The organism is Peribacillus frigoritolerans, from assembly GCF_030676415.1.
GTDB classification, from domain to species: Bacteria; Bacillota; Bacilli; order Bacillales; family DSM-1321; genus Peribacillus; species Peribacillus frigoritolerans_A.
Window position 1 is genome coordinate 1 of record NZ_JAUUTW010000026.1, and the last position, 57,671, is coordinate 57,671.

Annotated in this window: 55 protein-coding genes, 1 pseudogene and 1 other annotated feature; of the genes and pseudogenes, 20 read left to right on the forward strand and 36 right to left on the reverse strand. The window is 36.3% G+C overall.

The annotated features are described in order from the left end of the window. Positions 1–218: 218 nt before the first annotated feature. The 8 genes from Q8G36_RS20765 to Q8G36_RS20800 all read right to left on the reverse strand — a co-directional run bounded on the left by Q8G36_RS20765 (position 219) and on the right by Q8G36_RS20800 (position 9,493). On the reverse strand, positions 219–401 hold the full coding sequence (locus Q8G36_RS20765; protein WP_252278723.1) for a hypothetical protein: 183 nt from the start codon (positions 399–401) through the stop codon (positions 219–221). A gap of 324 nt (positions 402–725) precedes the next feature. Then, positions 726–1,634 carry a PhzF family isomerase gene (locus Q8G36_RS20770; RefSeq protein ID WP_275729321.1) on the reverse strand — a complete coding sequence of 303 codons (909 nt, stop codon included), beginning with the start codon at positions 1,632–1,634 and terminating at the stop codon, positions 726–728. Between the two features lie 195 nt (positions 1,635–1,829). Next, the gene (locus Q8G36_RS20775) at positions 1,830–2,348 is read right to left on the reverse strand and encodes a general stress protein (RefSeq protein ID WP_305161492.1); all 519 of its coding nucleotides are present in this window, start codon (positions 2,346–2,348) and stop codon (positions 1,830–1,832) included. 138 nt (positions 2,349–2,486) lie between these two features. Then, positions 2,487–3,479 (reverse strand): S66 family peptidase, encoded by a 993-nt coding sequence (locus Q8G36_RS20780; RefSeq protein ID WP_305161493.1) that lies wholly within the window; start codon positions 3,477–3,479, stop codon positions 2,487–2,489. Between the two features lie 427 nt (positions 3,480–3,906). After that, positions 3,907–5,274 carry an MFS transporter gene (locus tag Q8G36_RS20785; protein ID WP_305161494.1) on the reverse strand — a complete coding sequence of 456 codons (1,368 nt, stop codon included), beginning with the start codon at positions 5,272–5,274 and terminating at the stop codon, positions 3,907–3,909. Positions 5,275–5,879: 605 nt separating this feature from the next. After that, positions 5,880–6,353 (reverse strand): signal peptidase II, encoded by a 474-nt coding sequence (gene lspA / locus Q8G36_RS20790; protein WP_305161495.1) that lies wholly within the window; start codon positions 6,351–6,353, stop codon positions 5,880–5,882. A gap of 303 nt (positions 6,354–6,656) precedes the next feature. Then, positions 6,657–8,354, reverse strand: coding sequence for a MutS-related protein (locus Q8G36_RS20795; protein WP_305161496.1), 1,698 nt, complete (start codon positions 8,352–8,354; stop codon positions 6,657–6,659). Positions 8,355–8,857: 503 nt separating this feature from the next. Continuing rightward, entirely contained in the window at positions 8,858–9,493 is a 636-nt protein-coding gene (locus tag Q8G36_RS20800) for a class I SAM-dependent methyltransferase (protein WP_264639589.1), read from the reverse strand. A gap of 108 nt (positions 9,494–9,601) precedes the next feature. Here Q8G36_RS20800 and yeiL point away from each other — a divergent pair, with 108 nt between their 5' ends. Continuing rightward, positions 9,602–10,264 (forward strand): transcriptional regulator YeiL, encoded by a 663-nt coding sequence (yeiL, locus tag Q8G36_RS20805; protein ID WP_305161497.1) that lies wholly within the window; start codon positions 9,602–9,604, stop codon positions 10,262–10,264. A gap of 139 nt (positions 10,265–10,403) precedes the next feature. Here the strand turns inward: yeiL and Q8G36_RS20810 are convergent, their stop codons facing one another. The 5 genes from Q8G36_RS20810 to lepB all read right to left on the reverse strand — a co-directional run bounded on the left by Q8G36_RS20810 (position 10,404) and on the right by lepB (position 14,067). Next, positions 10,404–10,751, reverse strand: a complete 348-nt coding sequence (locus Q8G36_RS20810) for a cupin domain-containing protein (RefSeq protein WP_063575032.1) — start codon at positions 10,749–10,751, stop codon at positions 10,404–10,406. A 276-nt stretch (positions 10,752–11,027) separates the two neighbouring features. Next, positions 11,028–11,369 carry a DUF4181 domain-containing protein gene (locus tag Q8G36_RS20815; protein WP_305161560.1) on the reverse strand — a complete coding sequence of 114 codons (342 nt, stop codon included), beginning with the start codon at positions 11,367–11,369 and terminating at the stop codon, positions 11,028–11,030. Positions 11,370–11,637: 268 nt separating this feature from the next. Continuing rightward, entirely contained in the window at positions 11,638–12,294 is a 657-nt protein-coding gene (locus tag Q8G36_RS20820) for a VanZ family protein (protein WP_305161561.1), read from the reverse strand. A gap of 265 nt (positions 12,295–12,559) precedes the next feature. Beyond that, positions 12,560–12,781, reverse strand: a complete 222-nt coding sequence (locus tag Q8G36_RS20825) for a hypothetical protein (protein ID WP_305161498.1) — start codon at positions 12,779–12,781, stop codon at positions 12,560–12,562. A 737-nt stretch (positions 12,782–13,518) separates the two neighbouring features. Beyond that, complete coding sequence (gene lepB, locus Q8G36_RS20830; protein ID WP_305161499.1) at positions 13,519–14,067, reverse strand: signal peptidase I; 549 nt, start codon at positions 14,065–14,067, stop codon at positions 13,519–13,521. A gap of 249 nt (positions 14,068–14,316) precedes the next feature. Here lepB and Q8G36_RS20835 point away from each other — a divergent pair, with 249 nt between their 5' ends. Further along, the gene (locus tag Q8G36_RS20835) at positions 14,317–14,553 is read left to right on the forward strand and encodes a hypothetical protein (protein ID WP_305161500.1); all 237 of its coding nucleotides are present in this window, start codon (positions 14,317–14,319) and stop codon (positions 14,551–14,553) included. Here the strand turns inward: Q8G36_RS20835 and Q8G36_RS20840 are convergent. Then, complete coding sequence (locus tag Q8G36_RS20840; protein ID WP_305161501.1) at positions 14,546–14,707, reverse strand: hypothetical protein; 162 nt, start codon at positions 14,705–14,707, stop codon at positions 14,546–14,548. The two genes, Q8G36_RS20835 and Q8G36_RS20840, sit on opposite strands and share 8 nt — an antisense overlap. Before the next feature lie 165 nt (positions 14,708–14,872). On the opposite strand from Q8G36_RS20840, the gene Q8G36_RS20845 reads away from it, so the two are divergent. Beyond that, a complete protein-coding gene (locus Q8G36_RS20845) occupies positions 14,873–14,989 on the forward strand; it encodes an IS110 family transposase (RefSeq protein ID WP_235568260.1) in 117 nt (38 codons plus the stop codon). A gap of 385 nt (positions 14,990–15,374) precedes the next feature. Here the strand turns inward: Q8G36_RS20845 and Q8G36_RS20850 are convergent, their stop codons facing one another. The 17 genes from Q8G36_RS20850 to Q8G36_RS20930 form a co-directional block, all read right to left on the reverse strand. Then, a complete protein-coding gene (locus tag Q8G36_RS20850; protein ID WP_370694091.1) occupies positions 15,375–16,622 on the reverse strand; it encodes an MFS transporter in 1,248 nt (415 codons plus the stop codon). 123 nt (positions 16,623–16,745) lie between these two features. After that, positions 16,746–16,991 (reverse strand) — a binding site (T-box leader). Positions 16,992–17,233: 242 nt separating this feature from the next. Beyond that, the gene (locus Q8G36_RS20855) at positions 17,234–17,716 is read right to left on the reverse strand and encodes a hypothetical protein (protein WP_305161503.1); all 483 of its coding nucleotides are present in this window, start codon (positions 17,714–17,716) and stop codon (positions 17,234–17,236) included. Between the two features lie 188 nt (positions 17,717–17,904). Then, positions 17,905–18,789: a GNAT family N-acetyltransferase gene (locus Q8G36_RS20860; protein WP_305161504.1), complete on the reverse strand. Its 885-nt coding sequence runs from the start codon at positions 18,787–18,789 to the stop codon at positions 17,905–17,907. Positions 18,790–19,269: 480 nt separating this feature from the next. Continuing rightward, positions 19,270–20,517, reverse strand: coding sequence for an MFS transporter (locus Q8G36_RS20865; protein WP_305161505.1), 1,248 nt, complete (start codon positions 20,515–20,517; stop codon positions 19,270–19,272). Between the two features lie 152 nt (positions 20,518–20,669). Beyond that, positions 20,670–21,107, reverse strand: coding sequence for a GNAT family N-acetyltransferase (locus Q8G36_RS20870; RefSeq protein ID WP_095392354.1), 438 nt, complete (start codon positions 21,105–21,107; stop codon positions 20,670–20,672). A 320-nt stretch (positions 21,108–21,427) separates the two neighbouring features. Further along, a complete protein-coding gene (locus Q8G36_RS20875) occupies positions 21,428–21,577 on the reverse strand; it encodes a hypothetical protein (protein WP_056529733.1) in 150 nt (49 codons plus the stop codon). Between the two features lie 622 nt (positions 21,578–22,199). Then, a complete protein-coding gene (locus tag Q8G36_RS20880) occupies positions 22,200–22,376 on the reverse strand; it encodes a DUF4083 domain-containing protein (RefSeq protein ID WP_084786005.1) in 177 nt (58 codons plus the stop codon). Positions 22,377–22,543: 167 nt separating this feature from the next. After that, complete coding sequence (locus Q8G36_RS20885; RefSeq protein ID WP_305161506.1) at positions 22,544–22,786, reverse strand: hypothetical protein; 243 nt, start codon at positions 22,784–22,786, stop codon at positions 22,544–22,546. Positions 22,787–23,027: 241 nt separating this feature from the next. Beyond that, entirely contained in the window at positions 23,028–23,432 is a 405-nt protein-coding gene (locus Q8G36_RS20890; RefSeq protein ID WP_305161507.1) for a hypothetical protein, read from the reverse strand. Between the two features lie 212 nt (positions 23,433–23,644). Next, positions 23,645–23,992, reverse strand: a complete 348-nt coding sequence (locus Q8G36_RS20895; protein ID WP_305161508.1) for a hypothetical protein — start codon at positions 23,990–23,992, stop codon at positions 23,645–23,647. A 161-nt stretch (positions 23,993–24,153) separates the two neighbouring features. After that, positions 24,154–24,819, reverse strand: coding sequence for an HAD family hydrolase (locus tag Q8G36_RS20900; RefSeq protein ID WP_305161509.1), 666 nt, complete (start codon positions 24,817–24,819; stop codon positions 24,154–24,156). A 278-nt stretch (positions 24,820–25,097) separates the two neighbouring features. Next, positions 25,098–25,571 (reverse strand): signal peptidase II, encoded by a 474-nt coding sequence (gene lspA / locus Q8G36_RS20905; RefSeq protein ID WP_305161510.1) that lies wholly within the window; start codon positions 25,569–25,571, stop codon positions 25,098–25,100. A 315-nt stretch (positions 25,572–25,886) separates the two neighbouring features. After that, positions 25,887–26,030, reverse strand: coding sequence for a hypothetical protein (locus tag Q8G36_RS20910; RefSeq protein WP_305161511.1), 144 nt, complete (start codon positions 26,028–26,030; stop codon positions 25,887–25,889). A 99-nt stretch (positions 26,031–26,129) separates the two neighbouring features. Beyond that, complete coding sequence (locus Q8G36_RS20915; protein WP_305161512.1) at positions 26,130–26,600, reverse strand: DinB family protein; 471 nt, start codon at positions 26,598–26,600, stop codon at positions 26,130–26,132. 149 nt (positions 26,601–26,749) lie between these two features. Next, positions 26,750–27,271: a GrpB family protein gene (locus Q8G36_RS20920; RefSeq protein WP_305161513.1), complete on the reverse strand. Its 522-nt coding sequence runs from the start codon at positions 27,269–27,271 to the stop codon at positions 26,750–26,752. A 179-nt stretch (positions 27,272–27,450) separates the two neighbouring features. Beyond that, positions 27,451–27,621 carry a hypothetical protein gene (locus Q8G36_RS20925; RefSeq protein ID WP_305161514.1) on the reverse strand — a complete coding sequence of 57 codons (171 nt, stop codon included), beginning with the start codon at positions 27,619–27,621 and terminating at the stop codon, positions 27,451–27,453. Positions 27,622–28,300: 679 nt separating this feature from the next. Beyond that, on the reverse strand, positions 28,301–29,266 hold the full coding sequence (locus Q8G36_RS20930; protein ID WP_305161515.1) for a hypothetical protein: 966 nt from the start codon (positions 29,264–29,266) through the stop codon (positions 28,301–28,303). A 581-nt stretch (positions 29,267–29,847) separates the two neighbouring features. On the opposite strand from Q8G36_RS20930, the gene Q8G36_RS20935 reads away from it, so the two are divergent. Then, positions 29,848–30,918 (forward strand): SDR family oxidoreductase, encoded by a 1,071-nt coding sequence (locus Q8G36_RS20935; protein WP_305161516.1) that lies wholly within the window; start codon positions 29,848–29,850, stop codon positions 30,916–30,918. A 39-nt stretch (positions 30,919–30,957) separates the two neighbouring features. Here the strand turns inward: Q8G36_RS20935 and Q8G36_RS20940 are convergent, their stop codons facing one another. Beyond that, positions 30,958–31,338 (reverse strand): winged helix-turn-helix transcriptional regulator, encoded by a 381-nt coding sequence (locus Q8G36_RS20940; RefSeq protein ID WP_053537382.1) that lies wholly within the window; start codon positions 31,336–31,338, stop codon positions 30,958–30,960. Positions 31,339–31,728: 390 nt separating this feature from the next. Between Q8G36_RS20940 and Q8G36_RS20945 the strand changes: the two genes are divergently transcribed. Continuing rightward, positions 31,729–32,982, forward strand: a complete 1,254-nt coding sequence (locus Q8G36_RS20945) for an IS110 family transposase (protein WP_305161517.1) — start codon at positions 31,729–31,731, stop codon at positions 32,980–32,982. A gap of 207 nt (positions 32,983–33,189) precedes the next feature. Here Q8G36_RS20945 and Q8G36_RS20950 read toward each other — a convergent pair whose 3' ends face one another. The 4 genes from Q8G36_RS20950 to Q8G36_RS20965 all read right to left on the reverse strand — a co-directional run bounded on the left by Q8G36_RS20950 (position 33,190) and on the right by Q8G36_RS20965 (position 38,723). After that, positions 33,190–33,873, reverse strand: a complete 684-nt coding sequence (locus Q8G36_RS20950) for a MerR family transcriptional regulator (protein ID WP_305161518.1) — start codon at positions 33,871–33,873, stop codon at positions 33,190–33,192. A 1,260-nt stretch (positions 33,874–35,133) separates the two neighbouring features. Further along, positions 35,134–35,553, reverse strand: coding sequence for a hypothetical protein (locus Q8G36_RS20955; RefSeq protein WP_305161519.1), 420 nt, complete (start codon positions 35,551–35,553; stop codon positions 35,134–35,136). Between the two features lie 9 nt (positions 35,554–35,562). Beyond that, the gene (locus tag Q8G36_RS20960) at positions 35,563–36,705 is read right to left on the reverse strand and encodes a ParM/StbA family protein (RefSeq protein WP_305161520.1); all 1,143 of its coding nucleotides are present in this window, start codon (positions 36,703–36,705) and stop codon (positions 35,563–35,565) included. 161 nt (positions 36,706–36,866) lie between these two features. Further along, positions 36,867–38,723, reverse strand: coding sequence for a helix-turn-helix domain-containing protein (locus tag Q8G36_RS20965; RefSeq protein WP_305161521.1), 1,857 nt, complete (start codon positions 38,721–38,723; stop codon positions 36,867–36,869). A 1,040-nt stretch (positions 38,724–39,763) separates the two neighbouring features. Between Q8G36_RS20965 and Q8G36_RS20970 the strand changes: the two genes are divergently transcribed. The 15 genes and pseudogenes from Q8G36_RS20970 (at position 39,764) to Q8G36_RS21040 (ending at position 56,987) form a co-directional block, all read left to right on the forward strand. Continuing rightward, complete coding sequence (locus Q8G36_RS20970) at positions 39,764–41,314, forward strand: primase C-terminal domain-containing protein (protein ID WP_305161522.1); 1,551 nt, start codon at positions 39,764–39,766, stop codon at positions 41,312–41,314. A 1,184-nt stretch (positions 41,315–42,498) separates the two neighbouring features. Then, entirely contained in the window at positions 42,499–43,293 is a 795-nt protein-coding gene (locus Q8G36_RS20975; RefSeq protein ID WP_305161523.1) for a hypothetical protein, read from the forward strand. Beyond that, positions 43,262–45,247, forward strand: coding sequence for a type IV secretion system DNA-binding domain-containing protein (locus tag Q8G36_RS20980; protein WP_305161562.1), 1,986 nt, complete (start codon positions 43,262–43,264; stop codon positions 45,245–45,247). The genes Q8G36_RS20975 and Q8G36_RS20980 overlap by 32 nt, the downstream gene beginning before the upstream one ends. Then, positions 45,234–46,313, forward strand: coding sequence for a conjugal transfer protein (locus tag Q8G36_RS20985; RefSeq protein WP_305161524.1), 1,080 nt, complete (start codon positions 45,234–45,236; stop codon positions 46,311–46,313). The genes Q8G36_RS20980 and Q8G36_RS20985 overlap by 14 nt, the downstream gene beginning before the upstream one ends. Before the next feature lie 5 nt (positions 46,314–46,318). Continuing rightward, positions 46,319–46,549 (forward strand): TcpD family membrane protein, encoded by a 231-nt coding sequence (locus Q8G36_RS20990; RefSeq protein ID WP_016236199.1) that lies wholly within the window; start codon positions 46,319–46,321, stop codon positions 46,547–46,549. Next, positions 46,546–46,935, forward strand: a complete 390-nt coding sequence (locus Q8G36_RS20995) for a TcpE family conjugal transfer membrane protein (RefSeq protein WP_305161525.1) — start codon at positions 46,546–46,548, stop codon at positions 46,933–46,935. The genes Q8G36_RS20990 and Q8G36_RS20995 overlap by 4 nt, the downstream gene beginning before the upstream one ends. 12 nt (positions 46,936–46,947) lie before the next feature. Next, a complete protein-coding gene (locus Q8G36_RS21000; RefSeq protein ID WP_305161526.1) occupies positions 46,948–49,398 on the forward strand; it encodes an ATP-binding protein in 2,451 nt (816 codons plus the stop codon). Then, positions 49,395–49,829 carry a hypothetical protein gene (locus tag Q8G36_RS21005; protein ID WP_305161527.1) on the forward strand — a complete coding sequence of 145 codons (435 nt, stop codon included), beginning with the start codon at positions 49,395–49,397 and terminating at the stop codon, positions 49,827–49,829. The genes Q8G36_RS21000 and Q8G36_RS21005 overlap by 4 nt, the downstream gene beginning before the upstream one ends. Before the next feature lie 11 nt (positions 49,830–49,840). Further along, positions 49,841–51,886, forward strand: coding sequence for a CD3337/EF1877 family mobilome membrane protein (locus Q8G36_RS21010; protein ID WP_305161528.1), 2,046 nt, complete (start codon positions 49,841–49,843; stop codon positions 51,884–51,886). A 101-nt stretch (positions 51,887–51,987) separates the two neighbouring features. After that, complete coding sequence (locus tag Q8G36_RS21015; RefSeq protein WP_305161529.1) at positions 51,988–53,022, forward strand: bifunctional lytic transglycosylase/C40 family peptidase; 1,035 nt, start codon at positions 51,988–51,990, stop codon at positions 53,020–53,022. Between the two features lie 18 nt (positions 53,023–53,040). Continuing rightward, on the forward strand, positions 53,041–53,571 hold the full coding sequence (locus Q8G36_RS21020; protein ID WP_305161530.1) for a hypothetical protein: 531 nt from the start codon (positions 53,041–53,043) through the stop codon (positions 53,569–53,571). 26 nt (positions 53,572–53,597) lie between these two features. Further along, positions 53,598–54,302 (forward strand): hypothetical protein, encoded by a 705-nt coding sequence (locus Q8G36_RS21025; RefSeq protein ID WP_305161531.1) that lies wholly within the window; start codon positions 53,598–53,600, stop codon positions 54,300–54,302. 146 nt (positions 54,303–54,448) lie between these two features. Next, positions 54,449–55,154 (forward strand): annotated as a pseudogene (locus Q8G36_RS21030) (IS6 family transposase). A 564-nt stretch (positions 55,155–55,718) separates the two neighbouring features. After that, complete coding sequence (locus tag Q8G36_RS21035; protein WP_305161532.1) at positions 55,719–55,952, forward strand: hemolysin XhlA family protein; 234 nt, start codon at positions 55,719–55,721, stop codon at positions 55,950–55,952. 399 nt (positions 55,953–56,351) lie between these two features. Further along, positions 56,352–56,987, forward strand: a complete 636-nt coding sequence (locus Q8G36_RS21040) for a hypothetical protein (RefSeq protein WP_305161533.1) — start codon at positions 56,352–56,354, stop codon at positions 56,985–56,987. Positions 56,988–57,671: the final 684 nt, after the last annotated feature.

Here is a 57,671-nt window from a genome sequence, read left to right on the forward strand (position 1 = left end):
TCGAATACCTAAAAAAGAAAGGCTATACAATCGCTCCATCTGAACAACAAACTGCATAACCAGTTAAATAACGACATAGTACATTTACCCCCATCAAAAAAATGAGAATATGGAGGGTTTATTTTAGTGTGGCTTTTTTACTGTTGTGTTTTCATACAAAAAAGCTGCCTAAAGCTCTGATCTTCAGCTAACGCACCTGTTAAGCTTAAAAATCCGTTTTATTTATCAATGTCTATGTCATCATCGAGAAAAGATTTTTTATCTTTAATTCCATACTTCTTTTCAAGTAATTCACCAATAATTGAGCTGTTAATACCTCTTCTGACTGCTGTTTCAATAACTATATAAAGAATAAATAACGAAATAATATAAAGAACAATAGATAAACCAATAGACTGCATTTAAAAAACCTCCCTAACTACCTGCCCCGTTCATAAAGAAAAGACTGCCTTAAAGACAGCTCTGATCTTCAGCTAACACACCTTTAGTTGAATAAAAATTATTTTGTTAAAAGCCAAATTACAAATAAAACAATAGTAATTATAGCCCAAAAAATAGCCTGTCTATTTTTCGAACCTCTTTTTTCTGTACTCAAATAATCATCTCCTTGATATATTTTACCATAAAAATCCAATGTCTTTATGCAACTATCCTGCCCCGTTAGTGCCATAAGAAAAAGGCTGCCTTGAGACAGCTTCGATCTTAAGCTAACGCACGTTGAATGGCTATTCAAGTAATAACTCGGACTTAAATACGATTACAGCATTTCCCGCAATCCTTACTTCCTCTGGTTCCTGATTACAAATTTTCACTTGGACATCAATGATACCCGACCGTTTTATAGCTTCGCCCTGCACTGCTTTAAAACTGAATAAAGAATTATCATGTTTGACAAGTCCATGGTGTATTAAGTATGCGCCTAAAGGACCGTTCGCATTACCCGTAACAGGGTCTTCGTTAATACCAATTGCAGGAGCAAACATTCTTCCATGAATTAAAATTTCCGAGTCGGGAGCATTCATCGTAAAAACATAGAAACCATTGCAATTAATTAATCCACTGACTTTTGTAAGTAGATCCATATCAGGGTTTAATTTGTGAAGAAGTTCCGAACTCTTAATTCCAATCATCACCTTGGAATGCCCGGTAGAAACGATTTGTACTGGACAATCTTCTAATAAATCTTTTTCACTAATATTGAGAGCCGTTAATATGTTTTCCAAAGCTACACCATCAATCACCGTTTCAAAACTAATACTACCCTGCGTCATTATAATTTTGTAATCATTATCTTCATTAATCACATCGACTGGTAAAATGCCGGCACCGGTTTTATGATAAACTTTAACTGTATTTAAACTATTTTCAACTGCACGAGCATAGTGGGCCGCAATCGTCGCATGTCCACAAATGGGAACCTCATGTGTAGGCGTAAAAAAACGAATATGTACATCAGATTCACTATTGGCTGATTTAAAGATAAATGCCGTTTCCGAATTGTTTAGCTCTCTTGCAATCCTCTGCATCTCACCCGAAGATAAACCATCTGCATTTGTAATTACACCAGCAGGATTACCCGATAATTTTTCTTTCGTAAATGAATCAATTTGATATAATCGGTACTTTCTTGGCATGTCATTTCCCACCCTTTAATATAGTGAATTTCCGGTCCTTTATACTTTCTATAATTCTTATTATATTAAATTACCCCATTAGCTCCACAAGAAAAAGAGTGATTGTCACAGCTCTTTAAAGAACTAACGCACCCGTTTGTTTAAGAACATCTTTTCACAAACTTATTCATTTTTAGTGACTAATATATTAATTTCTCAACGACAGTCGTTTAAGTCTTTACTTATACAGGCTTGCTTCAACCTTTTAGTTTTCAGCAAATATTTAATATCTGAGATATTATCATATGATAATTGAATGTGAAAATAATTAATATATTCTAAAACTGCAAAAATGCAAATAAATCCTGCAATTGACAATCCCAATACTGGTAAAGAAGGATACCATTTAGAGAAATCAATAGCGAAAGCTAAGAGTGAAATCGCAATCAAGATTATATTGATTTTTTTCAAACGTCGTAACTGTTTAACAGTTTGAATGGGAGTTATAGATGTATTTTCTTTTCTTAAACGATTCCATTTTTTATACCAATAAATGGTTCCTTGTAATAAAATAAATTCCAAAAGAAGAAATGATGTCCAAAAAGAAAACAATGAATATAATTGTATACTGGGAAATGCAAAGTTATAAAAATAACTTATAACAATAAAAACAATTATTGCGTTTCTTTCACCTTTATAAAGGTACGCAAGTCTTTTTTCTAATAATTTCTTCACAGAATCACCTTTATTTCTTTAGCTCTTTTAAACTCCAATATCCAGATTATATTCTACCTTATATTGGAATTTTATGGAACTATTCTGCCCCTTTAGTTCCATAAGCGAATTTTTAAATTTCGCCCCGATATTATAAATTTAAATCCATTTCTCTGTACAATACACTTTCTTCGCTGTGGCATCTAATTTTATTTTTTTTCCAATTGCTAATGGGTGCATTGGATGCGTATGACAACTATCAAATTCAGCTAAAATCGGAATATCTTTACCGTCAAGTTGCTCCAATAAAATATCAAGTGGTTTTCTTCCTGTGCCTAAATCATCAAATCGTTCATGTTTGCCTAAAATAATGCCTTCTACCTTGTCAAATACTCCATGTAGCTTTAACATCGCCAAATTTTTCTCAACAATTGACGCATTTTTTGTACAATCCTCAACCAGTAAAATATCTCCCTTTTTAATTTCAGGAAAATATTCTGTACCTATAAATCCGCACATCGCATTATTGTTCCCACCAATTAATCTACCTTCTGCAACACCTGATTGTCCTGTAACCCACTCATTTGAAAAAAGGGTTTTCTCTGTAGTTTTTTCAAGCCAGTTAACGGCTTCATCTGACCAAAATGCTGGTATCGGCACTTCATATGGCAGCGTTGATTCTTTTATATAATAATTTTCAAAATATGTATATGTATCGTTTACAAGAGGCTCAAATTCACCAAAAGACGGGATCAGAGCTGGTCCATAATAAGTTGAAATCCCTGTTTTTGCATATAAAGCTAAAAGAATAGCTGTTGCATCTGAATAACCGACAACTAGTTTTGGATTTTCCTTCAATGCTGCATAGTCAATATAAGGGAGCATACTATTGGAGTTTGCTCCACCAATCGTGGACATGACCATTTTAATTTCGGGATCACGCAATAATGCGTTTAATTCATCTGCACGTTCCTTCGGTGTACCTGAACGATATGTATCGGCCTTTCCTGTTAGTTTCCCTTCTACGATAATAAAACCTTTTGATTCTAAAAATTGTTTTGCCCGCACATAACGCTTCTGAGCCGTTACAGTTGCAGGAGATGAAGGCGAATAAATACCTATCTTATCGCCTTTTCTAAGATGTTGTATCATGTTATTGCTCCTCCTCCTCCTTATATTTTATTTATCTATTAACTTAACTGTCCAAAATATTAAATATTCGAAACTCGTAACATATATCATAATATGAAAATTCTTACTTTTATTGTACTTTTAATCTCAACATAAAAACAGCTTGTGATTTTCCCAACCATCAAGCTGTTTTTATCTAACTTTATATAAATTATTAATCTTTTTTATAAACGTTACGATATTAGGGATCGCCATATCAAAAAAGAAAATGGTACGTTTACCAACATTTTAGATACAAACTAACCTGTTTCTTGTATGTTAAGGAGCCGGTTAGTTTGTGTCGTTTTCTAGGGTATATAAATAGGAATTTAAAAGTTCTAGTGAAAGCTTTCTTGGGCATTTTATAAGTAACATCAAAACGTTTATATTTTTAAAACAACTTAGATGCTTAACTAACTTTTTGGGGTAATTTAAAAGCTGCCATTAAACTAAATAAGATTAATATTAGTTGAAGTCCAATGGATGTAGTTATACCTATATAGGATTCCCATCCAACAGCTTTACTTATAGCAATAAGTGCTCCACCTATACCAATCCCCACGGCCGGAGTAAAAGTATCAGCAATCTGTAAATCTGCCGATACTTTTCCTTCAGCACCACTACTTGCAAATTCAAAAGCTATTGCACTACTAGTAGGGTTAGCTAAACCGATACCAAACCCCAATACGATTTGGCTTGTAACAGCAATAATAATACTAGTAGTTGTACTAGATATCCATACTATAGGAATTACGGCACTAATGCCTAATACCATTAATCCAACACCAACTATTACACGTATTCTTCGCCCTTGACCGTGGTCTTTTTTATCAAATTTGGCTTGAAGCCATGCAGCAAGTGACCAACTAACTGAAGCAGATGCTACCACAAGTCCGGCTATGTCAACTGCAAATCCTTTTACGGATGTAAGCATTAGAACTATATATGTTTGTGTTCCCCAGTAGCAAGCCATAAATAAACCACGAGATGCAATGATTGCAGGTAAACCAGATCTTGATTTAAAAGTACCGGGGGGTAAAAGTGAACGTAATGGGAAAAATAATATAACAGACCCTATAATTGAAAGGGTAACTCCATTCATTTGGGGTAACCATCCTAGTCCTGTAATTAACATGCCTGTGCTTATAGTCAATACAATTGGTGATAAAAATTGACTTTTACGCTCAGTATTTCTTTTGGTGATAACTTTTTTAAACGTAGGTATTGTCAAAATAGCAGAGACTAGTAAGATGGGTATAATGCCGCCAAACACAAATCTCCATGAAAGATGCTCCGCAATGACTCCAGCGATATAAGGACCGATAAGTGCAGGTAAAACATATGCACTTGAAAAGGCAGCTAAAATTTGTGTACGGAGTGAATCTGGATAACGAATTGTAATACTTGTATAAATACAGTTAATAAGTGCACCTGCTCCCAAGCCTTGCAATGCTCGAGCACCTATCATGATAAACATATTAGATGCAACCACTGCCCCAAAAAGGCCTAAACCAAATAATAGTAATGCGATAATAAACGGGAGGGTAGGACCATGTTGATCAACGTATTGTCCAGCTAAAATAGTTCCAATCAGTTGTGCTAGTAAATATGCGCTGAACACCCATCCATATAATTCCATTCCGCCTAATTCACTTGCTAAAAGTGGTGCAACAGTGGTAACAGCTAATCCCTCAAAAGCAACAGCTGTAATAGTAAGAATAATTCCTATAGTTAGAGTGAAATACTGAGGACTAAATATTCCCTTTCTGTGATTCATGCTAGAATAACCTCCTAAAATAGTACTCAAAAGTTGTTTTATATGTAATTGTCTAAACAACTTTATGAGAAAGAAATAATGCAAGAAAAATAACATGCACTATGAGCATTTACGTTTAAAGGAATACTACATCCCAGTCAAACGGTGTTACATCTAATAAATTTATTGTTTCAACGGTCCAATTGATAACACTTCTTCTTTTAATAACTCTTCGTTAACATCCCATAAATCCTTCTTTAATAGATTTATAAAGATAGCTATACATATTATACCGAAAGCAATAATCCCTACTTTCTTTTTAGATTTTATACCTATACTCCACCTTAAACAGCAACCTTCCTAACGAAATTATTCATTTTATTATAACAATGATTTCCAAAATAAGTCTGAATTCTTATAGAACTAACCTGCCCCTTTAGTTTAAGTACATTTCTTCACAATCTCACAATACACATTAGCATAATATATATCCAGTTTTGTTTAGAAGTCTTATTCAATTAAATGGCCCTATTCGATAAGAAAGAGCGCAATTCTTATTCCAGAAATGCGCCCTTTTGCTTAATAACAAAACTTATATGTTCTCAGCTTTTGATTTTGTCTTTAATTTAAATTTGTTCATTCACGTTCTTCTTTTGTTTGTCTTCAAAAAGTATATGAATAAATAATAGAGAAACTCCAACACAAAGAGAGGAATCTGCTACGTTAAATATAGGAAATGGGTATGACCCAATGTAAGTTTGTATGAAGTCCACAACTTCTTTATGGAAAATACGATCTACGAAATTCCCTATAGCCCCACCTAACATTAGTCCAAGAGCAATTCCTATTAAACGCTGATTTCTTGCATACTTTTGGATATAAATCACAAGTCCGATTACTACGATAACGGTGATAACATAAAAGAACCACATCTGATTTTGAAGAATTCCCCAAGCAGCACCTTGATTACGAGATGAAGTAATATACAAAACGTTTTCGATAACCGGAATACTTTCTCCAATCTCCAATTCTTTAACAATAAGCCATTTTGTAAACTGATCAAGTGTAATGATAATAAGGGCGATAATATAGTAAAGCACAAGCTTCCCCCAACTTTCCTAGAATATAACTTTGAACTATTACCTTACTGCTATTACTTTACCATAAAAAACCAAATTATATTTTATTAAACTAATCTGCCCTGATAGTCACATAAAAAGAAAAATCTGCCTTAAAGACAGCTTTGATCTTCAGCTAACGCACCACGTTAGACATAATGAACGAAAACGGCTCCCATCGCTTAACGTAGATTGCACTTGGTCATAATGTTACTACCAAAAATAAAAAGTCACAAAATTAACAACTAACGCAAAAACAACATTTTCATTAAAAATCTATTAAAATTAAGATTTGTTTCTGTCTTTTTTGGTATTATTACTATCCCCAAAAACATCCCACTTTCGTCTCTCGGTAAAGTGGTGTGCCAAACTATTCGCATTATTTGTGATGCTTTGTGGATACCCAGTTATTTCAAGTAGTTTGATGGCGTTCCTCGATTTTGAAGGACCAGAATGAACTTTATAATCAAATTGAATTTCTCCATTTACGATTGATTCCCTAAAATGATAATTCGTGTACATATTTACAGCTATTTCTGTTAGCTCAATATCATGTGTTGCTAGTACATTCATTCCTTTATTTAATGAAAGCCATTCCATCATGGCTGCGGATGCTGCAATTCGTTCGATTGTATTTGTACCCTTTAATATTTCATCAATAAAGGAGAGACATGGTTTTCCTTCCTTAATAAGGTCAATAATACGTTTAAGGGATTTTATCTCGGCAATAAAATAACTATCACCATTTAACACGTTGTCTTGAATAGCCATTGATGTAACGATGTAACTCGGCCTCATAGTCCAATTTTCCGCAATGGCAGTATTAATTGTCTGGGCTAAAATTGCATTAATGGCGACCGCTTTAATGTATGTTGATTTCCCTGATGCATTAGAGCCTGTTACGAGCGTACACTTTTCGAGATTAGATGTGTTTGTAACCGCCTTTTCTATAAGTGGATGGGCCATATTCTCGAAAGACAGCTCTTCCTTATCAATGAAAGTAGGTGTGCAATATGTCCCCAGTGAATTGCGATAAAATGCTACCGCTATCGCTGCATCTAATTTCCCTATAAGCTTCCAGACTTCCCGATATTCTTTTTGATGTGTGGAAATTGTTTTAATGATATTATTATATGAAATAAAATCCAATAAAAAGAGGATACGTAAGTATTCAAATAAAACTTCGAAATCCCCACCACTTCCACTACCAAACGAGGCTATCTTGTTAAAAGTTATGACTTTCTTGATAGGTTGAACAAATTCTTTAAGGCCGTTTGTATGTGTTAGTAATTTTGGATGCTTAAGAGAGGAAACACGCTTCCCTGCATTAATAATTGCTGCTACATATCTAACAGAAAAAAGATCATTTTCTAACCTCATTTTATTTCGATAATAAATGATTGCATTTAAGAAAAGTGACCCCAAAAGACTTACAATTCCAAATTTAAGACTGAAAAACAACAAAAGAATTGAGGCAACTGGCAATAAAGAGAAAATAACATATAAATATGCATTTTTTATTTTATTATCCTTAAGATCAAAGAAAAATGAAGAAGAATTTGTATAATTTTGTTTACCAAGGTTTGAAAGGATTAGAAGGACTTCTTCTCTTAATTCCTGATCCGCAGCAAATAATCTATAAAGTCCCTCATCATTTTGTTCTTCTGATGGATTAATATCCCTAAGCTGATTGAATAAGTATTCTGATCCAACAGTAGATTGTGTGTAATTGAGCTTTTTGAAAACATCATCCATCGCCAAATCGTCCCAAGTTAGCTGATCTACACCGTCATAGTTCTTTGAGTTTTTTTTTCTATTTGACCAGTAAGATGAAATCGAATTAAAATCTATGCTTAGTGAGATAAACTCAGCCGTATCCCATTCTTTTTGGATCTTTTTAATTATCTTTCTATTTTTCGTTAACAAATGATAAACAATAACAGAAACTACAACAATTAACACAATTACAATTGGATTTGACAATAGAAACACTCCCGATATTCTACGAACCAGCAAATAGAATTAATAAAAACTAAAGCTATAAAAGTGATTATCAATACAAATGAAATCAAGCCCAATTATCTTTCATCAGATCAACATCTCTTTAATTTAAACTTGCTCTTTAATTTAATACGATTGGAGCATATAGAAGTTTCAATTTTAATAAAATTTACCAATTAAAATTAGTTAATAATTATTCCTGCCTATTGCAGATAAAAAGCAGACGTTTTTTGAAGATTACTTATGAACATCATACCTTCTTATTGTACTAACCTGCCCCGATAGTTCTATAAGGAAAAAAAACCAAGGATTGATTTAGGTTTATTATTTTTATATACGATTAAACTTTATTTAAAATGGAACATCCTTTTTTTATAAACGGTACGACTTTATTTTAAAACTATAACCAAGTACGTTAACACGTTTTCATTAATAAAAACTCCATCTCTTGAGATAAAAGAGATGGAGTTTTATCCATACTGAATTTATTTTACTTTTCCTATATATACTAAACCATTCGAACGATTACCATTCATCGTGGTATATACTACTTCCCTGTATTCTAATTCTTCAAATTGATTTGTCCACTCTTTTACACGCTCTTCACTATGGTGGCGTAAAATGGCTCCATCAGGTAATTCAAACACCCCATAGGTATGATACTTAGCTATGCCTTCTTCGTAACGTACTTTGTTTCTTTCATCATTATTAAGTAAAAAATCATTAATATAAATAATCCCTTCTGGTTTTAGTACTCGTTTAATCTCATTTAGAATAGCATTCTGCTCCTCGTTTTTATAAACACACGTTAAAACCGCAAAAAGTAAAACAGCATCCAAAGAATGATTAGGAAAAGGAAGCTTCCCACTTTGAATAGCTTGAAAATCAATTTCTGAATCATTAGACTTAGCTCTTTTAATCATCTCTTCTGAAAAATCTACACCATGTAAATTCTTATAATCATAACCTCTCAGTTCAATTAAGGTTCTCCCGTACCCACAACCGTAATCCAATATGGCAGCATCACGATTGACATGGGGGTGAAATAATTCTGGTTGAAAAGGTGTAGTAAATTCTTTTTTATTAGCTACCTCGTTCCAATAATCATTTTGTTTAATCATATATATGAGACAACTCCTTCTTGATCTATTAACTTATATTGCATCATAGCATGTAAAAACATAAAATAATGTGAGATATCCCATATTTTGATAATAGTAGGAGAAACAATGAAATTTATAACCGAGCCTATGCACAGTTACTACATCGGAAAATACTCAATTCAATCACTTTTTTCCTTTCCAATTACTCCGTTTATCCAGGTCTGCCAATTTGAACGTGGTGAATTTATTTACAAGGAAGGTTCTTATCCCCAATATATTTACTATCTTGTTGAGGGGAAAGCAAAACTATATGTTACCCACGAAAATGGGAAAGTTTCCTTAATTAATTTTTTACAACCTCTAACCTTTATGGGCGAAGTTGAACTATTAAATTCAGAACGATATTCTAAAGCTATACAAACTGTCACCCAAACCATTTGTTTGGCTATTCCAATCAGTACTTGTAAAGATAAGATCTTAACAGATGTTACGTTTCTAAGGTATTTATGTAGCTTTTTAAGTGAAAAAGCAACTCAGATTTCAGCTAAGTATACACAAAATCAAGCCTATCCACTTGAAAACCGTCTAGCTGCCTTTATACTTTTATCGGCTGATGGTGACTTTTACAACGAGAAACATACTGAAGTATGTGAGTACTTAGGTGTATCATACCGTCATCTACTCCATGTACTAGCACAACTATGTAAAACAAAAATTATCGAAAAGCAATCAAGAGGCTACGTTATTCGAGATAAAGAATGTCTTGAAAAACTAACTAAATCAAATTAAAGATCATAAGAAAATAATTATATGTATACCATAAACAACCTTAGTTAATATAATGTTGTTTATCGGAATATAAATGTGAAAGCCATTTAAGATAAGTCTTAAATGGCTTTCACATTATTTATGTTATTTTTTCTTTTATTTACTCATCAATGATGATAGTATTAGCGTCTTTATCCTCGAAACAAAGGTTTACTGTTCTTTGTTTAGCTCTGGTTCTATGTACAGTTCCAGCTGGAATAAGTAATGTATCATTCGGTTTTAAAACAGCTGTATCCTTGTCTTTAAAGTCAATTAACAATTCCCCTTCTAAAACCATAAATAGCTCATCTGAATTAGAATGGTAGTGCCATTTGTATTCACCTGAAAATACAGCGATACGAAGGCAGTGGTTATTAATATTTGATACAGCAAAATTTACATGTTGATCTTTAATATCTTTTGTAATTTCCTGTAGATTAATCTTTTCTAACTCTAATTTCTCTACCATTATGATTCCCCTTTTGTACGTATTAATTTTCATTTTTCATTCTACTAGATGTCCTATTAACAAAAATAATATTATCTGTAAATACAAAAAGCTGTAGACTTCAAATCTTTTTATTTAATATCTTCTAAATAGATTGAATTACTCCTACTTCCAAGTAATTATCGTTTATGCTGTGGCTTTGGAACAAAGTTTAATCATTTTTGTGTTCCTTAAAGAACTAACGCACCCGTTAGTTTAAGTACAATATTTCACAATATCTTATTTTTTCTGATTTGTTCAGAAACCTAACTCCAGCAAATACTCAATATTATAAAAAATTATTATGCCTAACATTAGAAAAATAAGTGTAGTAACATATTGTTTTGAGTTCTTAAGGTACTTCCACTCCAGAATAGATTGAAATCCTAATATTAGAACAATATAGAGTATCCAATACCACTTTATAACATTGGTATCCTTTGTAATAACAAACGGTATAGTACATAAAAAGATAACTAAGATAATGCCTCTTCCCCATCGGTCAACATTCTTGCCAGAAGTTTCCGAAATCTTTTTCTTTTCAACACCAATTAATTTATTTATTATTTTTTCTAAGAAGAGTATTAAAATTATAAGCATAATAAACAACAAAAATCCCACAACAAATCCCTCGTTTTTATCTTTATTATACTATTAAATTTCCATTTACTGTTGAAGTAACCTGCCCCTTTAGTTGTATAAAGTAAGAGCTGCCTTATAGACAGCTCTGATCTTCAGCTATAGCACCCGTTAGTTTAAGTACAAACCTTCACAATCTTGCTATCCTGGCCCGTTTGCGCCATAAGAAAAAGCTGCCTTAAAGACAACTCTGATCGTCAGCTAAAGCACCTGTTTTTTTAAATAAAATTTATATTTTAGTTCCTTTATCGTTATCAAACAAACTTGAATTCCCAGAGTTTAAATTTTGTAATATTTCGATCTGAAATTTATCGGCTATTTTAAACGTAAATTTATAAATGAAGTATCCAAGAATAACACCTAATACATTACAAATTACGTCATCAATATCAACTGTTCTTCCCCGACCACCTGCGATTAGTTCAATAAATTGTATAGATTCTATACTAATTGATATAACAAATCCGAATAGTACAATATTTTTAAAACCCTTAAATTTATTCCATATTAACGGTGATAATACACCCAAAGGCATCAATAATAATATATTTCCACCCACATTTCTAATAATTAGACTAATCATAAACACGGTATCACCGTCATATGCAATACCTATTTGTTTAATATCGTTTATAATTCCAACAAACGGAATGAGGTTTAAGCCAAACTTAATATTTTGCATATTAAAATCAATCCATAAAGCTAATGGAAACAGTGTAACGGAAACAACCATAAGTATGTATAAAACAAAAAGAAAATTAATAACTTCCCTTAACCAATATACTTGTTTTTGTTTTTTAAATTTAAACCCTATTAAAATACCTCTTCCAGCCAAATAACATATAACTCCAAATCCAATAAGTAAACTACCATTAATTAAATACACTCCATCAACCCTTCCTTCCAGCTCAAACAAACCCTTATTTTACCATAAAATATACCTTTGTTGGAATTTAATTCTGCTCGTTCATTATCAGCAATAAAAGCAAGATTTTATTGCGTTTCTTAATGAACTATCCTGCCCCTTTAGTTGTATAAAGAAAAAGCTGCCTTAAAGACAGCTCCGATCTTCAGCTAAAGCACCCTTTTGTTTTAGTACATTTCTTCACAAAAATGAACTACTTCCCTCTAAAAAAATTGCCAAAAACTCACTACATACTAACAGAAAACCACCACACAATAACAATGATACTCACTGTCCCCCAAACTGTGGTTCCCACTATCCACCAAACTATGGGTTTAGTTGAAATTTCCTTACTTTCCATATTTCCTTTTATAAAAGCGAGCTTACTTTCCATATTTTTTTTCGTAAAAGCAATAACAACAAATCCAATTATGATGAAACCAACAGTTAACCAAAGTAATAGGTCCACTTTTTATCCCCCCTTTTTTTGAATTACCTTACTAACCTGCCCTGTGAGTGCCATAAGAAAAAGGCTGTCTCAGCAACCTTCCTTATTGAAATGAATCACCCGTTTGTTCTATTAAATTTTAATGTTGATTTTTTATAAAAATAAGGGAAACCGACTACAACGGTTTCCTAATCATTATAAGTTATCCCTTACGACTTCCCTTCGCTCGATATTCTATACCATAATAGGACACGCCAATGAGAAACAAAATATTCGATAGCATTAAAACAAATCCATTCCATTCTCCATCAAAAAGTGTCACGTTAATTAGATTAATAGTATGCATTAAAACTATGACAACAAATAAAATAGTGTGCGTTTTCAAATAAGATACATCTCCTGTTAATATTATAATGAAAATTCTTATGCAACTAACCTGCGCCGATAGTTGCAGAACAAAAAGGTTGCTTCAGCAACCTCCCTTATTGAAGTAAAGCACCTTTAGAAAAAGATTACCTTGGCAAGCCTCCCTAATTGAAGAAAGCTGTAGCTTTGGAATAAAGTTTGATCAAAAATAACTCGCAAAACCAAATTTAACGATAAATAAAACGAATCCATTTTGAAAAAAAAGATTGATCAAAATGGATTCATTACTTACAAATTGCTATAGCGATTAAAAAAGTTTGGTGGTTTTGATGATGCTTTTTGTGCTAAAGCACCACTTTAATGGGGAATTATCATTTCTTCTACTTGTACTATTATTTAGGTATGCCGATTTCTTGTAATGGATAAATTCGAAATTTCACTTCTCCAATAATCGAATCGTAGGAAATAAATCCGAAAATCCTGCTATCCTCACTATTTAAACGATTATCCCCCATCACAAATAACATGTTTTTAGGCACTTTTGATTCTCCAGTTTTTTCTTGCAATGAAAAGTCCTCTGTCAGTTTATTAAATGGATTATCTTCTTTATTTGCAATTAAATACGGTTCTTCTACGGCTTTCCCATTAATATAGAGCACATCATCTTTCATATCAATACGATCTCCAGGAAGCCCTATTACCCTCTTAATATAGTCTTTACCATCAATATCTGGTGCATCGAATACAATCACATCAGATCGTTGAATTTCAGTCGTTTTACTTACTACTACCCTATCTTTGTCTTGAAAGGTAGGCGACATTGATGCTCCCAATACAGTTGTAGGTGTAAAAAGAAATTGTCTACAAATAATAGTGATGATGAAAGCAAAGGCAATTGATTTTACCCAAGAATAAATTTCTTTTTTTGTACTTTCTTTCATGGTTTCCCTCCTAATATAATCTTGTTTTAATATATTAATTCTATCCTATATCAAGGAATATTAACAAAATTTGGTTCATCGCTCTTATACAACTATCTTGCCCCGATAGTTGATAAAGAAAAAGGCTGCCGCAGCAACACCTGTTATTGAAGTAAAGCAAGTTTTATAAGATCGAGTTAATGTTTAGCTTTTCAATTTGATAATTGTTTGTACTCTAATACAACGCAGCAGCAATCAGAAACCTATGCTTTGCAACAGCAAACGGCACTGGAACAGATAAGCGCAATTATGCAAATTATCGCTGACCAAAAAGAAGAGATTACGGAATTGCGGAAACTTGTTGTGGAGCTAGAAAAAAAGCAGGAAGAACAAGAAGAATACATCAAAGCTCAACTTACAGCAACTCAACAAAAAAGTGGTGGCAATTTTGGAAATAAGAAAAAGAGTAGCTCTTATGCTACTCCTAAATCCCATTTATTCATTTAGTAAATATCCACCATAATATAAGAATTATACACATTATCCCCCAAACTGAAGATTGAACTTTGGTACTTTTTTTACTTTCCATATTTCTTGTTATATAAGCCAGAACAAATCCAATTAAAATATTTGCAATAGTTATCCCAAATAATAATTCCACTTTTCAACCTCCTACTATACGCTGATAATATAACCACTATATAGAGATATTTACGCAAAATTTCATTTATTCTCCCCTTTTTAAAAACTCCAATTGATATCTATACATAAACCTAGATCAATAAATCTGGCAGCTGCTACTTTTATTGCGGAGATGGGTGTAGATATGTCCGTATTTAAGTCAGCTAAACATCTTGCCTCTTGGGCTGGTGTGAGTCCTGGAAATTACGAAAGTGCTGGTAAAAAAAAACGAGTAAAACCACACAAGGAAATAAAGCTTTAAAAACGATACAATCGCTCCATCTGAACAACAAACTGCATAACCAGTTAAATAACGACATAGTACATTTACCCCCATCAAAAAAAATGAAAATATGGAGGGTTTATTTTAGTGTGGCTTTTTTACTGTTGTGTTTCATACGATCTAACCTAGTTTAAAAGTATAACTAAATAGCACAAAACTTTCCAAATACGGTTCATTGGAAGGTTATTTGGCATGCACAAATTTAGTATAGCATGAAATATTTTAAGTTTTCATTGAAAAATGTTGACTAACTATTAGCTGGTTTAGTTGCATAAAGAAGGAACTGCCTTAAAGAAGCTCTGATCTTCAGCTAACGCACCTGTTAGTTCACTAAGGTTGGGATGTTTTCTTCTAATAATTCTGTTTAGAAACCCTTAGTTCTAACAGATTCAGGTTGGTATAATTGTTTTTTTGAGGGTAACAAGCTAAATACACACAACGTTAAGGAGAGTATCATCATAACTAAAACACCTGAAATCACAACAGTTTGAATTGAAGTAACCAGAGCCGCAGCTCCCATAATACTTGTTACCGTGATTACTAAAATCGCTTGAAATAAGCTATAAACACTCCCCACTCGCCCCATCACATCAACTGGTATATTGTTCTGATAAAATGTTAGAAAGCCCGTATTAGCATAAGCTATAAAAAAAGCTAGGATAAAGAAACCTACTGCTGCAATGATAAACGTACTTGAAATAGAATAAATAATATACCCAGTTGAGACTAGTACAGACCCCACACCAATTAATAGTGAGGTTTTTATCTTATTAACTATTAATGAGTTAGTTATTGATCCAACTACAATACCTACCCCAGCAATAGTGACCAAAAAACCATATTCACTGTCTGACAAAAATAGTACCTCTTTGGCAAATGCTGCTTCAAGAGAATCTACTGCATTCGCCATAATAATCATCACACAGCTAAACAAAAAGTAAATCATCATTATGTATCTATATTGACGACTAAAATCAACTACCACATACCAATCCTTTTTTATTATTTCTATTGATAGTTTATTATTCGTTGAGGAAACAACGGTTTGTTTTTCTAAATCAGGCATTAATAACGTAATCATACCTGATAAAAATAATGCTATTGCATTTGTATAGATTGCAAATATTGGAGTACCAATTAAAAACAATAATCCTGCAACAGATGGACCTATTAAAAATGCTCCTGATGTAACTAAACTATGAAGGGAATTAAATCGTTTTCTTTGTTCTTGCGGAATTAATTTTGTAATGTAAGTCATTGATGTCGGACCAAACATAGAACTCGCCATATTTATGATAAATACTACTAAATAAATGAGGGAAATGGATGACATAAAAGGTAATAAAGCTATAAATATAGCTCGGAATATATCAAAAAAAACCATTAGTTTTCGTTTGTTTAATCGGTCAATAATACTTCCAGCCCAAAAATTCGTACATAAAGTAGCCAAGGGTTTGATGATGTATAGAACAGATACTGCAAGAGGAGAGCCAGTCATATCCAAAACAATTAAATTAAGAGATATGAAATAAATCCATTCACCCACATTTGAGACTCCAATTCCTAGTAACAATATTGATGGGAATTTCCAAGACGTAAATTTTTTCTTCAAAACCATCTTATCTCCCTCTATTCTTATTAAAATATAGAACCTTTCTGCTAGAGATCTAACCTATACTTTTGATTTAAATAGTTTAGATACAAAATAAAAAAATCCCACCCCCAAGACCTAAGTCTTGGGGACGAGATTTAAAAATCGTGGTACCACCCCAGTTTATTAATATGTCACCATATTAAACTTATCAGGTACAGAAATCCTATACCCTAGCTCAATAACGGGAGCTCCCGTCACACCATCCCCAAAAAGGTTCCAATATGATACTCAGAGGCTTGGTTCAATAAATCATCCTTACTCCTTTCCACCAAACGGAGCTCTCTAGAAAGAATTGATTTTATTTACTTTTCTCTTCATCGCATTTGTTATTAAATTCATATTATCTTGTTTACCTTTTTATGTAAAATGTAAATTCTGCATTTATGGCTTATACAACTATCCTGCCCCGTTAGTGCCATAAGAAAAAGGCTGCCGCAGCAACCCCTGTTAATGAACTAAAGCACCCGTTAGTTCATTAAGGAAAGCGATTATTATTAAAGAATTGCACCCTTTTACTTCGATCGCACCCTTAGTTGAACTTGAAATGAATTTCAAGCAAGTTAATGTGTTTAATCTTGTACAAGATTATTCAAAATCTCTAATTTATTTAAGTCTTTATTATTATTTTTTGTTCTTCTATACCCATCTTGTAACGACTTATTATAGACTTTAAGGTAATCCGAAATAGTAAGTAAATGGTATTTTGCCCCGTTATCTTGGAATACATTTAAATTTTTATAGTCTACATCTGCAAATTCCAATAAATCCTCCGTGAAAGCAAACCCAATTTTAATATCATTTTTTATAAATTCGTGTTCATTTAAATCAACCATTGTATAGTCTGACTGCTCCATAGTATGTTTGAATATTTTCCATTTCTCTTCTAAGAAAGTTAAGGGAACAAGAATATCAATATCTTGGGGAGAAAAGTCCACTTTTGTTACTTTTCCAAGTCCCAATGAACCATATAGGACAGGTACAATGTCTAACTGTTGATTTAAAATTCTAGAAACGCTTATAAATTCCTTATATAAATAAAGTTCTCTAGTCATAATTTCGCCTTCTCTCAATCAGATATAACCGAGTTTAAAGTCCATACACTGACCTATTTCCTTCTTCAACATTACTGCCATTTTATTTTAACAACAAGATGATTTATATCTTTTTATAAACATCTGCATAAGGGAATTTCAACTGTTACCATAATTCTTTTCTTTTTTGTATTCTTTAAGAACTTAGACTATACATAAGGAATTACAACTGCATTACATGCTTTTTCATAAAATTCTATCGGCCCTGCTCCTCCGATAATTGCATACTCATAACCAACATCACTCATATCCTTTAAACAATAATGGAGAAGCGAATAGCCAATCCCACTAACTCTATTAGATACAGATACGCCCATAGGACCAAAATAACATTTCTTATTCTTATATATATCAAAACCTGCAAAACCGACTATTTCCCCTTTATTATCTAAAGCTATATATATCGGAGGTTCACTTAATAAAAATGCTTCTCGAATAGTTTGTGACCATTCTGTTGAAAAATTTTTTTCAACAAAAGGAATAAGGTTGGTTGCATCGTTATTATTTACTTTACGAATTTTGTACGAATTTATTTTTGGGAATATGTAATTGCCAAGATGAGTAATCATATCTCGCGAAGTAGTACCGAGGGTTAAAATTATTTTCCTGTCTTCATCTGATAAGAAACTGTCAATAACATTAGTTGTTATTAAAGCTTTAAGCAAATGACCTTCGTTTATATAGGTTTGGTTATATTTTTTCATATAACTAATTGCAACTTCGAAAACCTTTATTACATCTTCCGTTACGCCAACGTTGAAAAAAACACTGTTTGTTGTATTTTGAGTTGAAGGATTATCTATATTCTTATTCCAAGCTCTCAGAGAAGTTCTATCTATGGTACATTTTAAAGATATTTCTCCAAGTACTCCTGTTTTTTCATTTAAACAAGCTATAAGTAAGTGCACGGGCTGTAACACTTTAAGATTAGAAAATATAGCAGCTTCGTTTTCTGCACTCCTTATTATTCTTAACATTCTACCAGTGAAATTTATATTGGAATTATTCAGTTTTAACTCCTCCTTTCCAGCCATTCTACCATATTAAACCATATATAAAGAGTTTCTTATGCAACTAACCTGCCCCTTTAGTTCCATAAGAAAAAGCCGCCTTAAAGACAGCTCTGATCATCAGCTTACGCACCCGTTACTTGAATTAGAAATTTAATTAGCTTTTCTTGGTCCTCTTAAAAAATAAATAACTTATAACACCTAAAATTAATGCTATACCTCCGAAAACAATAACTTGAAATATAATATCCCCTATAAACATAACCTGTTCCTCCTATTCTAAAAAACATCTTCCTAAATCTGTATACGAGATTTTTCCTAAAAAGGTTTCAACTGATAGTTTGATTCTATAAGTCTTATTAAACTAAACTGCGCCGTCAGTGCCATAAGAAAAGGACCTATTAATGCAAAAACACATTGTGTTAATCTTGAATTATTCCTTTGGACATTTCTATAGTTCCATTGGCATTTTGCACCCGTTAGTTGAAGATGATCTTCATTTTATTATGATTTAAAATCAACAGTAGAAAATTTCTTTTTGTTTGCCTTAACTAAAGTAAAAGATAATATAGCAGAAATAAAGATTAGGATTGAACCGAATATATATACAGCTCGTACTCCAACAAAGTCAGCAATGAAACCCATTAGAAAAATGGATAAACCTGTAACAGTTGATAATAGGATACCTTGGGATGCATACACTTTGGGTAAATGTTCGGTTTGAATATTTATTTGAAATGCAGTTTGTTGAGCTACATCTCTTATTTGGTAGGCTGGACCCATTGCAACACAAAGCAGAAGAGCCAGTATAGGAATACTCGTCAGCCCATAAATTAACGTGAAAATACTAAATAATAACGAACCAATCGCCATACTAAATATCAAGTGCTTCTGAATTGTTTTAGCTATGAACAAGGTGATTATACCCCCAAAAATAGCACCAATATAATAACTTGCATTAATAAAACCCCACCATTGCTCTCCTTGGTTTAAGGCTTCTTTTACATACACCAATGTTATTGCTCCAATCCAAATGGAACCTGCCATTCCCTCAATAACATCCATTAAAGTAACCATTCTAAGAGTTTGATTACGCCATAAAATACCCCATCCTTCATTCATTAGTACCCACTTAGATTTATTTTCCACCTGAACTTCATTATTAATGAAATATTTTGATGTAATATATAAAGCCAATACAGAAACCCAAAGCAATACTACATTAAAAGCCAAAGTTGAATTATGTCCCCAATTTATTACAGCAAAACCTGTAAAGCTATACCCAGCTATTTGAACAGATTGAGTTGTGATGGATAGAGAACTGTTAGCTTTCACAAGATTTTCTTTCGGTACAATTTTAGGTGTAACAGAGTTAAGTAATGGGTTTCCCCATCCTTCCATAAAAGATATAACTAAAATAAATAATGACAGAACATAAACATGATTAGTTACAGGCAAGAAACCCAGAAGTAAGAAAGTAAGTATTAAAGCCTTCAAACCTTGAAGACTCACAAGTAATTTAGAGAAAGTGAACTTTTTATAAAGTAATGGTGATGTTAGACCAGCAATTAAATTAGCCAAGGCTTTGAATAATGGAAATAATGAAGCCATTAATGCAGAATCAGTTTTTTGATATATAAATGTGGTAATGACCATAATGTAAATGACATCAGCTAGGGCTATGCTTGTCTTTGCAAACCAGAAACTATAAAACGGTATTCTTTTCATAATATCTCCTATTGATAAATCCACCCATCTAAAACACTCCTATTTTTTTATGATTATATTATTAAATACGTGTTTTCTTCTTGAGCTAACCTGCCCCGTTAGTTCCATTAGAAAAAGGCTGCCGCAGCAACCCCTGTTATTAAAGTAAAGCACCGTTAGTGAAAGAAGCCAGTTGCTTATAATGGCAAACTCATAGTAACTGTTCTTATGTTAAATCCCATTTTTTCGTACAGTTTAATAGCTTGATTCTCTGCAAATGCACTGAGACGGACTTCAGAGTATCCATCTTGTCTTAAATGGTCAATGGCAGTTCTCATTAACCGTTTAGAAATTCCATTCCCTCTAAATTCTTCTATAACAAATAATTCATAAATAAATCCACTCATCTTATCAGTAAATTGGTCTTTACTTGACCCTATAAGAATCCATCCCATTAATTTATCGATCTCTGTTGCTATTAAATAATAGCTTCCCTTTTCCAGTAGAGGTTCAACAAGATGTTTGATTTTTTCATTTGTAGGTTTTACTTCACCCAATGTGCCATCAAATACAGCTTGTGGAGAAAGTAACATAACCTTTTTAAGTTCCGAATCGTTAGGTTTTCTAATATCCATTAATAATGTCGAGTCCTTTCAATATCCTTTTATAAAGTTTAGCATAATATCCCAATATTCTTCTTCCAAAGTCTATAATTACTTTGATTTCTTGTTCAACTAAACTGCCCCTTTAGTTCATTAAGGAAAACCAAAATCAAGTATTGATTTTGGAAATCAAAACAATGGACGATAAATGAATTAGAGGATTATTATTCCAATGATGAATTTATGAAAGGGAAAGACGTTGTGAAAAGTGAATTTAAATAATAAAAAAGCCTACGATCCCTGTTGTTCAAGGATCGTAGGCTTTTTTTTCTTCAATAGCTAACTATTTAATATTATTTATCTGTTTGTTTTTGCTTCTTTTTCAAATACTCCGCACGTATTTTTTCAAGTTGCTGCTTTTTATCAAATTTGGCAGGCGTCTGTTTTTCATGAAACTTTGTTACAGCTACCTGACCTTTGTAATCCAATTGATATTTTCCCACTTTGTTCACCTACATTTCTTGTCTTTAAAGAGAATCTATTCAACAAATATAATATACCTTATTTTACTGAAGTAAACCTTATTACTTTATTAGTGTAAGACTTATTGTAGAGTTGACACAATCTGTGCAGCACAACAACCCGAATCCAAGAAGGAATTCGGGCAGAATCTTCAAATGCAATATTTGAAAATTTTAGGTATTAGGCTAATGCCTTCTATAGTTGCCATGTTGATAAGCCTTTCAACTCAACTTTCCACGCCATCTAGTTATCAGTAGTTGACAATGACGGTTCCAGAGGGTTAATTCGATTAAGTTCACTCACTCTATGATAACTAAACAACACTCAAGTTTGTTCCATTATCCGAATTAACGACAAAACTATAGGACTTGTATTAACCATTGTGGACACATTTTGAAATATTTAAACATTGTTTTGGTTTAATTTGTTGCACAGTCCGACTACACTAAGGGCTTGTTCAACTAACCTGCCCCGTTAGTGCCATAAGAAAAGCTGTCTTAAAGACAGCTCCGATCTTCAGCTAACGCACCCGTAGTTCATTAAGACTTATTGTAGAGTTGAAATAAATAGTGCAGTAAGGATTAATGCCAAAAGAGAAAAAGATTAATTTTTCTTATCCTTTTCAAGTAAATCAATAATTCTATCAAGCTTTTGTTCGATATTTTCTGACTTGCTTGGTTGTTTAGTAACGAGAGAACGAACAAGAAAAAACACACCAGAAAAAATTCCAAATATAAAAATAAGGAAAACTAGTTGATATAACATATCGCCAATATTCATATTAATTCCTACCTTTACAATTACTGGTGTTAGTGTACCATATTTTTTACTACACAGTTCTTTAACACTTCGCTTATGGAACTAAACTGCCCCTTTAGTGCCATAAGAAAAGGAGCTGCTGATCAGCTCCTGGTCAATGAAGTAAAGCACCCTTTAATTAGTCTCTATCACTTCATATATTTGTAATAAAGATTTACTAAGGAAAAGTAAACTAACGCAGAACCAAAAATAAAAAATAAGAACTCCTTTACCTTTTTCGCTTCCATCTTTAAATCTTCATTGTAAAAAAGTTGCATGTTTTCGTTTATAGAAATAGGAGTCGTAAAAATTGATAATATCAATGCAAGAACAGTGAAAACCCCATATATATTTAGTACTGTTCTTAAAGTAATTCCCTTTTTTGAAATCAAACTCCTCCCCCCCCATTTTTCATAATGATTAAATAATAATACGAATAGACACATGAGAAAGTTTCTTATCAACTGGAAGTTAATGAACTAAACTGCCACGTTAGTGCCATAAGAAAAAGCTGCCTTAAAGACAGCTCCGATCTTCAGCTAAGGCACCCGTTAGTTGAACAAGAACCTTGTTATCCATTATTCAAGAGCTTAAGTTCATACAAACCATCTTTAAATGCAAATAATCAAAGGGTTACTCCTTATTATTTAACGAAAAGTTTTCAACCTCTCCATTCCACTTCACTTCTATATCGATAACATCAGTTTTTGACGTAGAAAATTCACCCGTTTCATTTTTATGTGTTTTGTATACACCAGTACTATTCAATTCAATAAGGCTCATACCCCAAGCATAATTAGGAGCATTAATCTTAAATTCAAGGTTTTCAACAGATTTATAATCTTTTCCTTTGAACTGTAATTCAAACTTTTTAGTTTCTTTATCGTTATCAGTTTTTACTACATTAAGTTTTGCTGACCAATTTTCACTATCACCCTTAAAATTCAAATTTTCTGATGATTGTTGGCAAGCCACTAATAATAGCAATAATATTAAATTAAGGGCATAAAGGCTTTTCTTTTTAATAGTAATCCCCACTTTTACTTTTTTCTTTATTGTACCAAAAATGGAACATTTAACATCTTAAATTGACTACTCAAATCTTATACTACAATCCTGCTCCTTTAGCACCATAAGAAAGAGCTGATCGTCACAGCTCTTTAAAGAACTAACGCACCCGTTAGTTTAAGTAGATTTCTTCACAAATTCATTAAATCGTTTTTTATCGGCCAGTTTTCAACAAATTTTATTTACTTATTTTTTATATTTACTGCTAAACCTTCTATACCATTTTTAGTAAGAGTTTCATTCACTATTTTTTCCAGATTTTGTTTTGTACTATCGAAATCTTCTTTTGAAGTTCTAATCCCCAAATTAACTGAGTTGGTTTCTGTGGATATTCCATAAGCTACAACAACGTCAACCTTCTGCTTGTCTAGTTCCTTAAAAATCAATGATTCAATTTCCTTATCTTTCTTATTTGTTGAAAATATTTCTGGATCTTTAGGAGTATTAGAACAAGCAGTTAAAAACATAAATACTAGACTTACCAAAATTAATTTCTTATTAATGATTTTTCCTCCTCTTTTATTTGGCATATTAACCCTTGAATTTAACATTACCGTAATTATTTTCTTTGCTCAATGGACAAATGGAACTTTTTGGGTTAGCACTAACCTGCCCCGAGAGTTGCATAAAGAAAGAGCTGCCTTAAAGACAGCTCTGATCTTCAGCTAACACACTCTTTAGTTCAAGATCTTTAATTAACTTGACTACCCATCAAAATATCCTTTAACTGGCTTACACTTTTGACAATATGAGTAGGGTTAGAATGACTTAGTTCTTCAAATGAACCATATCCATAAGTTACTCCAATAGAGTTAATTCCAGTGTTATTTGCACCAATAATATCGTGCTTCCTGTCGCCAATCATAATAAAGTCACTAAGCGTATGTTTCTTGTACTTATCTAGTATGTATTGAATTATTTCAGTTTTTGACGCTCTTGTTCCATCAAGGTTACTTCCGACAATAAGTTCAAAATATTGATCAATATTAAAGTACTTTAGTATTTGTTCAGCAAATACAGTAGGCTTTGAAGTTGCTACAACTAAAGTAAATTGTTGTTCTTTTAACGATTTTAATAGTGATGCAATATTTGAATATAACTCATTCTCAAACATTCCCTTTTCCTTAAACCTCTCCCTATATAATTCAATTGCTTTTTGTGTGTTTTTCTCGCCAAAATCGTAATATTCAGCAAATGAAACTTGTAGTGGTGGACCAATAAAACATTCAAGTTTATCAATGTCAGGCTCAACAATGTTCATTTTTTGTAATGCATATTGAACCGATTTAGTTATTCCTACCTTGGGGTCTGAAAGTGTTCCGTCTAAATCAAATAAAATTACTTTGTAATTATTCATATTAAACTCCCTTATTATATCTAATAGTCACCCTAATTTTACCATAGTAATTAGAAATAAGTTCCAACTCTTGTTGAACTATCCTGCCCCTTTAGTTTAAGTACATTTCTTCACAATCTCACAAACACATTAGCATAATATATCCAGTTTTGCTTGGAAGTCTTATTTAATTAAATAGCTCTATTCATTAAAAAAGAGCGCAATTCTTATACCAGAAATGCGCCCTTTTGCTTAATAACAAAACTAATATGTTCTCAGCTTTTGATTTTGTCTTTAATTTAAATTTGTTGATTCACGTTCTTCTTTTGTTTGTCTTCAAAAAACATATGAATAAATAATAGAGAAACTCCAATACAAAGAGAGGAATCTGCTACGTTAAATATAGGAAATGGGTATGATCCAATGTAAGTTTGTATGAAGTCCACAACTTCTTTATGGAAAATACGGTCTACGAAATTCCCTATAGCCCCACCTAACATAAGTCCAAGTGCAATTCCTATTAAACGCTGATTTCTTACATACTTTTGGATATAAATCACAAGTCCGATTACTACGATAACGGTGATAACATAAAAGAACCACATCTGATTTTGAAGAATTCCCCAAGCAGCACCTTGATTACGAGATGACGTAATATACAAAACGTTTTCGATAACCGGAATACTTTCTCCGATCTCCAATTCTTTAACAATAAGCCATTTTGTAAACTGATCAAGTGTAATGATAATAAGGGCGATAATATAGTAAAGCACAAGCTTTCCCCAACTTTCCTAGAATATAACTTTGAACTATTACCTTACTGCTATTACTTTACCATAAAAAACCAAATTTTATATCTTAAACTAATCTGCCCCGGTAGTCACATAAAAAGAAAAATCTTCCTTAAAGACAGCTCTGATCTTCAGCTAAAGCACCCGTTAGTTTAAGTACATTTATTCACAATCACAAAGTCTAAATAAGTGTTTATAATTTTAGAAACCTCATTGATTTGCAGGTAGGACATTGGGCTGTTGAAATATCGGTTTCATAATTCACCCAATCATAATTACAATTAGAACAGTGTAGAACTATATGCTTTTTTTGTATTCTTTTGATTCTTTTATATATAACTCATAATCTTGAGGGAACATATCTGCTAATGTACGAAATACAAAATTACTATCGCACTTACGTCCGTTCCAATATTCTTTACCACCTTTATATTCAATCATATTTTACACTTCCTCCTACTATTAGTTCCATAAAGAAAAGGCTGCCATAAAGACAGGTCCGATCTTAAGCTAACGCACCTGATTGTTGAATAGTAAGATCTATTCAAATAATGGAACTTTTGGGTCTATCCCATAACAATGAACAAGCATAGAGTGTAATTGCCCTCTGTGATGATAAACGTGAGCTACAATCTCTAACAACCATTCATAACGTGAGTATGTAACACCCCAATAAGAAGTAATTTCCTCTTGAAGTTCGACTTCTGTAAAATTCATAAATTTATCTTCTAAAAATTGATGATTTTTTATCAATGCTTCTTTCATCTCATATAGGCTTTTATATGAAATACTTGAATAAAACTTATTCATCTTGTCTTGGGATTCCCCGTCCGATATAAGCGAATCAGCTTCACAAATTATAGCAATGTGTTCTAATAGCTCTCCTATTGAATGCTTATTGGGTGTAGGTCTTTTTTGTAAGTCATTTTCTTCTAACTTTTCTATCATCTCAGCAATTGTCGTTATAGCCACTTTAATTTGATTTAATGCACTCTTACAATACGTATTCATCTCATCCTCCTTTACTTCAAATAAATAATAATATAGGTTCGCATTTAATTTTAGCTTTATCCTCTATTCAACTAACCTGCCCCGTTAGTGCCATAAGGGTTGCCTCTGCAACCTCCCTTATTGAAAAGCACTTGTTAATGACAGAAGTTTTATTTATTTTTTTGTTCTTCTTTTGCTTTTTCAAGGACATTTTGTATAAACGGTTCTTTTGCTTGAGTATATCTGGTTCTGTCTAAGTAGTGCTCTAAAGCCAAATCCTTTTTTAATTGATGGTATTGTTTAAGTACATCAGAATGAGTTCTTAAATAATTTCTAAACAAAATATTATTATTCCAATGTCTACTTTCAAACTTGTAAATATGTAAATGGTGTGTACCTGCTCTCCATTGTCCTTTTCTAAAAAAACGCCTTTCTGGAAATTCCTTATGAGCTACAAATTCATACCCTATTTGTTTTAAGGGTTCAATAAATTTGTCCACTTCGTCTAAATTAGTAACGCCAACCATTATATCCAAAATGGGTTTTGCTCCTAATCCAATAACCGATGTACTCCCAATATGCTCAATGCATATATTGTTCTCTTTTAAGACCCCCATTATCTTCTTTTTTTCCTGCTCGTATTCCTTCGACCAATTTGGATTATAATTTTCGATTACAACTGGTTTTTCCATATTTCCCACCCATATCATTTAATAGAAATTATTATATCTTGTTTTTCCACTATCCTGCCCCGTTAGTGCCATAAGAAAAAGGCTGCCGCAGCAACCTTCCTTATTGAAGTAAAGCACCCGTTTGTTGAACAAAGAACTTTTATTTTTTCTGTTAATTGACTTGAAAAAATAACCAATTTTTATTCATTACAAGCATTGGTTGTTTCGTCACCAAATACTTTGGCAATTGTGTTCGAAATTCCCTGTGCCCCTAAACACATTTTATATTCTGATTCATCTGATATTCCAAAATTAAGGACTATACTTACTATAATTACGAATGATGCTACTGCAAATAATATATTCTTCACATTGATATCTCCTTTAGACAAGAAATTATTTCCATCAAAAGCGTATCAAAGATTTACTAAGCCGTAAATACAGTTATAGACTTATAAAATATAAGACTTTAGTCGTAACTCCCATGCTATTATTAGATATGTTCCATCTTCTAACTTCCACACTATACTACAGTTATCCTTTTTTTTAGTAACCTGCTCCGGTGTTATTCAACAATATGGCCCTTTTCTGGAATATCATTATGTTATTTTTACCATAAAAGTCCTTTAGACAAATTACTGTGTAATGACAATAAAGTTGTTTAATTTTTGGTGCAATTGCTGAATAACACCTCATAGATGTAACAATAAAGTCGTTTAAATTGATGGGTTGTTCCACAATCGGGCTTTAATGGAATAATGGTCACAAAAATAATCAAACTTTTTTATAAAAGAATGCTTCAATTGAATATATTAAAAGCGTATTTTGATCAATCTTTTTTCAAAACACGCTCTTTCTTTTAATCATTTATTAAGGTTATTAGCATCAATTTGATCGAACATTATTCTAAAGCAACATCAAAGTCAAATTGGACTCTTTTATCCATAATTATCTCTCCTTTAAAACCATTCTTAAAGCCTTTGCATTATTGTAATCATGGTCTAACTATTTTTATGGGTAATTCATCTCCGTGGTTCTGTGTAATCAACTTCAGTTGGACTCATCTCGAAGGGCTCGACGGCGTTCGTGCAGCACCAGCAGGATAATCATCCCCATTATTACACCTAAGACGATGCCGGCCTGTGTGGTCAACAACCATGCCAATGGGTACTCTGGGGAGGGTGGCGCATCGAGTCGAACTGAAGATAAGGCGGAATAGAGGTTGTTGGAGAACAACGCTCCCGATGAAATCCATGCCGCTGCCATAGGGGGTAGAAACCACCTCGACCCACGGCGGGATGCTACCACCAGTATGCCCCACGCACCTGCAAAGGACCACACGCCTATACTCAATGACAGCAGGTGCCACCACACATCGCGTTCACCCATGGTTGCCGGGTCGATGCCGAAAGAGCCACCAACCGCCCAAAACACCTTGATGACACCGAGCAGAATGCAGCCGGCAGCGACGATCCTAGCCAAGATGATCTGCAGTTGTCGAGTATTGCCCGGCAACTCCTTGTAGTCGGTTGTGCCACTCAGCGCCTCTGGCCAACGTGCCTTTGCATACCCCGCCAATGCAATCGGCAGGAAGATGCCGATCCCGAAAAGTGAGATCATGACGAAGATCTGCTCGTATACCCAGAAGTCGGCGGCACCTGCCTCTTGATCCCGGATCATAGCTGCAGGGCCCAGAACCGGTGCAATCAACAGCATGGGAACGAGCAAACCGGTACCAACCCAAATGGGTAGAGCAACCAACCACGCAGGTAGCCGCTCCCCCCACGGCCTGCAGAACGCCATTGCAAGAAGGATACCAATCGCAGCGAGAACGGCGGTTACTGCGTTTATAATGCGCCAGCTGGCGTCACCCATTTGCTCGGTTGGAAGGAAGAGACCGAAAGTCCATACGATTTTGATCAGCAGGTAAGGTGTTACTGCTATTGCGGCACCATAACCGCAGATTCTACGCAACCTCATCAATCTTGAGGCCTGCCTCTCTGCACTAATAGTCACCTTCTCATCTCCTCTACAAGTTCTAACTCACTTTGTTTCATAATTATTTATTCACTCCTATCCTAATGCCTTTAACGCTTTTAAACCTTTCTTGTACAACTTTCAAGTACTTATATTTCCAAGACTCATATTAGTGCCTTCCTTACATAACATAGTTACTCTAGATTATCGAATAAAATATCATAACTCTAAATTAACTTCGATTTCCCTTTGAGTAATCCCTTCCTTAATTCCATTAAATGGCCCAATTGTTGAACAACTCCATATGCACTCTTGAACTATCCTGCCCCGTTAGTTCCATAAGAAAAAGCTGCCTAAAAACAGACCCGCTCTTCAGCTAACGTACCCGTTAGCACAAGAACGAATAAGAGAAGTAATAGGATTATATAACAATTTAGTAAACTAGCATTATTTTAAAATGATGGCTTTTTTGATGTTATTAATACAAAATATTTGTCTTAAGAGCACTGCTGGATTACAAAAAAGTGCTTATGGTACTCCAAAGTGCGTACTTCTCAAGTGTGGTTTCTTGATGCAAAATAACAGTGAACAAAGCACATTACAGAAGGAGCTGAAACACTATGAATAATGAATCTCAAACAACACGCAAAGTCGCCTTGGTTGTAGGCGCAAATGGTGTTATCGGACGCAACCTTATTGATCACCTCATTACTCTCCCTGACTGGGACGTGATCGGCGTATCGCGTCGAGGCGGAGAGTCTGTCGGCCGTGTCCGGTATGTGGCTGCAGATCTACTCAATATAGACGACACCCGCGAGAAGCTAAACAGTTTAACTGAGGTAACACACATCTTCTATGCCGCCTATCAGGACCGTCCAACTTGGGCCGAACTTGTTCCGCCCAACCTCGCCATGCTAGTGAATACCGTAGAGGCGATAGAACCAATCGCGTCGGGTTTAAAACATGTCAGTTTGATGCAGGGATACAAGGTATACGGCGCACATCTCGGCCCGTTCAAGACCCCTGCTCGTGAGACAGACGCTAACCATATGCCACCCGAGTTCAATATTGATCAGCAAGATTTCTTAGAACAAAGGCAAAAAGGAAAGGCTTGGACTTGGTCGGCGCTCCGTCCTTCTGTAGTCTGCGGTTTCTCGCTTGGAAATCCGATGAACCTCGCCATGGTTATTGCGATCTACGCCTCAATTTCGAAGGAGCTTGGACTTCCGCTACGGTTTCCGGGCAAACCGGGTGCTTATGACAGCCTCTTGGAGATGACAGATGCGGGGCTTCTCGCGAAGGCAACAGTATGGGCGGCGACAGAAGAGCGTTGTGCTAATCAGGCATTCAACATCACGAACGGCGATCTGTTCCGTTGGAATGAATTATGGCCGAAGATCGCTCACTACTTCGGCTTGGAGACGGCGCCTCCGCTGCAGATGTCACTGGACGTTGTCATGGCGGACAAGGAGCAACTTTGGAACAAAATGGTCAATAAGCATGGGCTTGCTCAGCATTCCTATAAAGACGTATCCTCCTGGCGATTCGGTGATTTCGTGTTCTCTTGGGATTACGATTTCTTCGCCGACGGAACTAAGGCCCGTCGCTTAGGTTTTCACGAATTCGTCGATACCGAAGCGATGTTTATGAACATCTTCGACGACTTCCGTAAACGTAAAGTTATCCCATAAACGAAAAGCCGGCCTTGTATATTATATTAGGTCGGCTTCTTATATGTTATGTACGTCTTCAAGCTGTGGATTGGCTAGAACGGTAGCCCTTCCCCCGTACTTTCTCTCTATATGCGAATCCCCCCACCTACACATCAGATGCAGGATCTCCTTTAGACTCCAGCCGTAGTCGGTTAACTCATATTCGACTTTTGGTGGAACCTGATTGTAAGAAATGCGCAAGATGACGCCTTCCTCTTCAAGCTCCCGAAGTTGCTGTGTTAACATTTTTTGAGTAATTGCGGGTATCAAGCTTTTCAATTCATTGTTACGTTTCTTTCCAAATGTTAGATGAAAGAGAATTACGGGTTTCCACTTTCCTCCAATCACCTCCAAAGTTGCCTCTACCGCAGTGTTGTAAATCTTATTAGGATCCTTCATTACACACCTTACCTCCCTTTTAGAATATTTCGACTCAGGTCACTGGTAAACATCATATGAATTGGAGCCATTAAATATCCGTTTTTGTACATTATAACTGCAAGCAAAATATTGCGCTATCCTGCCCCGTTAGCCATCCATGAAGCGCAAAAATCAGCGCTTCACCACAGAGAATGAAAATGGTTCAGAACCGTCAATACTGATTCTACGGCTGGGAGAGGAAGGTCGATGAACTATGGTGCGTTAGAGCCCATCCGTTAGTCTGACTCCAACGACCAAGGTGCACCACTGACTGTCGCTCCCTTTCGGGAAGCACACATGGTAGATTAATCCTATTCTGGTTTTTGCACCAGCTCCAATTATATTGAGAGCCGTAGAAGGATGTTTTCAATGGAAGTAGTCATTGAAAGAGCGTGTGGTATGGATGTCCATAAGGACAATATTACTGCATGTATTATGACACCAGAAGGAAAGGAGATTCAAACGTTTTCAACAAAAACTGTTTTTTTAATACAGTTAGTGGATTGGATTAAACAGAATAACTGTACTCATGTTGCCATGGAGAGTACCAGTGTATATTGGAAACCTATTGTTAATTTATTAGAAGCTGAAGAGATTGAGTTTTTAGTTGTGAATGCTCAACATATGAAAGTAGTGCCGGGGCGTAAAACAGATGTTAAAGATGCAGAATGGATAGCCAAACTTCTTCGTCATGGACTCCTAAAAGCTAGTTACATTCCAGATCGAAATCAACGGGAACTACGTGAACTAGTTTGGTACCGTAGAAGTATCATTGAAGAACGTGCTAGACAACATAATCGCATCCAAAAAGTGTTAGAGGGCGCAAATATTAAGCTAGGTTCTGTCGTTTCAGACATAATGGGTGTTTCGGCTCGAGACATGCTTAACGCAATTGCCGAAGGTGAAGAAGATCCTGAAAAACTAGCAAACTTTGCTCGACGCACAATGAAAAAGAAGAAAGATGAACTAGAACTCGCCCTTAAAGGTTATATCAATTCGCATCAACGCCTCATGTTAAAAACCATTTTAAAGCATATTGATTTCTTAACAGAGCAAATCGAGATGCTCGACCAAGAGGTCGAGGAAAGAGTAAGCTCCTATCAAGAAGATGTGGAACGATTAGACTCTATTCCTGGTATAGCTACCAGAATGGCTGAGCAAATTTTATCTGAAATTGGGTCTGATATTAATAAACAGTTTCTAAGTGCAGCTCATATGTGTTCTTGGGCAGGACTAGTTCCTGGGCATAACGAAAGTGCGGGAAAAAGAAAATCGGCTAAAACAAAAAAAGGAAACAAGTATTTAAGATCAGCATTAACAGAAGCAGCTCATTCCGTAAGAGGATCTAAAAACTATCTCGGAGCACTGTATAGGCGTACAGCATCACGAAAAGGTAAGAAACGAGCAGGAATAGTAGTCGCTCATGCCATGTTACGTATCTCCTATTATCTCTTAACTCGAAAAGAAATGTATGTAGACTTAGGCGAAGACTACTTTGATAAGCAGAGACAACAATCAATTTTTCGGCATTCACTAAGAAGACTTGAAAGTTTAGGATCACAGTTACATTACAAGAACCTGAAGCATCTTAATCCAGTCCACTTACCTACAATAAATCAGTAAATTAGGCGCTCTCCCCTTTTTTAAAAAACAATGAGCTGCGTCTTCTTAAGTATTGCCTTTTCCCCTAAATTCCAGAAGTCTATTTTCATGGTAGTTGAACAAGAAAAGCGTCACTTCCTTCTAGAAGTAACGCCACCCTTTAGTTTTTAGAAATTATAAATTTTTTATAATACCCCCATATTAATTAGGGTCTAGACTTTTCATTTTCTACTTTTCCAGTTCCATTTCTTTTTTCAAGCGATCCACAAAACGCTCATTGATATAAGTACGGACAAACTGATCCTTTTTCTCCAAATCGATGTCTTTTCTAAAAAAACCCACTCTCTTAAGGCGTTGATCCTCAGGCAAGTTGGACCATGCCTGGTTCGCCTCCTCTTCCAGAGAACTTTCAATCTTTCTCTGGATCACCATCGCTTGAAAGCTTTGGTTCTTTCTTTCTTCTATAGATGGTGGTTTGGGCAAGCCGTTTAGTAACTGTTCATATTGGCTTTTCAACTCTTCGACCTTTGCGGTAGCCATTTCTTCAAAAGTTTTCTTTACTTCATCTGTTATCTGTTTTTTCAAAGTCTCCATATTGTCTACATATGGAGCGGGTTTCTCTTTTTTTACAGGGAATGGTCTTAACTCAAAAAAGTTTGAGAGATCATTTGAAATCGCTGATAAAGCCCACTTCTCTTCCCTTCTCTTCTTTATAAACATTGCAATTTTTAAATCTAATTCATCGTACACCTTTTCATTGGTTTCTAGAGTACGATTTATATAATGGAGGCGTTCTTTCTCTAACCGTTTAAACCAACCGTCCACTGTATTAATATGTATATTTTGATTGTTCAGATGAGTTTTTAACGTTTCTACAAAATCGCTAATTTTCCAAAAGGTTTCTTCTGACATTTTTGAACCTCCTAAATTTATTTTTTTGTCTTATTTATTAAAAGTCTCTAAATAATGAACTATATGTAGAACACAAAGCACAATTGGTCTACATATATAACGGTTTTACTGGTAGTAAAAGAAAGAATAATAAGATGCTCTTTTTATGTAGACTATTTATGGATTATAGAGTATATATCCTTTTTCTAATTAAGTAAGAAAATGACCGTTGATCGTAGACTCGAAAAATCTTGCCTAGAAATTGGAATTTAGTATTGAAATGTAGCCTCTGGATTATAGTCTATATGTAGTATACAAAACACAAATGGTCTACATCAGTAACTGTTACAATTTAAGTAGCAGTTAAATAATAGAATGGAAAAGGGTAATATAATTATCTAGCTGTAGTTCCAGATTCATGTAGGCTATATATGGTAATGCTTTATAGACCATTTATGGATTATAGAGTTTATGTGCCCTCTAAGTTTCTTTTCTTAAGTTAGCAACAAGGAATATATGGTGTAGATGTTACCTCTATATTATGGTCTATATGTTGAATACAAAGCATAAATGGCCTACATCAGTAATTGTTATATTTGCAGTAACAGTTAAATGGTAAAAAGAATATGATTAAAAAAACAGTCTAGTTATGGATCTGGGTTTATGTAGGCTATATATAGTAATAGTTTATAGACCATTTATAGATTATAGAGTATATGTGCTCTATAATTTTCTTTTCTTAAGTAAGATAAGATGCATTGTTTTAAAACTTGAAAACTACCTATCTAGATTTAGTAAATATATGGAGTAGATGTAGCCTCTAAATTATAGCCTATATGTAGAATATAAAACACAAATGGTCCACATGATTAATAATATTATACAAGACTAGTAACGAATAACAAAATAAAAAAGAATTATAAGATGGCCAACTTTGATTTATTATTTTTTATTTGAACTTATTTAAGGAGAAAGTTATAGCCAGTTATGGAGCAGGGGTAGATTGTTCCTTTAAATCACCATCTGTAGCTTAAATCTTTTAAAATTTATAGACTATATATAGCTTACAGAACACAAATGGTCTATATAAAGAGATTCGTTTGGTACAATTTGGGGGGAGGGGTAACATTCTAACCATTTGAGTAACAAATAAATGTAGAATACAAGTTGTTTGTGCTCTATATAGCTTTCTATATGTATTTGACTTTCAATAAGCAATGTCCTTTCTCTTATTTTGACTGATTTTGTCTATAACAGGAAAAACCCCACCAAAGGATGGGGTTAGTCGTCGTCGTCAAAATCTAAGAATGTTTTTTGTGCAAATTTTTGAATGGCTGCATTTGCTTTAAATGCGGTTTTTTCTTCTTGCTTAATTTCAAGAGTCTGATTAAATTCAAAGGCTTTAGTAGGCTTGGTCACTACCTGATAAAGAAGTTGACCAATCAATGCCCTTGTATTAGGGTGGTTCATCCATTCCTTTTGTTCAGCTGTCAAACCTTCGGGCAGACTAATGGTGATTTGATCACTATCTGTATTTCCCAAGGCTTTTTGCGAAACCGCCTTAACAAAGATCGGAGCTATTTCACTACTGAATTTCCTGCCTAATTCCTTTTTCCTGCTTATTAAATACTCACTGACATGTAAAGGGGTGTCAGAGGGTAAGCGAAAAGAGATGGTTTTTCCAGGCTCAAATTGTTCCATGGATTTATATCACTCTTTTGTAGCTGCCACGTTTTGTGTAGATATCCCTTTACTTTGTAAATACATAAGCAAAATTTTAAAATAGGCTCGTGTAATCATCCATACGCTGTCATCTTCCGAAACGAAACGGAGAGGGTAGTTTTTGTCGGCTTGATTCAGTGCATTCAAGTAAGGTTTTAACACCAAGGATCCGCCCCCAATTTGATATGCCAGTCTAATGTCCGGAACATTCCGCCACATATCTTTGATCAATTTATATTCTTCTTTGGCTAAAACGGATAATTCTTCATCAATGATATCTTTTATGGAGACTCTATTCCCATTAACCCAGATATGATATTGTTCATCAGGCTGTTCATTTGTGATTATTTCTACGAGTGTGCGTCTACTTTTAATGGTGTATTTGTATTTGGAATACACTTTCTTGATAATATTATCCAAATAGGTGGATACACCTCTTTTTATTCCATTGCTGTATTCATTATCCACTTCAGCTTCATCGGTTATGATGGCTGAGTCCGTTGATAAGCCCCCAATATCGTTGATGAGGATTGTTTTTCCTATGAGTTCTTCGTTTTTGGTAGAACCGTCATTATTTGTTGTCAAATCCACAAATGCTGCGAATCCTTCCGTATTCACAAGGATTTGCTCGAATTTAATTCGAACAATTTTACCTTCTAGGGAAGGGGTTTTTAAGAATTTCACTTCATGTTGGGAGTTTTTCAATTTTTTTCGGAAGTCTTTGGCTTTTCCTTGTTTAGTTTCATCCAGGGGCAATCCTGTTGATAAGTAATAAGTGGCTTCAATTACACCATCTTCTTCAGGAAATTGTTCCACGGCATCATAAGCAAGGGTTGTCAATAGCATGATGACAGGCTGGTCACTCTCGGATTTATCTTGATCTGGCGTTAATTCGTCATTATTTGGGTACTTGGATGCTAACTTTCCGACTGCAAAACTTCCGTTTTTATTTTTTAAGGCGGATGAAGTAATCTCCACATGTAATCCATTCAATATGTTTTTTTCCATCTCCACAATTTCCCGGTCTTGCACTTCTGCAATGACGTTCGGTATGTATACACGATTTTCAATACTTCCTAAGAATCCTTTCACCGCATCATTACCAACATCAACTGATACAAATCTAGCCATTTTTAATAGATTCCTCCTTGGTTTCATTTATTTTCATTGAAATCTAATTTAATTGTATGCCTTTTGTATGCAACTGTCAAACTTGAATGCAAAATGCATGCAAGTGAGAATTCTCCGTTCCGATGTAGGGAGTAAACAAAAAGACAAAACTCTAACGATCATCAATTAGAGTTTTGTCTTTTGGATTTTTCTTTTATCCAATTGAGCATTTTTTCATCGTTCTTGTTGTTTTGACGCTTATTTTCCTTTCTTAGGTATCGCGAAAGGGTAGAGTGGGAAATGCCAATTTCCTCTGCCGTCTGTCGGATACTCATATTTTGGGAGTCCATCATCTCTCTCATCGTCTCAGGAGAAAGCGCCAATTCCTTTTCCGGTCCAAAATGAAATGCCTGCTGCTCTGTTTTCGGAAGGCTACTGGTGATCACGGATGTCACTTTGGATGGAACCTCAATGGAGTCTTCTATTTCAAGTGTAGGAGCCAATTCATTTAGTGAAAAGTCCTGGGAGAAAAAAAGGTCTTCTGAAACCGAATTTTCGTGACTTATCTGATTCATCCGTTCAATAATTTCCTCACTCACCAAGCGGTTTGAATCTATCATCATTTTTTTTTGGTTCTCTTTAACGACAATGTCTGTTGGTAGAATAAGCACATTCAACTTGGTCCAATACCCTTGGAACCATCCTTTTTTTCCAACTTGTTCCTCATCAATCTCCTCGGTGTAGCTCCAGCTACTGATCACGCTGTCCTTTTGCAATTCATCCAAAACGTTTTCAAACTTATCCCTTTTTTGCACCCCGTTATATCGACTGGATATGTCCATTGTTTTCAACAGGGTAGAGACCTTAAACGGTTGATGCAAGGACCTTCTAATGGTCCTGATTTTCCATTGTAGATTTAGGTAGCGGGTCAATCGCTTATGTTCGCGCTGTGTGTAGTGGCTATACTGAAACACTTTTAAATCCAACAAGCCCAGTGTGCGATTGGGTCCATCTAAGTAAGGGGTAAGAACAGGGGATGGCTTTACCTGTACGGCATATATCCCTTTTGCTTCGCCAGTCTTTTTATCATAAGCAACACGGATTTTTCCGATTTCGAACATTCTCTGGAAATCCTTGAATTCATAAAGTTCATTGTCCTGGATATCCTGGGTGTTGATCACCTTTACCTGTTGATTGCCCAGAGAGATCCAGATGCTTGAAAGTGCAGCAACCCGTTTCATGATATTGAAGCGATCTTCCTCACGGAAGTCCAGTTCCCGTCCTTGTGCTGTCCGTTTCTTCAGGTTTCTAAGCTGTAAGGCATCATTGCTATGAAATTCAATATACCCGTCAACGGACTTGGGCGAGACCATCCATAAATATGTAATTAAGTCAAAGAGGTCGGCGGTCATTTCATCCAATGAATTTATAGTAGATTCTATCAGTTCAAGCCACATTTCCTGTTGATCGGAGGCTAGCTCTGCTTTCTGTGATTCTGGGGGCCTTATTTCAGCTAATCCTCTAACGTGTCCACGATTGTCTATAATCTCGGTTGCCAAGAGACCAGCCTCTCCTTTTTTAAAGTCCTTTTTCTTTGTCACGATGTCTCTCATTAAATGATAATCAATATCCATGCTTGAATAGATATAGTGGCGGCTCAAGGCCTCGCTTATTTTCTCTTCATTAGCACTGCGTTTTATCTCATCCATCGGGAATTCGTGTATGAAATGGCCGGCCAATATGACCTTGATTGTATCCTGATAACTGTCCACGGCCTTTTTTATCATTTCTTTTGTTATAAGTTTTTCGAAGTATAACGTTTGAGTGAACAAGGAAAATAAGGCCCGAAAGCTTGGTCCCATAGAAAAGCCCGGAACCTGATTTTTTACCTCTTCCTCCGTCATACGATAGGCTTCCTGTTTCCATTTATCCAAAATATAAGGACGATCTTCAAACAAAATCTTGGTTTCTTCGAAAATAGAAATTTTCAGGAACTCATAGTTCAAAATCATACGATCGTGTATATCCTGATACCTCAACAACAACCCCATCCTCTCTATTGCAGGGAATCCTTGGGTGGAATCATCTAAAATGCACCACTTTTTTATCATTATAACAAGAGTGGACCACATTTCGTAGAGTAAATGCACCATTTACTACACAGGTTTCGAAATAATGGTGCATATGCACCAGTTCCAGAATTCCCAACACACCTCTATTAATAAGGAATTCTCACTAGCTGAACACTTTAAAGAAAAAGGAGGAATAGTCAGCCTCTTCACTATTAGCACTATTTAGTTTTTCAAATGAACTCCAGTATTCAAAGAAATGCACCATTATTCTAGCTGTGAGCGGAACTTGTGTACCATTTTATAGATAAAATGCACCACGTATACCCTATATGTGGAACATTTTTTAGTGATCATGGATTCTTAGAAAAATTTCAATTTGAAATCCTTTTGGGGAAATTGAGTAAAATATGCACCGATACACTGAATTTGAGCGGAACCTGTGTACTATTTTATGAAAAAAATGCACCAAACTTATCTTTTCGGAGACGAAGTGAGCGGAACCTGTGTAGGAGGGCAAACGTTGGCGAAACAACCATTCAGCACTGATTTATTTTTCTCAACCATAAAATTGTACTCACATTTTGATGGAAAATTGAAAAGTTGAGCGGAATCTGTATACCAAAAGTGCACCACAAGCCCAAAAAGGTGAGCGGAACCTGTTTGGCATCATTTTTGGTTCAACGTTAACAAAGCTTATTATGACAGGCTTTTTCAGGAACCCATTCAATTCCACACATGTGCACAAATGGTCCATTATTGGCCTTTTTGGTGCAAAAAGCGAGCGGAACCTGCATAATAAAAAAATTTGATATTTTTTTCAATCCCTTGGGGCTCTAAGCCTGAGGGTCCTTTTTATTTTTGGTGCATTTCCCTTAGAGAGCACCCTTTTTCAAAAGTCGAGTTCGATATACTTTATTCAACAAAAAGTTCCATGTAAGAAGTGGAAATCGGTTCAATTTTTTTAACTTAGCTGTTTGTATTTAAGTATTGGAAGGAAGGTGCGAATCATGGGAACTCCATTGGCAGAAAATCATAAAAGAGGCCTTCATTCAATCGTTGACATCATACAATTTATGACCCATGATGGCTTGCTTCTATACAAAAAAAAGGGTACACGCCAACCTATAAAAAAAGTGGTGGCATACGAGAAGACCATGAACGAAACCAAGAATCGTAAAGGCGTGGTCTTTGTATCGCCGTCCAAGGAAGAACTTGTGGAGGGAAAAGGCTTCGTCGTGACCTCTTACGAAACGCTTCAGGAAAAGTATCAAAACCTCTCACACTGGACACCCAATACCTACCGAGGTGGTACATACTATGATTTCAAAAACCGCATCATCAAGGGGCATCAGCGTGAAAACCTTAAACAAATCCATGTCATTGGACTTGATATAGATTCGAAGGAAGTGGATCTATACGCCCTTTATCTTGGATGTGAGGAATTGGGATTGCCAAGACCAAATCTCCTGCTGGAAACGCCAAGGGGATTCCAGGTCTTTTTTGTCCTGGAAACTCCCTTCCACATAAACAAAAAACACGATTACAAGGCTTTAAGAGTGGCCGAGCGTCTGTCAGAAAATATTCGAAAAGCGCTTAAGAAATATGTCCCGGTCGATACCGGATGTATCCCTTTCGGCTTCTACCGCATCCCAAGAGAAGACAATGTACTGGATTTCTATGACCAGCCTGCCAATACTAGCCTATTGCTTACCTGGTCCAAACAGTATGAAGAGCAGGAGAATAGGAACTTCCTGCGTGTAGTCTACAACAAGAATGCAACAGTAATCGATCAGACCTCTTCCGACTGGTATCGTGCGCTTATTCGAGCTACATACATCGAGGAGGGGCATTACGGCTCCAGCCGTAATAATGCGCTCATGACACTTGCACTTGCCAATTTTGCGAGTGGTAAGACAATCGAAGAAGCTTATGATGAACTTGATCAATTCAACAGTAACCTGGTACAACCACTTAACAAAAGAGAATTCGAACGTGTCCTGAAGAGTGCGTATTCAGGCAAATATAAAGGCGTAAAACGTTCATATGTGGAAGGCTTACTCGAGCTTTGGACAGATGGACAAGCTAAATTCAAGGGAAGGGAAGGGTGGTATAAATTCAAAAAGCCACGAGAAGAACGTGTACGTTCCCACTATAAGGAGTGGGAAGAGGATATCATAGGCTATTTGGAGACCCACACAAGCCCTGAAAGGCCATTTTTGGAGGCATCTTTGAATAACCTTGCTGAAATCTTTGGGATGCCCCTCTCCACGCTTAAAGAGGTCTGTAAGCAATCTAGTAAACTCAAAAAGTTTACGATAGGCCGTGGACGCGGGGCAGTTACCAAACTGGCCAGCCGTTCCATGCTATTCAAAAACTTGTTGCTATTACGTAGGAATCACATTCGCCAAGCCCAGCTGACTTTTGCCGAATTGCTGCCCGTTCCGAAACAATTTACTGCTGCCCTTCCATTACCCACATTGGAAGCCGAATTGTTGACTCATGAAGTGGACATAATATATAGTTCCGGAGCTTCTCCGCCGGATAAGATGACTTCTTGAAAATAATAAGCCAGTCTGCCAATACATATCTATAGTATCCTTCCTGTGGGGTCTTTAAGAATTACTGCTGCTCCTTATACTTAGTGTTTTTACGGGGGCTTGGGTGTTTAAGCTGATGATCATTCTTGTTTACTTAATTTTATTCAGGGAATATCCTGGTGTTTGCATGGTTAAAAGTGAATTTTGTGGGGATAGTAGTAGACGTCAGGTTAACTGTTAGTTATTTATTTTTATTCATTATTTAATATATATAGGGAATTTTAGTTTGTGGGTTTTTTGGATTTCAAAAGGTGATCTTAGATCTTCAGTAATCTTTAATTGCTTTCATTATGAAACTTAAACTCGGTATCTTTAGTCCTTATTGTGTTTTTGAGTAGGTGATTTTAGTATTAGATTTTAAGTCTGTGTAGGTGATAATACACAAGTTACCATCCAAAAATATGGTAATTTTTAATCAATTCTCTTTACAATCATTGCCAAACAAATGTACGTCTAGTAGACTAAAAATAAGTAAAAAAATAGCAAATAATATAGATTCATATACGTAAATGGAAGGGTAATGAATGTCTTTATTATTTGCGGTCTTAAATTGACGACCACCCCAATCACACAAGGGCTGAATACCCCCTGTTCATTTTCGGTTCCCGCAGAAGACCTCGCCTATACTACGTAAACATAGCCGAGGTCTTCTGCTACTCAAATAAAGGCGGAGGTATTCAAAGTGTGATTGGGGGTGGTCAGGTTAGATTTTAGATAATGGGGAGGAGTGATAGTTAGGTAGTTGAAGAGATAAGAATTAAGTTCAAGTGATTTAGTTCAAGGTTAAATATCAAGTTCAAAAATAAAAAAGTTCAAGATCTAGTTCAAGGTAAAGGGAATAAGAAAGTAGAGAAATGGTAGGAATGGGAGATTAATGTAGAGGGTTCAACAAGGGCAATATTATTTTAAAGGATTGTATAAACATACATTTTTAATCCATTCTTGTGGTTGTTGACTAAATAAGAGCTTAACAGTGTTAAGGATTTTTCTTAGATGTAGTGTTTTGGCTGGGCCTGAAAATACTTCAATCATTTATTTTATTAGTTGTGGTTTTACTTGCAGTTTTATTTATGAAAATAATAACTATTTTGGTAAACTTTGAGAGGGAGAGTGGTTCCTATATTTTCTAGAAGAGGATGATATTTTTGGTAATGCTAAAGTACACTTCGTTAAAAGAGAAAGATTTGGAGTATTTATCGTTTATTTTGAGGAATGGTATGGTGACGGCCAAACAAATCATGTTGAAATTCAGGGAGCCGAACATTCACCGTGTTTATCGCAGGCTACGAAAATTAGAAGGCCAAAAGTTTGTCAAGCATGAACGCATTGCACATAAAGTAGGGGTTTATCTTGGAACGATTGAGGCCAGGAAATTAACGAATGTCAATGTAACCGTTCCAAATAAGGCAACGATCTACACCATGCAGCATGATCTTCTTATTACCGACTTGATCCTTTTTTACGAACTACAATCGGAAAAGCAGGCCGTTGACTTTAAATATCGGACAGAGAGAGAAATTCGTTTTTCTATGATAGGAGAAGGAGATAATCGAAGTAAATTGAAGGCCTACAATGATAATCGAGACCGCATACCAGATGCCGTTTTCTTTTTTAAAGGAACTGATGGGAATGTGACTACCACTTGGGTTGAGCTGGAATTGAACAAGAAAGATCGTAAGCGTTATGATTACAAGTTTAAGATGTTTGATGACATGCTTTCCGGTGGACGACAGGACCATGAGCTTTACTCCTACGATCAGGTGATCTATTTTGCGAATGACGTAAAAATTCATAATGTGATCAATCAGGCCAAACAGCGGTTGATTAATGCCAGCAAGATTACTGTGCGTAATGTACCTTCTATCATTTTGGAAGAACGTTGGGAAGAGGTGTTGCCGGTTGGAACCGATGGAAAGCCAGCGAGAGCCGAAGCAGACTGAAACCGATCAGATCGTTGGCGATTTAGTGATTTATGGATTAATCGGCATAATTGGAGTCTTGTTTTTTCTTCCGGCCATGCTTGGAATGCTGATTTTTGCGATTCTTACCCTCTTTAAGCGGGATTGGATCTCCTACGTTATCCTTGCAGCCGGGGTCATAATTTTGTTTTGGCAATTTCAAACAGGGCGACTCCTCAGTTATTTTGGATTGATTTCAGACATGAACATTCCTTATATGTCAGATGTTTTGGAAAGATTCCTCAATCAGGGGGATACCATTGCCGTGACCAGTACTTCCTATCTTGTTTTACTCGTTTTAGCCTTTCTCTTCTCATTTGGATTTTTCATCTTCGCCAAATACTTTTGGAAAAAGCGAGTGACCACCAAATCTGGTGAGGTGAAGAAGCAAAAAGAAGAGCAGAAATATAAGGCTTTCCGCAAAAAACGAGTGAAGTTTTTGAATAAGAAGCAGAAACAGTATCGACATAAACCGTCCAAAGAAGTGTTTGTCGGGTACTCCGATTTTAAAGAGCGTGTAACGCTTCATTCAAAAGAGCTCAATTATCACATGCTAGCAACAGGAGGAACCGGTACTGGAAAGACTACGTTGATTGCCTCCCTAATGGAAGCGGCTTTGCAACAAGAAAAACCGGTAATTTTCATGGATGGGAAGGGCGAAAGAAAGTCGATGCTTGAATTTAAGGCCTTGTGCGAAGCCTATGGCAGGAAGGTGTATCTATTTTCCGAAATGGACGATTTCACGTACAATCCGATCAAGAATGGTACCCCAACTGAAACACGGGATAAGCTCATGTCGCTTTTTAGCTTTTCGAATGAAGGGGATGGGGCTTACTATACCGATATTGCTTCCCGTTATTTACAATTGGTGGTCAAGTTGATTGATGAGGCAGGGGTTCCAAGAGACATCAAGACGATTGCGAAATTAACCAATTATAAATACATGAGCGAATTTTTCAGGGAACATAGCAGCCAAGTGGAAATCGAGGAAGAGTTCGAGGTGGAAGTAGAGGAAGAAGTCATCGTCGAAAGGCAGTCGCCTTCTACAACGGACGACGATTTAAGTGGTTTTATAGCCAATGCAGAACCAAAGAAGGAAACAGTCAAAAAAATGGTGGTAGAAAAGCGGAAGCGATATGTTACAAAGCTGGAAGAGGGCATGCAGCGTATAAAAAAGGTGTTAGATGACGAATTTCCGGAAGAAGTTGTGGAGGGGTGCCTGACACGATTGAAAATGCAACTGGGTGAGCTCCTAGAATCCGATCTTGGTCATTTATTTGTGGAAAGAGAGAACGGTATTGATCTTCAAAAAATTACGGATCATAACGACGTCGTCATTTTCAGCATTTCCGGAAGCCGATATGCCGAATACATTAAAAAGATTGGAAAAATGATCATTTTGGATGTAAATAGTTTGGTAGCGTATAGACAAGCCCAAGGGCGTAAATCGATTTTTGGTGTGTATGATGAGTTTTCTGCCTATGGTGACCGCAGGATCGTTGATATCGTCAATAAATCACGTTCTGCTGGCTTTGAGTGCATTATCTCCACCCAAACGTTGTCTGATATTGATGCCATTGACCCGATCATGACGGAGCAAATCATTTCCAACTGCAATATTATCGCAACAGGCCGTGTCAATTCCTCCAAAGACGCCGAACGGATCGCCCAAGTTTTTGGTACGTATTCCGACCAGGAAATCACGCAGCAGATTGAAAAAAAATATCCCTGGATCCGTTATGAAGCAACCATGGGAACGGTTCGGGATGTAGAACGGTTCAAGGCGAATCCGAGCGAGATCAAGAATTTGCAAATCGGTGAAATTTTCATCAATCGTAAAATGGTAGAAGAAAATATGGGTGATACCTATTTCCGACGAGTCTATGTTCGAAACGCACTAGAATTAGGGGGGATTCCACCAAATGAAGCTTCTTGATACGCTCAAGCAAGGGGTGAAGAACCATGCAGACCGAGGGCGCAAGAAAGTGTTGAAAGATGAAAGGCGACTTAAGTCGTCGCGATTTAATGGGCGAATGGCCTTTAGTTTTGTATTTTGGATTGTACTTTTAGGAGTTATCTTTTTGACCTTTCTATCATGGTCTCGAACAGGTTTCCTAAACGAGAAGGTTAATGGATATCAAGATAAGGCTGCGGCGCAGATCGCGAGCCTAAATGAAGTGGGTTTCGCCAATTCACCAGCTGGTGAAGATTATTCCAGACAGTTTATTGATACTTATATCAACGTACCCGATAACGAAAAGCAGCGAGAAGAACGATCCAAGGCACTCCAAAGCTTTCTTGCAGAAGGGTTAGAAGTTGGACAGTTGGAAAACCTTTCGGAGTTTAAAGGGAAACGAGTTTTGAAGAGTGCTAGTTTATATGATGTGAAAGATATTTCGGAAGCAGCGGCCAGTTATGTGTATCGTATAGAATATGAACTTTTCAAGATCGTCGAGAAAAAAGAACAGGTGGAAGTGAAGAAGAAAAACAAAAATGGCAAAGTAGTGGTCGTGAAAGAAGAAAAGACCACTAGGAAAGATGAATCGCTAGGAAAGAAACAGCAAATGATTGTCGTTCGGCTTGGCACAGACGGGAATTTCTTTAACGTAATGGAACAGCCGTACTATCAAGCTCTTCCGAATGAGACTCGATTGACGGCCATTGCTGATAAAACCGACCAGGCAGACAAGAATACTGAGGTAGAGAGTGAACTTCAGCAGTTCGCGACACAATTTTTCACTTCTTATACGACTAATTCTACTGAGGAAATGTCGTATCTCATGGAAACCCCCGAGTCTCTTAAAGACCTATACGAGTATAAGGGCCTGGAAGGCTTCGTGATCTATGACGGGGAGAAAAAAGGGCAATACATCGTGAAGACGCTGGTCCTCTTACAAGAGACGAATACGGGGCTACAATCGAAGCACCCGTTTACCCTGGTTGTGAGCAAGCAAAATAATAAATTTTATGTTCATGAATTAAAACACACTAAAGGAGGATGATTTTCATGCCAGATATTACAGGTCTTACAGATTACGTGTCGTCTCAGGTCGCGGCGGTCTTGTTCATTGTTATGGTTGTCATGATTGTTCGAGCTTTCATATCCCAACGTTGGGGCATGTTCTTCTCTAGCTTCATCTTTGCAGTCGTTTGCTATGTGATTGTCTCTAATCCGGGTGAATTCGAAAGCATGGCCAATGCCATTTGGAATCAAGTGAAAAGTGGAGGGCTTTCATGAGGTCAGCTGCTTATAGCTACCGGAAATTCTTTAAATATCCCTTAAAAATTTGGAAGATTGGAAAAAATGAAAAATCCCTCGTCTTTTCCAAAGGGATTGAGATTAGGCAAATCATGGTGGCCCTCGTGCTTTTCAGTGTCTTCTTTCTTTTCAGAGGGAGCATAAACCGAGTCCTTCCAACGACGTTGCAGCTGGCTTTTTATGCCGTGTTGCCTTGGATGATCGCAGGCGCAATCTGTCGAAGCAAATTGGATGGTAAACGACTTGATCGTTTCTTTATTGGGTACTTCCGATATTTGTATACGAAACGATTTAGTTACAGCAGCCATAAACCCGTATACCAACCACAGGTGAAGAAAGCACAGTCATACGAGCGATTCCAATAAGGGGGTGATCCCGTGATCCAATTTCCGATTCTTTCTTATAAAGACAATGTGATCTATACGCATGAGATGGAGGCTTGGTCTTATTATCGGGTGCATGAGAATACAGTAGGCGTGAATGAGCAGGAAGCTGAAAATCATCTGGTGAACCGACTTCAAAGGCTCGCTTGGCAAATGGCTGCCTTTGAGGAAATTGACTATAAAATTGTTCCGATACCTGTTGATATTGATAAGCGTATGGAAAGCCTGCAACAACAATATGAAGGAAAATATGCAGAAACAGGAAAATACTATGCGGAACGGGCAAAAGAAATCTTGCGTGAAGAAGCTAAACATATAGTGGAGTACAAATTTTTTGTAGGCGTGAAGTTAAAGAAAAGGGAGCTGGATGAAAGTATCATCCGCACGTTTACTTCATCCTTTAAGAGCATGAACCGTTACTTGCAAAAGCTTGCCGGTTTTGGAGGGCATGAGGTGGACGACCTTACAGCCAGTATGTTCGAGGAATCCGAGGAAGATGCCTTTACGACCTTGAATCATTATCTAGGGTCCTTCAGGGTGAAAGAGAAGGAATTACGTTATATCATCCGTCATCAGTTCGTAAGGGGCCAAAAACAGCCTGACGGTGACGGAAGTGTCTACAGCCTTACGGAAGGTATTCTCGATCCAGGGAAAGCCGGGTATCTCCATATTAGTCAACTGGATGATGAATCATGGTGTGCTTTCCTTCCTGTTTCAGAATTTCCGGTTGATCTAAGCCATAAGGAGTGGGCTTACTTTTTTCAGTCCTATCATTTCCCGGTAGAAGTCAATATGCGGACCATTTACAAAAGGAAAAAAGAGGATGAGAACCAAACCAATACCATCAAAAAGAGATTTCGCGATCAGGACGCTCAATTGATTGAAGCGAATGAGGATGACGACAGTTTAATCAATACGGGACGTGAGCTCCTGCATGAACTGGAAAATGAAATTAAAAACCAAGGAAAACCACTTCTTAGAACGCACATCCATTTTGTTGTATATGGTCCAACTAAAGAAGAAGTCCGAAAACGAGCCAGAAGGCTCAAATCAGATTTTAAGGATCAGCAAATTGAACTTGTGCAGCCACTTGCCGACCAACTCCTTTTATTCCATCAATCGTTACCAGCAGCCAAAATTATAGCAGGGGATTGGGAGCAAATCCTTACGCCCGAATCCTTTGCTGAATCCCTTTTCTCCCTTACACGAAAAATCGGAAATACCGTGGGATTCTATCTCGGCAAGAATTTATCCCATGATGGGGAAAGCATGGAAAGCTCTCCCTCTCTCGTCTTTTACCATCCGTTCCTAGCCCACTTGGGCTTAAAGGGATCCAAGTATTCCTCCCCGCATGTGACCATCTCGGGACCGACAGGTATGGGGAAGTCATATCTACTAAAAGATATTTTATTAAATGCCGTCTTTTTCGGAGCGAAAGTCCTGATGACGGACCCGAAGGACGAGGTGGAAAAGAAGTTCAAGCAAGCCCTTACGCCTGAAATGAAGCGTACCGCCCCCTTCTTTCAAGAATTAATTGAGAGTTTCAACTATATCACTCTATCAAGTGAGAAGAAGGATGCTGGAAAGCTAGATCCACTTACCTTCCTTGAAGGGGAAGAGGCGCAGGATGCAGCCGTTAGCGTGCTTGAATACTTATCGGAGCTTCAATCGAATGAAAGGAATGTGAAAACGGCCATTTATAAGGGGGTTCGTCATGTCCTTCAACAGGAAGAGAAGCCAGGCCTTCTGAAAGTCGTACGTTATTTGCAGGCAGCTGAGGATCAGGACATTAAAAATGTGGGGGACCTACTTTATGAGATCGGGACAAACGGGGTTGCAAAACTGATGTTTTCAGAAGGTGATGTTGTCGGAATCAGTCTTGATGAGCAAGTGAATATCTTGCAGATTCAAAACTTAAATCTTCCGGACGAAGGCGAAAGGGCGGCTACGAGGGATGAACACATTGCCGTTGCCCTCATGCAGCCACTGGCCAAGTTCGCAACGAAATTCGCGCGGGACGATTCGACCGTCAAGATGACGGTGTTTGAGGAAGCATGGATGCTCATGAATACGGGTGCCGGCGATCGCCTAATCAATGAATTACTTCGTACAGGACGTTCCTTACGTTCTGCCGTTTATATCGTCACACAGTCCACGTATGAATACAACAAACCGCAAATCAAAGAGAATATAGGCACGAAGTTTGCTTTTAAAGCGAAAACAACCGAGGAAGCTGGAAACATCATTGAATTCCTTGGGATGGAAGATAACAAGGCCAACCGGGATATGCTGAAAAACCTTTCGGAAGGTCAATGCATCATAGAGGATATGTACGGGCGAACAGCCAAGATTCAGACGGATGTCTTGTTTGATGAGTGGATCAGCGCCTTCAATACAAAAGAAAGTGATCGTGGAAGAGCAGAGACAGAGGAGGCGTTCATGTGAAAAGATTATTCATCTCATTTATTGCCATATTTGCACTTTTAACCGGTTGTAATCAAAGCGCATCAACTTCAGAAGATATTTCGAAACTAGCTTACGAGTGGGAAAAAGCAAATTTCGATCGGGATTATGATTTACAGCAAAAATATATTTATAAAAAGGGGTCCTATGAAGCCTATAAAGGAGATAAAAAAATCAATTCGGGATTAAAGTATGAAGATATTCGCTATGAAATCTATTTCGATGAAGAATTAGAACGGTATTATGTTTTTACTGATTTTAAAAACCCGAATGGCGACAATTCAGTAGAGGATAATATAGTCATTCGTGAAAAAGATGATGAATGGAAAGTTGATACCAGCGAAAGTTTGGATATCGTCCGTGAAGATATTTCAGGGAAGTTAGAAAGAGAGGCTTGCATCAACTGCAAATGAGGAGGGATGGGATGCAAACCCTTAAACAAGGGCTTGGTTTTTGTTTAGTGCTGTGTTTGCTTTTGTTGCCGACGGGTTCTCTTGCCGAGGATGCCGCAACAACCGTTCAAAAAAAGGAAGAAACAGTTGGCCGAGTGACTTTGGAAAGTAAGGAATATCCACTCTATCATTATCAAATGGAAGCTGATATCGGCGACGGTATCACGGAAGCTAGCGACAATGCGCTGCATTCCATTAATCAAGGGATGTGGGGATTTAATAAAACGATTGCCAGTTTTACTTTATATTCGGTTAACCAGCTGATGTCCTTTGATTTAATTAGCAATATTGTGGATGAAGCTGGAATTATGAGCAAACGAATCTATGAGATTATGTCCGGAACGTTTTTATCCTTGTTTGTCATTTTAGTGGGAGGAACAGCTGCCTGGCGTTACCTTGTAAATCAACAAGTCGGCCATGCGGTGAAATCAATCCTTGGTGCCATGTCTATCATGGTTATTACTTTTTGGTTTTACTCAGATGCAACGGGAAACATTAAATGGCTGAATGATCGGGGGGCGGAGCTCGAAGGGATTGCAAGCTCTGCAAACGTTTTGGTCAGTTCTGATGAGTTCGACAGCAATGTTGCTTATGATTCCAAAGAAGGAATTGCGGTGTTAGAAAATCAACTATTTAACTTAATGGTGAAGCGTCCATATTTACTCTTGAATTATGGATCAACAAAAGAATCTGAAGTTGTAAGTGAAAATCCTAATCGGGTTAATAGTCTTTTGGAAATCAAACCGCATACTGAAGAAGGCAAAGAGGAAAGAAAAAGGATTGTTAAAAAAGAAGTTTCCAACTATGACAACAAACAAATGTCTGCCAGTTTTAGCGGTGAACGGTTCGGATACTTGATTGTCACGATCCTATCCACCATTGCACTCAGCATTCCAATTTTGTTATTAGGGATCTTTAAGTTTTTGCTTCAGGTATGGTTCCTGGCATTAGTCATTTTCACAGCCATTCCATTAGTTCTTTCCGTCATTCCTTCTTATAGTGAAACGGCCTTGAATCACGGGAAGAAGCTTGTGGGCGTATTACTTATGAAAGCTGGATTAGTCCTTTTGATTGCCGTCATTACTGGACTTGTCACCTTGCTTTACGAATCAGTAAAAGTGACGAATGGTGTAGAAGGGTATGTCTTTGTAGTCTTTCTTATTTGCATGACCATTTGGGGATTGTTCAAATACCGTTCTGAAATCTTTGAGGTTGCTTCTGCAGGCATGGTTCAAGGTCAGCAAGTTGTGGAGAGAGCGACAACCAATACACTTGATAAGATGGGGGATGCTGGCGAAAAAGGATTCCAAGGAGCAAGGAGAATGGTTGGAAAGGCTTATAGAAGCCACCAAAATAAAAAGCGTCAAGAAGAATATCAGTCGAGAAAAGAAGGTACGGGCCGAAAGACCTTTACCCATCCACCCATAGTAAACAGTGGAAGGTCAGAACACCGAAAAGTGGTTGGCGAGAATACACCTCAAAAACCAGGTGTAGGGGGAAATCAAGGGCAACAATCAATCGGAAAAGGGTCAATCAATACAGCAACGGGTTTGAATACAGGAATGGCCAACCGATCAGCTTCACGAAATGCAGGAGCAGCCATTGTGGATTTAAAGGATTATAAAAGTGAAAAGGATGTAGGGGCAACAGGCAAAGGACCAGTTAGTGGACACCCTTCACGAAGTTCTGAACCTACAGTTTCGGGAGCCCGGAAGCCGGGTGCGAACCCGCCGAATTCAACTAGAAAAGAGAATAGAAAACCAGAACAACCTAAGCCTTCCAGGCAACGGACAGAGGGATTACAAGAGCCTGAAAAGCAAACTTCCCCGCATCGTAATCCAGCCACAAAAATAGAAAGCAAACAAGAAGCAGCAGCATCAAGAGAACCAGTCAAACACCTAACGCAATGGGAAATCCAAAAGAAGATTGATGCTAGAAAAGCTAAAGTATCACCTTCCGTATCCGTCAAACGTTCGGAGGGCAGGAAATCCAAAGGCAAGGAGACCGAAAAGGATTGAAAATGATAATTCGAGAGACGTGAGTAATCATCATGAAAGGTATGTTTGTGAGCATACACACTCATTGTTTTGTCAGAATCTCTTTTTAGAAAGGAGTTCCTATGCAAGGCGTTTTAAAGAAAGGTGCAAAGGCCGCAGGAACCATTGCGATTCTCAAAAACCCTTTCTCCTGGATCATTGCAGGCATCCTTCTCCTCCTTACATCGCTTTTCGGACTTGCCTTGTTCATTTCAATCAGTTTGGGCGGTGAGAACCAGCTTGAATCAGGTATGTCCGGTGAAGTAGCAGGGGGAACAGCGCAGGTGTCTTCTAAAGTCATGCGATACGAGCCGTTAATCCGGAAATATGCGGAACAAAATGGGGTTGGGGAATATGTCGGGCTTATCATGGCCATGATCCAACAGGAATCAGGTGGACGTGAATTGGATGTTATGCAATCTTCCGAATCGATCGGACTCCCACCTGGAACCATTACCGACCCGGAGTATTCCATTCAGATAGGCGTGAAACATTTTGCAGAAGTGATGAAGCAAGCCAAAGGTGATGTGAACCTAGCTTTGCAAAGCTACAACTTTGGAGATGGATTTATCGGATACGCATTGGAGCGTGGAGGCTATTCCAAGGAAGTAGCCACCCAGTTTAGTCATAGGATGGCTGCTAGGGAAGGGTGGAGCCGTTACGGTGATGTGAATTATGTGGACCATGTCATGCAATATTACAACGGTGGAGATGGTAGCGTGGTTGTCATGGGGGACGGTTCGCAATCTTTTGATGTAGAGGAAGTTCATAACATCATGAAACAGTACCTCGGACGACCCTATGTATGGGGAGGCAGGACACCAGCAGCAGGAGGGTTTGACTGCAGTGGGCTACTGGAATATGCCTTTGCTCAGGTGGGCATGGATATGTACGGAACAGCCCAATCGCAATACAACAAAACAAAGCCGGTTCCTGAAGACAATATAAAACCGGGTGATCTCGTTTTTTTCTCCACCTATAAGCCCGGTGCTTCGCACGTTGGCATGTATGTGGGGAACGGTCAATTTATCAATGCCAATAGCAGTGGTGGTACTTCTTATTCATCCGTTGAAGAATGGAAAAACTTATACCCATTCCTAGGTTTTAGACGGATTTAGAAAGGGAGGTACAAGGAAATGGAGCCCACCCAAAAGAAAAATTTCTTGTTTTTAATGATAGTATTCGTCTCGGTTTCTTTGGTCATCATGTATATTTTCTCCCTGCGGTCACAGCTGAATGAAGTCAGGGCCAACCAGGGCAACTATGAAGAGCAGATTCAATCCTTATCCTCCATCCAAAACACGGATGCTTTAAATGTGAATCGCAATTTCCTTGAAAGCTTTTTCACTTATCAAACCACTGCCGAACGGTATAAAAAAATTGAACCATTCATGACCGATCAAGGATTCAAAGCGACCCATCCTTCCGGAACAGAACTTCCGGATTCGGAAGAATCGGTGAAGTCGTCCATAGTGGCCCTGAAGCCATTTGAATATCAGACCTCTAAAACGGAAGCTGAATTTTTTAATGAATTTAAACTCACTACGGAATTTAACAATGTGGCTGCAACCGACACGGTTATCGTTAAAACTTCGCTTATTTTTGTGAAAGAGCAAGGCTGGAAGGTTGATGATGTTGAGTTCATTGGGGAATTAACAGGAAGATAAAAAATAGATAAAAGGAGTGTTTCTTTATGCCAGTTGTATTTACACCATCGACACCTGTTCAATACGTTGAATTTAATTTTAAGGGATTTATTGATTCATTTGATCAATTCTTTGGTCATTTATCATTCTTCCCTCAATGGAAAAAGTATTGGCAAGACATCTTCTTAGAGTCAGATGAACAAGTAAAGGAATATGCGGAGAAGTTTCCGCATTCTAATCCTATTGTCCAAAGAATGAAAGCTAAACCAAGCCTGTTGTTAGAGGACTATGAATTATTTCAATTTGAGCATATTACTGATTATGGAATATATACTTATCATTTTGACGTCGAAGCAATGAAGACCATTAAAAACACCTCAAGCATCCCTTTAGAAATCGTTAAACTTAAAGATTTATATGTAGACCCCGACACACCTGTCTTAACGAGTAAATTAGAGGACAAGCGTAAGCCACTTCTTGTTCGTATGTTTGGTGTGGATAAAGCTTATATTTGTGCAGATGGAAATAAAAGATTAAAAGCTAGAATAGGAAAAGGAGAAAAAAAGTTTAAATGTCATGTTTTTTATCCTAATCATATAGAAAATATTTTCTTTGGTCCCCAGGACCTTTATTATTATACGTTTTGCTATGAAATAGAATTTATGTATCGGCAGATCATCGACAACCCAAATGATGAAAAAGCCGTATTTAACGTAACACAGATGTATTTAAAAGCACAGCAACGAATATAAATACTCATTATTGTAGGGATATTAACTGCATCGTTAAGTATTTTATTGTTAACGGGCATATATGACCCATATGGGTTCTGGTGCAAGAAATCTTTGAAACTTGGACATACTGATGCTATCAATCTAGAAAAGGGATGATGTTCAGTATGAAGAATCAAAATTTATTCAAGTGGAAGTATTATCAGCCAGAAATGATTCTTCTAACCGTAAGATGGTACCTACGGTACAACCTCAGTTTTCGTGATTTAGTCGAAATGATGGAAGAACGTGGACTATCTATTGCTCATACAACTATCAGGCGCTGGGTTCATCAGTATGGCCCTGAATTAGATGAGCGAGTACGGCGTCATCTTAAGCCAACCAATGATTCTTGGCGAGTCGATGAGACGTATGTGAAAGTCAAAGGTAGATGCTGTACCTATATCGTGCCGTTGATTCAAAAGGAAATACGATTGATTTTTATTTAAGTAAAACAAGAGATCATAAGGCTGCAAAGCACTTCTTCAAGAAAGCTTTGCGGTCTTTTCATGTTTCAAAGCCCCGTGTTATCACAGTAGACAAGAACCCAGCCTATCCTATGCGATTGAAGAGTTGAAGAAAGAGAAAAAGATGCCCGTAGTCATCCAAATAAGGCAGGTGAAATATCTTAATAACATTGTAGAACAAGATCATCGTTTTATTAAAAAGAGAGTTCTTTCGATGTTAGGATTGAAATTTTTTTGTACAGCCAAATCTATTCTTTCGTGGATAGAAGCGATGCATATCATTAAAAAAGGACAACTTGTTTTACGGGACAAGTCTGCCCAAAATCAAGTGAAGTTCATTCATCAACTATTTGGAATGGATGCATAAGAACTGATTCCATTAGGAATCTATATACCTCTTTCAAATAAATGCAATCTTTGCACCAGAGTTAAAAAACCTCTAATTGGGGTCCTACCATGGTGGTACCCCTATATGGGGCCAGAAAGGACAGGACAATTAATAATACCCCCGTATCATTGATACAAGGGCAATGACTCGGGCTTCCATTCCCGTACCTGAATGTGTTTCTTACACTGAACTTATCAGAACAACAAAGAAACCCTGTACCTAACGAATTGCTGTTAAGATAATGGAGGTTAGGCATTACGACTACATAACATTATATTTACTATATAAGGTTCCATAGTTTGGTGAAAGATAGTCTGGAGTGAAAATGCTTCAGGCTTTTTTCAGAGATAAAGAGATGATGTAGTCATAAAAACACACAAATGCCCCAAATACCCCATCCAAAATTCTGTTTATATTTGCTATAGATAAAAAACATAGGAGGATAATCTATGCTTGATGACTTTAATTAGCATATAAATATACAGTGGTTTTATTTATATGATTATGAGGGCAAGCTCCAAGTTTAGTAAAGGAGTAAACTATATGACTGAAATTAAAGAATTTAAAAAAGAGATTCAGCAGGTGAAAATGGATCAAAAAGATATACAACGTGATATAAGAAATATGGAATCAAGAATAACAATTACGGAAAAAGATATTTTAACAATTAATAAACAATTGGAGAAAATTAGTTCCAATACTACATGGATTTTACGTTTAATTATAGGTTCATTGTTAACAGGAGCGCTTGGTATGGTACTGAAAGCTTTTATGTAATGGTTGGGACAACGTATTTACTTGGTGTATGTGGACTTGTTGCTGATGTTTTTGTTCTCGGTGCATTTTCCTAAAGTATTGATAAGGTTCCATAGTTAGTTTGATGAAAGATAGCCTGGAGTAAAATACTTCAGGCTTTTTTCTTTTTAGGGAAAGTTGGGATTCCCTTTTTTTCGGAATGAACAAGAATTTTCTTTAATAATTCTTTGCCTTCTTCTTTAGTCATGTTCACTTTTTGTTTAGCCATGATCCATACTCCTTTATATGTTTTTTGATTGTACAAGTATGGTCTAAATTCAGAACTATTAAACATCTCCCTTTCTACTGGAATAGTTCAGATTTCAGGTTCATATGGATAGTGTACATAGGGTATTTTCACTTTGGGGGGGGAAAGGGCTTATGAAAAAGGGAAGCCAGACAGCAAAAAGAAAAGTTCGTTCCGATAAAAAAAGAGATATCAAACCAACAATCTCACACTCATTAAATGAATGTGTTCATAATTTATCTTATATTTTGAATCAGCCTGTGAAGGATATAGGGGAAAAAATAATAATAGCAGCTATCAATTCCAGGGAATGTATTGAGGGCTTGTCCATGTATTTTAAAAGAGACTACAGGCACGATAATACGATTTTTAGAGGGGATTTTGAAGCCGAAGTAATCCAGAAGAGAAATATTATTCAGAAGGAAAGGATTCATTTAAGATTCAAAGCTTATGAACATGAAAGAATTTCAGCATTGGCCTATTCCATGGATTGTAGTGTTAGTTTAGCAACAACTATGCTGCTGATTGCTGGTATTAAAAATCAAGACGTGTTTACACAAATGGTGGATTCAGAGGTAATTTGTTTACTTGATCCAGGAAGGCTTAAAAGTTTAAAGATGATTCAGAAATATATTTCAAAATTGAATGACCAGCACATTTCACTTTTCTCTGTAATTTCATATGTAGCACATGAAGTGGTGGATACCACAAAAACCATGCATGAAAAAGTTAATGATTGGATAGATGCTAATATAAAAAATATTGATTAAAATTCAATATCAATAAATTATGGCTGAAGTGAACATACTTTAGTCTTTTTTTATGCAAAAAAATATTCAATGTGTAACCTTCTTAAAAGCTGATGATTCATTATGGTTACTTTCTGCTTTATAAAGAGGGAAGATTTTTTTACATGGTCCAGAATCAAAAAAAGAAGAAAGGCTGTTGAATTTAGAAAGTTATTTTTTAGTATGGATCAGGACGAAAAATAGAAAATTAGGACAAGCAAAATGAAAGTCGATTAGGTAGGCCATAACGAAGAATAACCTCTGACAAATTTTTTAAGGTTGGACTCAGAGGCAAGGTGCTACTTTTCACTTAGTAATATCCCCACTAAATCGGATACTATTCATCAATTGGGGCAAGAATCGGGCATGAAGATTATACAAAAAAACAGATTCCTTTTGATCTGTTTTTTTGTATAATTATGTAAGCAGTCATTGTCGTAGAATAGAAGAAAGTTTTAACCACCACTTCTCAAAGTGGGTGTTCGCAAAAAAAATCCTGTTTCAATTTAAAACTCCCTATTACAGCTTAAAGGTAAAACTTTATATCGTTACGTACACCTTTCCGTCATTTTCCCTTTAATTCAGCTAAATAGTGCCTTACGGCACTTTCAACTAGTTCATAAACCGTCCTATCATGAATGATTGCTTGTATTTTTAGTTCCTTCA

Coding starts and splice junctions, on each gene's coding strand:
- Q8G36_RS20960 (WP_305161520.1), bottom strand. CDS start 36,705: ATGGCTAGATTTGTATCAGTTGATGTTGGTAATGATGCGGTGAAAGGA.
- Q8G36_RS20955 (WP_305161519.1), bottom strand. CDS start 35,553: ATGGAACAATTTGAGCCTGGAAAAACCATCTCTTTTCGCTTACCCTCT.
- Q8G36_RS20770 (WP_275729321.1), bottom strand. CDS start 1,634: ATGCCAAGAAAGTACCGATTATATCAAATTGATTCATTTACGAAAGAA.
- Q8G36_RS20980 (WP_305161562.1), top strand. CDS start 43,262: ATGGAAAGCCAGCGAGAGCCGAAGCAGACTGAAACCGATCAGATCGTT.
- Q8G36_RS20935 (WP_305161516.1), top strand. CDS start 29,848: ATGAATAATGAATCTCAAACAACACGCAAAGTCGCCTTGGTTGTAGGC.
- Q8G36_RS20895 (WP_305161508.1), bottom strand. CDS start 23,992: ATGCCAAATAAAAGAGGAGGAAAAATCATTAATAAGAAATTAATTTTG.
- Q8G36_RS21040 (WP_305161533.1), top strand. CDS start 56,352: ATGAAAAAGGGAAGCCAGACAGCAAAAAGAAAAGTTCGTTCCGATAAA.
- Q8G36_RS20870 (WP_095392354.1), bottom strand. CDS start 21,107: ATGGATATTAGAAAACCTAACGATTCGGAACTTAAAAAGGTTATGTTA.
- Q8G36_RS21025 (WP_305161531.1), top strand. CDS start 53,598: ATGCCAGTTGTATTTACACCATCGACACCTGTTCAATACGTTGAATTT.
- Q8G36_RS20985 (WP_305161524.1), top strand. CDS start 45,234: ATGAAGCTTCTTGATACGCTCAAGCAAGGGGTGAAGAACCATGCAGAC.
- Q8G36_RS20780 (WP_305161493.1), bottom strand. CDS start 3,479: ATGATACAACATCTTAGAAAAGGCGATAAGATAGGTATTTATTCGCCT.
- Q8G36_RS20910 (WP_305161511.1), bottom strand. CDS start 26,030: ATGATTGAATATAAAGGTGGTAAAGAATATTGGAACGGACGTAAGTGC.
- Q8G36_RS20970 (WP_305161522.1), top strand. CDS start 39,764: ATGGGAACTCCATTGGCAGAAAATCATAAAAGAGGCCTTCATTCAATC.
- Q8G36_RS20990 (WP_016236199.1), top strand. CDS start 46,319: ATGCCAGATATTACAGGTCTTACAGATTACGTGTCGTCTCAGGTCGCG.
- Q8G36_RS20920 (WP_305161513.1), bottom strand. CDS start 27,271: ATGGAAAAACCAGTTGTAATCGAAAATTATAATCCAAATTGGTCGAAG.
- Q8G36_RS20860 (WP_305161504.1), bottom strand. CDS start 18,789: ATGGCTGGAAAGGAGGAGTTAAAACTGAATAATTCCAATATAAATTTC.
- Q8G36_RS21015 (WP_305161529.1), top strand. CDS start 51,988: ATGCAAGGCGTTTTAAAGAAAGGTGCAAAGGCCGCAGGAACCATTGCG.
- Q8G36_RS20810 (WP_063575032.1), bottom strand. CDS start 10,751: ATGGTAGAGAAATTAGAGTTAGAAAAGATTAATCTACAGGAAATTACA.
- Q8G36_RS20880 (WP_084786005.1), bottom strand. CDS start 22,376: ATGAATATTGGCGATATGTTATATCAACTAGTTTTCCTTATTTTTATA.
- Q8G36_RS20845 (WP_235568260.1), top strand. CDS start 14,873: ATGTCCGTATTTAAGTCAGCTAAACATCTTGCCTCTTGGGCTGGTGTG.
- Q8G36_RS21010 (WP_305161528.1), top strand. CDS start 49,841: ATGCAAACCCTTAAACAAGGGCTTGGTTTTTGTTTAGTGCTGTGTTTG.
- Q8G36_RS20815 (WP_305161560.1), bottom strand. CDS start 11,369: ATGCTTATAATTTTAATACTCTTCTTAGAAAAAATAATAAATAAATTA.
- Q8G36_RS21035 (WP_305161532.1), top strand. CDS start 55,719: ATGACTGAAATTAAAGAATTTAAAAAAGAGATTCAGCAGGTGAAAATG.
- Q8G36_RS20995 (WP_305161525.1), top strand. CDS start 46,546: ATGAGGTCAGCTGCTTATAGCTACCGGAAATTCTTTAAATATCCCTTA.
- Q8G36_RS20940 (WP_053537382.1), bottom strand. CDS start 31,338: ATGAAGGATCCTAATAAGATTTACAACACTGCGGTAGAGGCAACTTTG.
- Q8G36_RS20945 (WP_305161517.1), top strand. CDS start 31,729: ATGGAAGTAGTCATTGAAAGAGCGTGTGGTATGGATGTCCATAAGGAC.
- yeiL (WP_305161497.1), top strand. CDS start 9,602: ATGAAATTTATAACCGAGCCTATGCACAGTTACTACATCGGAAAATAC.
- Q8G36_RS20800 (WP_264639589.1), bottom strand. CDS start 9,493: ATGATTAAACAAAATGATTATTGGAACGAGGTAGCTAATAAAAAAGAA.
- lepB (WP_305161499.1), bottom strand. CDS start 14,067: ATGAAAGAAAGTACAAAAAAAGAAATTTATTCTTGGGTAAAATCAATT.
- Q8G36_RS20900 (WP_305161509.1), bottom strand. CDS start 24,819: ATGAATAATTACAAAGTAATTTTATTTGATTTAGACGGAACACTTTCA.
- Q8G36_RS21020 (WP_305161530.1), top strand. CDS start 53,041: ATGGAGCCCACCCAAAAGAAAAATTTCTTGTTTTTAATGATAGTATTC.
- Q8G36_RS20915 (WP_305161512.1), bottom strand. CDS start 26,600: ATGAATACGTATTGTAAGAGTGCATTAAATCAAATTAAAGTGGCTATA.
- Q8G36_RS20765 (WP_252278723.1), bottom strand. CDS start 401: ATGCAGTCTATTGGTTTATCTATTGTTCTTTATATTATTTCGTTATTT.
- Q8G36_RS20855 (WP_305161503.1), bottom strand. CDS start 17,716: ATGACTAGAGAACTTTATTTATATAAGGAATTTATAAGCGTTTCTAGA.
- Q8G36_RS20785 (WP_305161494.1), bottom strand. CDS start 5,274: ATGAATCACAGAAAGGGAATATTTAGTCCTCAGTATTTCACTCTAACT.
- Q8G36_RS20950 (WP_305161518.1), bottom strand. CDS start 33,873: ATGTCAGAAGAAACCTTTTGGAAAATTAGCGATTTTGTAGAAACGTTA.